49 protein-coding genes (1 of these 49 cut by a window edge) are annotated in these 57,671 nt (G+C 59.2%); 16 read left to right on the top strand and 33 right to left on the bottom strand.

From position 1 onward, the window contains the following. Positions 1–1,309 carry the 5' portion of an acetamidase/formamidase family protein gene (locus tag MB02_RS07615; protein WP_067534899.1) on the bottom strand. It extends 1,046 nt beyond the left edge of the window, so 1,309 of the gene's 2,355 nt are visible here — the first part of the coding sequence; its start codon is at positions 1,307–1,309; its stop codon lies beyond the left edge, outside the window. Positions 1,310–1,392: 83 nt separating this feature from the next. Continuing rightward, positions 1,393–2,403 carry a bile acid:sodium symporter family protein gene (locus tag MB02_RS07610; protein WP_067534896.1) on the bottom strand — a complete coding sequence of 337 codons (1,011 nt, stop codon included), beginning with the start codon at positions 2,401–2,403 and terminating at the stop codon, positions 1,393–1,395. Positions 2,404–2,531: 128 nt separating this feature from the next. Here MB02_RS07610 and MB02_RS07605 point away from each other — a divergent pair, with 128 nt between their 5' ends. Genes MB02_RS07605 through MB02_RS07575 form a run of 7 tightly spaced genes read left to right on the top strand, consistent with a single transcriptional unit; the run spans position 2,532 to position 9,484 of the window. Next, on the top strand, positions 2,532–3,626 hold the full coding sequence (locus MB02_RS07605; RefSeq protein ID WP_170304669.1) for a quinone oxidoreductase family protein: 1,095 nt from the start codon (positions 2,532–2,534) through the stop codon (positions 3,624–3,626). Next, the gene (locus MB02_RS07600; RefSeq protein ID WP_067534892.1) at positions 3,623–4,384 is read left to right on the top strand and encodes a dioxygenase family protein; all 762 of its coding nucleotides are present in this window, start codon (positions 3,623–3,625) and stop codon (positions 4,382–4,384) included. Before MB02_RS07605 ends, MB02_RS07600 begins: the two co-directional genes overlap by 4 nt. Beyond that, positions 4,381–5,274: an isocitrate lyase/PEP mutase family protein gene (locus MB02_RS07595; RefSeq protein ID WP_082826040.1), complete on the top strand. Its 894-nt coding sequence runs from the start codon at positions 4,381–4,383 to the stop codon at positions 5,272–5,274. Before MB02_RS07600 ends, MB02_RS07595 begins: the two co-directional genes overlap by 4 nt. Next, a complete protein-coding gene (locus MB02_RS07590) occupies positions 5,271–6,878 on the top strand; it encodes a class I adenylate-forming enzyme family protein (protein ID WP_067534888.1) in 1,608 nt (535 codons plus the stop codon). Before MB02_RS07595 ends, MB02_RS07590 begins: the two co-directional genes overlap by 4 nt. Then, complete coding sequence (locus tag MB02_RS07585) at positions 6,878–8,053, top strand: thiolase family protein (RefSeq protein ID WP_067534884.1); 1,176 nt, start codon at positions 6,878–6,880, stop codon at positions 8,051–8,053. The genes MB02_RS07590 and MB02_RS07585 overlap by 1 nt, the downstream gene beginning before the upstream one ends. A gap of 5 nt (positions 8,054–8,058) precedes the next feature. Next, positions 8,059–8,472 (top strand): Zn-ribbon domain-containing OB-fold protein, encoded by a 414-nt coding sequence (locus MB02_RS07580; RefSeq protein WP_067534881.1) that lies wholly within the window; start codon positions 8,059–8,061, stop codon positions 8,470–8,472. A gap of 16 nt (positions 8,473–8,488) precedes the next feature. Then, positions 8,489–9,484 carry a quinone oxidoreductase family protein gene (locus MB02_RS07575; protein WP_206598577.1) on the top strand — a complete coding sequence of 332 codons (996 nt, stop codon included), beginning with the start codon at positions 8,489–8,491 and terminating at the stop codon, positions 9,482–9,484. 91 nt (positions 9,485–9,575) lie between these two features. On the opposite strand, the gene MB02_RS07570 is transcribed toward MB02_RS07575, so the two are convergent. The 5 genes from MB02_RS07570 to MB02_RS07550 all read right to left on the bottom strand — a co-directional run bounded on the left by MB02_RS07570 (position 9,576) and on the right by MB02_RS07550 (position 16,796). After that, a complete protein-coding gene (locus MB02_RS07570; RefSeq protein ID WP_067535104.1) occupies positions 9,576–10,661 on the bottom strand; it encodes a TauD/TfdA family dioxygenase in 1,086 nt (361 codons plus the stop codon). A gap of 36 nt (positions 10,662–10,697) precedes the next feature. Next, on the bottom strand, positions 10,698–12,077 hold the full coding sequence (locus MB02_RS07565) for an MFS transporter (RefSeq protein WP_067534876.1): 1,380 nt from the start codon (positions 12,075–12,077) through the stop codon (positions 10,698–10,700). A gap of 24 nt (positions 12,078–12,101) precedes the next feature. Then, positions 12,102–12,965, bottom strand: a complete 864-nt coding sequence (locus MB02_RS07560; protein WP_067534874.1) for an oxidoreductase — start codon at positions 12,963–12,965, stop codon at positions 12,102–12,104. A 76-nt stretch (positions 12,966–13,041) separates the two neighbouring features. Next, positions 13,042–15,477, bottom strand: a complete 2,436-nt coding sequence (locus MB02_RS07555; protein ID WP_082826038.1) for a TonB-dependent siderophore receptor — start codon at positions 15,475–15,477, stop codon at positions 13,042–13,044. Between the two features lie 338 nt (positions 15,478–15,815). Beyond that, positions 15,816–16,796, bottom strand: a complete 981-nt coding sequence (locus tag MB02_RS07550) for a D-2-hydroxyacid dehydrogenase (protein WP_067534870.1) — start codon at positions 16,794–16,796, stop codon at positions 15,816–15,818. A gap of 183 nt (positions 16,797–16,979) precedes the next feature. Here MB02_RS07550 and MB02_RS07545 point away from each other — a divergent pair, with 183 nt between their 5' ends. Beyond that, positions 16,980–18,044 (top strand): aldo/keto reductase, encoded by a 1,065-nt coding sequence (locus MB02_RS07545; protein WP_067534867.1) that lies wholly within the window; start codon positions 16,980–16,982, stop codon positions 18,042–18,044. Positions 18,045–18,124: 80 nt separating this feature from the next. Here the strand turns inward: MB02_RS07545 and MB02_RS07540 are convergent, their stop codons facing one another. Both MB02_RS07540 and MB02_RS07535 read right to left on the bottom strand, forming a co-directional pair. Beyond that, a complete protein-coding gene (locus MB02_RS07540; RefSeq protein WP_067535098.1) occupies positions 18,125–19,204 on the bottom strand; it encodes a TauD/TfdA family dioxygenase in 1,080 nt (359 codons plus the stop codon). 32 nt (positions 19,205–19,236) lie between these two features. Then, positions 19,237–20,205 (bottom strand): aldo/keto reductase, encoded by a 969-nt coding sequence (locus MB02_RS07535; protein WP_082826055.1) that lies wholly within the window; start codon positions 20,203–20,205, stop codon positions 19,237–19,239. Between the two features lie 139 nt (positions 20,206–20,344). On the opposite strand from MB02_RS07535, the gene MB02_RS07530 reads away from it, so the two are divergent. Beyond that, positions 20,345–21,235: a LysR family transcriptional regulator gene (locus MB02_RS07530; RefSeq protein ID WP_067534863.1), complete on the top strand. Its 891-nt coding sequence runs from the start codon at positions 20,345–20,347 to the stop codon at positions 21,233–21,235. 175 nt (positions 21,236–21,410) lie between these two features. Then, positions 21,411–22,775: an MFS transporter gene (locus tag MB02_RS07525; protein ID WP_067534861.1), complete on the top strand. Its 1,365-nt coding sequence runs from the start codon at positions 21,411–21,413 to the stop codon at positions 22,773–22,775. Between the two features lie 123 nt (positions 22,776–22,898). Here the strand turns inward: MB02_RS07525 and MB02_RS07520 are convergent, their stop codons facing one another. The 4 genes from MB02_RS07520 to MB02_RS07505 form a co-directional block, all read right to left on the bottom strand. Next, positions 22,899–23,990, bottom strand: a complete 1,092-nt coding sequence (locus tag MB02_RS07520; protein WP_067534859.1) for a TauD/TfdA family dioxygenase — start codon at positions 23,988–23,990, stop codon at positions 22,899–22,901. 124 nt (positions 23,991–24,114) lie between these two features. Next, positions 24,115–26,544, bottom strand: a complete 2,430-nt coding sequence (locus tag MB02_RS07515) for a TonB-dependent siderophore receptor (protein WP_067534855.1) — start codon at positions 26,542–26,544, stop codon at positions 24,115–24,117. 503 nt (positions 26,545–27,047) lie between these two features. Then, positions 27,048–28,193, bottom strand: a complete 1,146-nt coding sequence (locus MB02_RS07510) for a TauD/TfdA family dioxygenase (protein WP_235829453.1) — start codon at positions 28,191–28,193, stop codon at positions 27,048–27,050. A 165-nt stretch (positions 28,194–28,358) separates the two neighbouring features. Then, positions 28,359–30,410 (bottom strand): oxidoreductase, encoded by a 2,052-nt coding sequence (locus MB02_RS07505; protein WP_067534853.1) that lies wholly within the window; start codon positions 30,408–30,410, stop codon positions 28,359–28,361. A gap of 310 nt (positions 30,411–30,720) precedes the next feature. Between MB02_RS07505 and MB02_RS07500 the strand changes: the two genes are divergently transcribed. Beyond that, positions 30,721–31,503: an SDR family NAD(P)-dependent oxidoreductase gene (locus MB02_RS07500; RefSeq protein WP_067534847.1), complete on the top strand. Its 783-nt coding sequence runs from the start codon at positions 30,721–30,723 to the stop codon at positions 31,501–31,503. A gap of 40 nt (positions 31,504–31,543) precedes the next feature. On the opposite strand, the gene MB02_RS07495 is transcribed toward MB02_RS07500, so the two are convergent. Both MB02_RS07495 and MB02_RS07490 read right to left on the bottom strand, forming a co-directional pair. After that, complete coding sequence (locus MB02_RS07495; RefSeq protein WP_067534843.1) at positions 31,544–33,499, bottom strand: outer membrane protein assembly factor BamB family protein; 1,956 nt, start codon at positions 33,497–33,499, stop codon at positions 31,544–31,546. Between the two features lie 182 nt (positions 33,500–33,681). Then, positions 33,682–34,665 carry a LysR family transcriptional regulator gene (locus MB02_RS07490; protein ID WP_082826035.1) on the bottom strand — a complete coding sequence of 328 codons (984 nt, stop codon included), beginning with the start codon at positions 34,663–34,665 and terminating at the stop codon, positions 33,682–33,684. 55 nt (positions 34,666–34,720) lie between these two features. On the opposite strand from MB02_RS07490, the gene MB02_RS07485 reads away from it, so the two are divergent. Both MB02_RS07485 and MB02_RS07480 read left to right on the top strand, forming a co-directional pair. Further along, complete coding sequence (locus MB02_RS07485; RefSeq protein ID WP_067534837.1) at positions 34,721–35,851, top strand: LLM class flavin-dependent oxidoreductase; 1,131 nt, start codon at positions 34,721–34,723, stop codon at positions 35,849–35,851. After that, entirely contained in the window at positions 35,848–36,624 is a 777-nt protein-coding gene (locus MB02_RS07480) for an SDR family NAD(P)-dependent oxidoreductase (RefSeq protein ID WP_067534834.1), read from the top strand. The genes MB02_RS07485 and MB02_RS07480 overlap by 4 nt, the downstream gene beginning before the upstream one ends. A 45-nt stretch (positions 36,625–36,669) precedes the next feature. Here the strand turns inward: MB02_RS07480 and MB02_RS07475 are convergent, their stop codons facing one another. The 12 genes from MB02_RS07475 to MB02_RS07425 form a co-directional block, all read right to left on the bottom strand. Continuing rightward, positions 36,670–37,677, bottom strand: a complete 1,008-nt coding sequence (locus MB02_RS07475) for a Rieske 2Fe-2S domain-containing protein (RefSeq protein WP_067534829.1) — start codon at positions 37,675–37,677, stop codon at positions 36,670–36,672. 14 nt (positions 37,678–37,691) lie between these two features. Continuing rightward, a complete protein-coding gene (locus MB02_RS07470) occupies positions 37,692–38,474 on the bottom strand; it encodes an SDR family oxidoreductase (protein WP_067535090.1) in 783 nt (260 codons plus the stop codon). Between the two features lie 16 nt (positions 38,475–38,490). Continuing rightward, entirely contained in the window at positions 38,491–39,261 is a 771-nt protein-coding gene (locus tag MB02_RS07465) for an SDR family NAD(P)-dependent oxidoreductase (RefSeq protein WP_067534825.1), read from the bottom strand. After that, positions 39,258–39,434 (bottom strand): hypothetical protein, encoded by a 177-nt coding sequence (locus MB02_RS17660; protein ID WP_156495449.1) that lies wholly within the window; start codon positions 39,432–39,434, stop codon positions 39,258–39,260. Before MB02_RS17660 ends, MB02_RS07465 begins: the two co-directional genes overlap by 4 nt. Next, a complete protein-coding gene (locus MB02_RS07460; protein ID WP_067534822.1) occupies positions 39,431–40,834 on the bottom strand; it encodes a phenylacetate--CoA ligase family protein in 1,404 nt (467 codons plus the stop codon). The genes MB02_RS17660 and MB02_RS07460 overlap by 4 nt, the downstream gene beginning before the upstream one ends. Positions 40,835–40,838: 4 nt before the next feature. Further along, positions 40,839–41,264: a Zn-ribbon domain-containing OB-fold protein gene (locus tag MB02_RS07455; protein WP_067534819.1), complete on the bottom strand. Its 426-nt coding sequence runs from the start codon at positions 41,262–41,264 to the stop codon at positions 40,839–40,841. A 1-nt stretch (position 41,265) separates the two neighbouring features. Beyond that, positions 41,266–42,423 (bottom strand): thiolase C-terminal domain-containing protein, encoded by a 1,158-nt coding sequence (locus MB02_RS07450; protein WP_067534816.1) that lies wholly within the window; start codon positions 42,421–42,423, stop codon positions 41,266–41,268. Then, entirely contained in the window at positions 42,423–43,226 is an 804-nt protein-coding gene (locus MB02_RS07445) for an enoyl-CoA hydratase/isomerase family protein (RefSeq protein WP_067534813.1), read from the bottom strand. The genes MB02_RS07450 and MB02_RS07445 overlap by 1 nt, the downstream gene beginning before the upstream one ends. Beyond that, positions 43,223–44,863, bottom strand: coding sequence for a class I adenylate-forming enzyme family protein (locus MB02_RS07440; RefSeq protein ID WP_067534810.1), 1,641 nt, complete (start codon positions 44,861–44,863; stop codon positions 43,223–43,225). Before MB02_RS07440 ends, MB02_RS07445 begins: the two co-directional genes overlap by 4 nt. A 432-nt stretch (positions 44,864–45,295) precedes the next feature. After that, positions 45,296–45,604, bottom strand: a complete 309-nt coding sequence (locus tag MB02_RS07435) for a hypothetical protein (RefSeq protein WP_067534807.1) — start codon at positions 45,602–45,604, stop codon at positions 45,296–45,298. Positions 45,605–45,677: 73 nt separating this feature from the next. Further along, complete coding sequence (locus MB02_RS07430; protein WP_067534804.1) at positions 45,678–46,823, bottom strand: amidohydrolase family protein; 1,146 nt, start codon at positions 46,821–46,823, stop codon at positions 45,678–45,680. A 66-nt stretch (positions 46,824–46,889) separates the two neighbouring features. Beyond that, complete coding sequence (locus MB02_RS07425; RefSeq protein WP_067534801.1) at positions 46,890–49,235, bottom strand: TonB-dependent receptor; 2,346 nt, start codon at positions 49,233–49,235, stop codon at positions 46,890–46,892. Between the two features lie 117 nt (positions 49,236–49,352). On the opposite strand from MB02_RS07425, the gene MB02_RS07420 reads away from it, so the two are divergent. Beyond that, positions 49,353–49,952, top strand: coding sequence for a nitroreductase family protein (locus MB02_RS07420; RefSeq protein ID WP_067534798.1), 600 nt, complete (start codon positions 49,353–49,355; stop codon positions 49,950–49,952). A 66-nt stretch (positions 49,953–50,018) separates the two neighbouring features. On the opposite strand, the gene MB02_RS07415 is transcribed toward MB02_RS07420, so the two are convergent. Beyond that, positions 50,019–50,795 carry a FadR/GntR family transcriptional regulator gene (locus MB02_RS07415; RefSeq protein ID WP_067535086.1) on the bottom strand — a complete coding sequence of 259 codons (777 nt, stop codon included), beginning with the start codon at positions 50,793–50,795 and terminating at the stop codon, positions 50,019–50,021. A gap of 141 nt (positions 50,796–50,936) precedes the next feature. On the opposite strand from MB02_RS07415, the gene MB02_RS07410 reads away from it, so the two are divergent. After that, on the top strand, positions 50,937–51,860 hold the full coding sequence (locus tag MB02_RS07410; protein WP_067534795.1) for a dihydrodipicolinate synthase family protein: 924 nt from the start codon (positions 50,937–50,939) through the stop codon (positions 51,858–51,860). A 61-nt stretch (positions 51,861–51,921) separates the two neighbouring features. Here the strand turns inward: MB02_RS07410 and MB02_RS07405 are convergent, their stop codons facing one another. From MB02_RS07405 to MB02_RS07390, 4 genes are all read right to left on the bottom strand, one after another. Beyond that, on the bottom strand, positions 51,922–52,794 hold the full coding sequence (locus MB02_RS07405) for a Coq4 family protein (RefSeq protein ID WP_067534793.1): 873 nt from the start codon (positions 52,792–52,794) through the stop codon (positions 51,922–51,924). 26 nt (positions 52,795–52,820) lie between these two features. After that, positions 52,821–54,560: an N-acyl-D-amino-acid deacylase family protein gene (locus tag MB02_RS07400; RefSeq protein ID WP_067534790.1), complete on the bottom strand. Its 1,740-nt coding sequence runs from the start codon at positions 54,558–54,560 to the stop codon at positions 52,821–52,823. 68 nt (positions 54,561–54,628) lie between these two features. Then, on the bottom strand, positions 54,629–55,765 hold the full coding sequence (gene ribB, locus MB02_RS07395) for a 3,4-dihydroxy-2-butanone-4-phosphate synthase (RefSeq protein ID WP_067534787.1): 1,137 nt from the start codon (positions 55,763–55,765) through the stop codon (positions 54,629–54,631). Positions 55,766–55,767: 2 nt separating this feature from the next. Next, positions 55,768–56,970: an acetyl-CoA C-acyltransferase gene (locus tag MB02_RS07390; protein WP_067534784.1), complete on the bottom strand. Its 1,203-nt coding sequence runs from the start codon at positions 56,968–56,970 to the stop codon at positions 55,768–55,770. A gap of 11 nt (positions 56,971–56,981) precedes the next feature. Between MB02_RS07390 and MB02_RS07385 the strand changes: the two genes are divergently transcribed. Continuing rightward, the gene (locus tag MB02_RS07385) at positions 56,982–57,167 is read left to right on the top strand and encodes a hypothetical protein (RefSeq protein WP_067534780.1); all 186 of its coding nucleotides are present in this window, start codon (positions 56,982–56,984) and stop codon (positions 57,165–57,167) included. Here the strand turns inward: MB02_RS07385 and MB02_RS07380 are convergent. Then, positions 57,155–57,658, bottom strand: coding sequence for a flavin reductase family protein (locus MB02_RS07380; protein ID WP_067534777.1), 504 nt, complete (start codon positions 57,656–57,658; stop codon positions 57,155–57,157). The two genes, MB02_RS07385 and MB02_RS07380, sit on opposite strands and share 13 nt — an antisense overlap. Positions 57,659–57,671 lie beyond the last annotated feature (13 nt).

Below are 57,671 nucleotides of genomic sequence, written 5' to 3'. Positions count from 1 at the left end.
CCACGTTTTTCTCTTCAGACGTCCAGTGGAAGACATCCTCGGCCCCCGGATCGTCTTTGATCATGCGCTCGTAATCGTCATATGCATGATGCGTCAGGCACTCGATCGTCACGATATCGCCTGAGCGAATTTCCAGAACCGGTGGGATGAATCGACTGAAATAGCCCCAATGCACAGTCTTGGCCGTCGCAGGCAGATAGTGTTCACGCTGGTCGGGCGAAGAACCGATCAGGGCCCGCTCATGCGCGGGGCCGTGAATAATATCCGAAAGGTCCGCCCGTTCCGGTCCCTTGTCATCCAGCGGCAGCCATCTTTGGGGGCGCCCCCGCAGAGATGGCCGGCCTTCCTGAGAGGCGCTGTTATGGAAATGCGGGTTCTTACGATATTCGCGCGGGGCGACTCCGAATTCATCGCGAAAGGCGCGGCTGAAATAGGCCGGATCGGTGAAACCCCAACGATAGCAGATTTCGGAAATCGAAAGCTGCCGCGTGAGGTAGGAACCGAGATCGTCCCGGCATCGTTCCAGCCGTCGGGTGCGGACATAAGTGCTGAAGGTCTTCTGGAATGTCTCGAACAGCTTCTGCAGGTTGCGCACGGACATGCCGCTTTCCTGTGCGATGTCGGCAAGGCTCAGCTCCGACTCGGACAGGCGGCGTTCGATGATCTGAGACACTCGCTGGAGCAGGCTGGCCCGACGGCCCGTAACACCGCCCAGCTTGTCGCTTCCCCCTTCGCTCATGACGCACATTGCCAGGAATTCTGTGATCGAACTTTCGATCGACCGGATCTGATCCAGCGTGAGCCGCCCAATTCGCTGCACCATCGATTCCAGCATGTCGCTGAATATCTCGGTGAACTCGCTATCTCCGACGATCAATTCCAGCTTGCCTGCAAGGGGGAAGAGCAGACGGGGCATAACCAGCGACCGCGGCATACGTACGATAAGCAAGCGAAAATCGGACTGGAAATCGAAACCTGCACCCGCAAGCACCGGGCCGAAAACGAGATTGCGGCGCAGTACTTCTGAATACTCCCCATTCGGCTGGATCAGATTGCCATGCCCGTCCATGACGAGGCAGAGCATCACCGTAGATGGGTCAGCTTCTCCGATAACGATTTTCTGGGCGCTGGACGAAAGATAAATGTATTCGCTTTCATGCGGTGTCGAGAGTGCTGAAATAACCCCGATGAAGCGTTGGGACGATGTCGCCGGGCCGCCTTTCAGACCCAGACTGGACAATGCCTGCCGCCAGGCATCCTCGCGATCACCTTCCAGATAAGCAGTAGTTGCAAAGTCCCAGTTCTGCATTGGCTTTCCTAGTGGCCCTGCTTCCCCAACTGACGACTTCGCTTCAAATACACCCATGCACTGTTCTCCAACAGACCATCATGTTACCGCAACGGGCCTGAACCGGCCACGGCAGAGTTTAGAGCAACCGTCTCACCATGGGACCGGTAGCGTTGTGCAACCACTGCGCAGACCATGAGTTGAAGCTGGTGAAACAACATGAGCGGCAAGATGATGGGACCGGCCAGGGCTGCGGGAAACAGTGCACTGGCCATTGGCACGCCTGAGACGAGGCTCTTCTTCGAACCGCAGAACAGAACCACGATCTGATCTTCAACCGAAAGCTTGAACCACCGCGCAGCAGACCATGTGGATAGCATGACAGCGCCGAGCAGAACCGCATTGGCCAGCAACAGGATGACAAGGTCCGCAATGTCCAACCTGTTCCATATACCGGCGACAACCGCCGCACTGAAGGCATTGTAGACGACAATCAGAATCGAACCCCGATCCACCTTCGATACCAACGTCTTGTAACGATTGAGAAATCCGGACAACAACGGCCGGCAAAGATGTCCCGCAATGAACGGCAGCAAAAGCTGAAAAGCAATCGCCTGCAAGGAATCCGTAGTAACGCCCGCCGAACCATCAATCAAAACCCCGGTCAACAAGGGCGTCACCACGATCCCGGCAATGTTGGACAGCGACGCACTGCAAACGGCAGCGGCGACATTACCTCCAGCAATCGCCGTAAACGCAACAGACGATTGAACGGTGGAAGGCAGCAGCGTCAGGAACAACAATCCCGTCAGTAATGCGGGATCGATCGGCAGATGCGCGGCATAGATCAATAACCCGAGAGCGGGGAACAATACGAAGGTCGCCGCCAGCACGAGAACATGGACCCGCCAGGATACGATGCCCGCCAGAATGGCCTGCCGGGAAAGCTTGGCCCCATGCAGAAAGAACAACAGCATGATGGCCAGATTCGCGATGGCCTTGGCCACCGGAACGGCGGCCCCATGGACCGGAAAAAAGCTTGCGGCTGTAACTACCGATACAAGGACCACCAGAAAAGGATCGACCCGGTTCAACGCTGCGAACTTACTGAACATGTCTCGCTGTTTACAGCAGGATTTCCTCCGAAGCACGGGGACTTGCAGAGGACTATTGGAGCCATCTGCTGGATTGCATGGACTCGTGCGGCAAGACGTCATTTCGCACTGGGGATGGGGCGAAATGCGTGTCTATCACGCGTCGTCGATCATCATTTCGAAAGTCCCGTTTCGTGCTTGCCGCAGTAGCTTACCAGCCTGGTCCTCCCTCCGTATTCAAGATCGAGGAAGCCTCGTTTCCAGAAATCAAACCCGATGAAATCATCCTGAAAGTGGGCGCCTGCGGCGTATCATATCGCGACGTGGTGGAACGGAACGGCACCTATCGCCGCGACGTATCCTTTCCCTCGATCATGGGTATCGAAATCGCAGGCACCGTTGCTGTCATAGGCGACCAGATCAGCCGTTTTTCCATTGGCGACAGGGTCTGCACCAAGGCTTTTTCCAGCTGCGGACAATGTCGCTATTGCCGCACAGGCCGCGAAACAACCTGTCGGCAACGTCGCGTGGTTCGGGGTGGCTATGCGGAATATGTCGCCGTCGCAGAAGATGCGGCAGTTCTGCTCCCCGACCAGATACCGTTCGAAAGTGCCTGCGTGCTTGGCCCCGGCGCCGGGGTTGCTCTCAATGCCGTGCGCGATACGGCCCACGTCGAAATTGGGGAAACCGTACTTGTCACCGGGGCGACCGGCGGGGTCGGTGTGCCAGCCGTACAGTTGGCCCGCCATGCGGGTGCTACTGTCTATGCAGTTACACGCAGTGAAGACAAACGCCAGGCCCTGCTCGATATCGGCGCGCACCATGTCATCGTGCAACGCAACGGTGAGAATTACGGCAAGAGCCTGCGTGCCGAACTGGGCGGAGAAGGTGTCGACGTCGTAATCGACACAGTGGGCAGCCGCGCCTTTCAGGCCGCTTTCGACGCCTTGGCTCCCCATGGCCGGTATTGCTTTGTCGGCGAACTGACCGGCGAGGAAATCAACATCAATCCGGCGCGCATTTTCTTCAAGCGCGCGGCTTTACTCGGCGTGGGTAGCGTCAGCCGGGTACAGCTGGAAGACACGGTCGCACTTGCGACGCAAGGCATCATCCAGCCGCAAATCGCCAAAGTGCTGCCTTTGACCCGGATCGCCGAAGCCCACCGACTGGTCGAGAGCGCGAGCGAGATGGGACGGATCGTCGTGAAGCCCGACACCGAATACGCTCAAGGAGAGACAGAATGACAGTGGCCGACCCGGCACGGCTGGAAGCGATCTGGAAACGCGTCGTTGCCGACATGAAACAGGTTGTTCGCGATTTTGCGATCACTCAGGACGAATTGCACTTGGCAGGCGATTATTTCGACCGGCTGGGCCAATCGGGCATGAGCCGCAGCCTGCTCGATGTCGGCCTGGCAATGACCAGCGTCGAGGTTACCGGCGGCTCATCCAAAGGGACCCGGCAAAATCTCGAAGGGCCATATCATCGTCCCCATCCCGACCGGCCGGACGGCAAGCTCTATGACGGCAGTCCACCCGCCGGCATGCCGCCGCTCACAGTCGATGGCATCGTGCGCGATGCACATACGGGCGCGCCATTACCCGGTGCCCGGCTGGATTTCTGGCAGGCCGATTCCAACGGTTTCTATGATCGCTCGGGAGCGCACTTGCGCGGCGTCGTCACCACCGACGACGATGGACATTACACCATCCATACCGTGCTCCCACACGACTATTCCGAACACGACGGTGATCCTATCGGAGAACTGTTCCACGCGATGGGCAAGCACAATACGCGAGCCGCCCACATCCACCTCAAGGCGGGAATCGACGACAAGGTCTTCCTCACGACCCAGTTGTTCATGCCCACCTCGACCTTCCTCGAAACAGACTACGTGGAAGGTGCTGTGTCCGACGACCTTATCGTCAAGCTGGAGCCTGACGGAAAAGGCTTCAAAGGCACATTCGACATCATGCTGGACAGGCAGGATGCCCCGGCATGACGTCACCGGGCGCACGTCTGCGCGCTGCCATGGCGACCGGTATGGTGACAGCACCGGGTGCTTGCGATCCTTTCACCGCGCGCCTCATCGCTCGTGCAGGTTTCGATGCCGTGTACCTCGGCGGCAACGCCCTGGGCCTCAGCCTCGCAAAAGGCCAGCCGATCGTCACACTGACCGAAACCGCCGCGCATACGAGTGAGATTGTGCTTGCCACCGATCTGCCCCTGATTGTCGATGCCGGCGCAGGCTTCGGATCGCCGGTTCACGTCCTGCGCACTGTCCGCGAAATCGAGCACGCAGGCGCCGCAGCGCTGCATATCGATGACCAGCCCTATCCCAAAAGCCCCGGCTACCATCGCGGCGACGGTGGTCTCGCGCAAGTGGAAGAAATGGTGAAACGCCTGCGTGCGGCAGTGCAGGCACGGCGCGATCCCGATCTCCTGCTGATCGCGCGAACCGATGCCCTGCGCGTTTCCGGACCTGATGAAGCCGTGGCCCGCGCCCGCGCCTATGCAGCTGCAGGGGCAGACGCGATCATGATCCTCGATCTCGGTCCTGAACAGGCATGCACTATGCAGGCCCAGCTTCCCGGCATTCCCCTTGTCTGGATCGGTGGGGTCGTACCGCCTGTCCCCGAGACACTGGCATTGGCCAAGGCTGGCTTCGCAATCGCCCTATACCCGTTCAACACCATCGCTGCGATTGCAGGCGCCGTTTCCACGCTTTGGGAAACGCTGCGCGATACAGGCCGGATCGACCAGCCCGACGCACTGCTCCGACATATGCGAACCGAACTCGCGGAGATTGCCGGAATGGCCGATTACTGGGATCTTGAAGATGATTTGGCCGGAAAACCTCGCCGAGGCAGCGCACGGAGCGATGGCCAATGATATTACGCCCTCAGTCCAACACGCTGTATGAAGTTGTCGCGGACAAGGCCAGGCAGGCTCCCGATGCGCCGGCCATTTTGCATCCACAGATGACCATGAGTTATGGCGAACTTCTCGCGCAGGCCAGCAGGGCAGGCCGCGCACTCGTCGCCCTTGGCATCAGGCCGGGGGACAGAGTCGCGGCCATGATCGGCAATGCCCCCGAATGGGTAATTGTCGCGCTGGCGGCATCGGCCGCAGGTGCGATATTCGTCCCGCTCAATAGCTGGTACAAGCAGACCGAATTGGCCTGGACACTGCGTCACTGCGGCGTCAACATGGTGATTGCGGTCCGGCGGTTTCTCAAAACCGATTACGGTGCGATGCTGAATGCGATCGTGCCGGAACTGGCCGCCGCCGCGCCAGGGGCGATCGTTTCCCCCACCCTCCCTGAATTGCATACCGTGGTCATGCTGGGCGAGGCTCTGCCCGGCACCATTACGTGGGATGCCTTTCTGCGAGAGGGCAATGCCGCGGGGCTGAGATTGCCACATGTCGATCCTGAAAGCGTCGCCTATGTGCTTTATACATCGGGCAGCACTGCCGACCCTAAAGGGGTAATGCTCCGTCACCGTGGCGTTATCCAGAACGGCTTCGACCTGGGACAACGTCGCGCGATCACTGCGAACGACCGCGTATTTCTCGGCACACCGCTGTTCTATGCCCTGGGAGCGACCAACGCCATGCCTGCGACTTTCACGGCAGGTGCATCGCTCGTACTGATGGATGCCTTCGAGGCGGGCCGCGCGATCGACATAATCGAACGCACGGGCGCAACCGTCTATTATGGCACGGGCAACATGAGCCGGGCGATCATCGATCATGCCGAATACCGGCAGCCCCGCATCGGAACGCTGAAAAAGGGCAATGCGGGCCTTGGCGCGGAATACAAGCGGCTGACACTGGTCGAAATGGGCATTACCGGCGCAGTGCCCGCCTACGGCCTGACTGAAACCTACGGCAATGCTACTGTCGGCGAGGTCGATGATCCGCTGGACGTCAAACTCGCCACCAATGGTCGCGCGCTCCCTGGACAGGAGGTGATCATCGTCGATCCCGAAAGTGGGCGGCCACTCCCCCAAGGGGAGACCGGGCTCGTACTGGTGAGAGGCCACACGACCGCCGGTTATCTCAACAACCCCGAAGAAACGGCCAAGGCCCTGCGACCTGACGGCTTTTTCGATACTGGGGATCTCGGATCTCTCGATGCCGACGGAAGGATGATTTTCCATTCGCGCCTCAAGGATGTGATCAAATCAGGCGGCATCAACATTTCCCCTGTTGAGGTCGAACAGCTGCTGGCCAATCATCCCGATGTGCGGGATGCGCATGTGGTGGGCGTTGCAGATGCCGTCCGCGGTGAACTGATCGTGGCCTTCGTAGATCCGGTGAACCCGATCTCGGAGGACAGCCTCAAGAACTTCGTCAAGGAGAATGCGGCCTCCTTCAAAGTGCCTCATCACATCTTCTTTCGGGGCGAGGCTCAGTTGCCGCGCCTTGCGACGGGCAAGATCGCCAAGGTCAAGCTGGCCGAGGAAGCTCGCGCCGAACTGGGCATTGCCTGATGTTGTCGGGCAAGACCGCCATTGTCGGCGTCGGAGCCAGCAGCTTCGAACGCAATCCCGACAGGTCGGTCCTGACCATGGCCAGCCATGCCTTGTCCCACGCATTGACCGACGCCGGACTGGAACGAGGAGCCATCGATGGGCTGTGCGTCCAGATCGGATCGCCTCGCGGTGCCGACTACGACACCTTGGCGGTAACGCTCGGGCTTGATGTACGTTATGCCAGCCAGACGTGGCCGCATGGGCGTTTCACAGCGACTGTGCTGACTCACGCAGCCATGGCAATTGCGAGCGGCCTTGCCACTCGCGTTGCGTGCATTCTGGCCATGAAGAACAGCGACCTGGGCCGTATCGGCGAGGCGAACAATCCCTTCTTTTTCGAACAATTCCGGGAAAACGGCGGGCCGCATGGCGAAGAAGGCCACATTGGCATGGCATCCCCCGTCGCAGGTGCTGCCATGGTGCTCGATCTCTACTGTCGCACTTACGGCAAGGATCGGGAGCTACTCAGCGCCATTCCGCTAACCTTTCGCGCGCACGCGCGCATGACGCCCGACGCAGTCGCGCGAAACCCGATGACGATGGATGACTACCTTGGCTGCCGCCCCATCATCGATCCCATCCGATTGTTCGATTGTTCGCTGGTCGGCGACGGTGCGATCTGCGTCATCGTCAGCGCCGCCGATCTTACGAATCCGACGCAACGGCCCGTGCGCATTACCGGCGCACAAGGCGTGCGTGCCAGCCGCGAAAGCTTTATTTTCGGACCCTATGGCATGGGTGTCGGCCAACAGTCCGGCAAGCGCCTCACACCAGCCGAAACACGGGGACATTCCGCCTATCGCATGGCCGGAGTGACGCCTGGATCAATCGACGTGCTGGGCGTTTACGACAGCTTCTCCCCGCTCGCACTCTATACTTTCGAAGACTTCGGATTCTGCGACGCCGGTGACGGGCTCGACTGGATACAGAACGGGCGGATCGCTCTCGGCGGCGACATGCCGACCAATCTGAACGGCGGTCAGCTTTCGCACGCCCAGCTCAACGGTTGGGGGCAGGTTCGCGAACTGGTGACGCAATTGCGCGGCGAAGCCGGAGAGCGCCAGGTCGCAAACGCACGCACCGGCCTGTGGGCCACGATCGGCGGTGATGCGCTGGTCATGGAACGGGACTGAAATCCATGCCCGAAACGGCAGAACCAATCATAAACGACCTCAACCGCCCATTCTGGGACGCGGCAGCCGAAGGTCAGCTCATGCTGCCACATTGTGCCGACACCGGCGTGGCATTCTGGCCGCCCGCACCGCTGAGTCCGTTTCTTGACGGTGGGTCCGTAGTCTGGCGACCTGTCGCCGCCGAAGGCTACGTCATGGCCCGGGCTGTCTATCGCCGGGCCTTCCAGCAAGCCTTCGCCCACCTGCTGCCCTACGGCATTGCCATGGTGCACCTTGATTGCGGTGTGCGCTTGCAGGCCCACGTACCCGCGCCAGACATGCCTGGCTCGCCGGTCACGGGAAGCCGGGTGACGATCCGTTTCGATGTCCTGCTGCCCGGCGGAAGAGCGCTGCCGGTCGCGCACGCAATCACCGACTGACACAAGGGAGACAATTGTGGCAAAAACCGTTTTAGTAAGAACCCTCGGCGGCCCCGAGGTGATGGAAATGGTCGATATCGACCCGGGCAAGCCTGGCCCCGGCGAAGTTCTTCTGCGCCAGACTGCGATCGGCGTGAATTTCGCCGACGTCCACTATCGGCGCGGCACTGCGCCGCCACATTCCCAATCCAAACTGCCGATGCCGTTCGCACCTGGTCTGGAAGCAGTCGGCTATATCGAGGCAGTCGGCGAAGGCGTGACGCAGTTCAAGATTGGTGATCGCGTGGGCTACGCCACGGCTTCCTACACATGGGGAGCATATACCGAAGCCCGCCTGTTTCCCGCGGACCGCTGTTTCCCCGTGCCGGACACCATCAGCGACGTCGATGCAGCTGCCCTGCTCTATCGCACCATCACGGTTCAGGGCATGATCCGCCAATGCCACGTGGTCAAGGAAGGCGACACCATCCTGCTGCATGCGGCAGCCGGCGGCGTCGGCTCGATCCTTTCCCAATGGGCCAGCCATCTCGGCGCAACAGTGATTGGCACTGTCAGCGCGCAAAACAAGGTCGAGCGAGCCCTTTCCAACGGTTGTGCGCATGTGATCGTCCACACGGAGGAAGACTTCGTAGCCCGTACTCGCGAGTTGACCGGCGGCAAGGGTGTCGATGTCTGTTATGACGGTGTGGGCATCGCCCTGTTCCACAAATCTTTCGATGCCATCCGTCGTTACGGCTTGATGGTTTCCTTCGGGCAAGCATCCGGCATGATGGAACCAGTCGCCCCCGTGGATCTCCAGCATGAGGGGCTTTACCTGACCAAGTTCAGCGGCGGGACCTACAACGAAGATGTTGGCGAATATCAGGAGCGCGCCCGCGATGTCATGGCAGCGATCGAAGCCGGTGTATTCAAACTCGGCAATCACCTCGTCTATCCGATGTCGGAAGTAAAACAGGCCCACATCGATCTGGAAAGCGGCGGGACAGTTGGTTCCCTCGTCCTTATTCCCTGACCAACAGCCATTTGCTGGAGACTGGAAAAGCAGAGGCCGGCGACATGATGTCACCGGCCTCTCAATGTTTATAGCCCTACTCCTGCCGCGATCAGGCCATCACACCCCAATCGTAGCGCGGGTGGGCAATTTGGGAGAGATGGAAGCGAGCCTGCTCAGGAGGAACCGCTTCCTCGATCTGATCGCCACGCCCCTTGGCAACGTGCTTTCCGAAATTGGCAACCAACGGTCTGCCTCCGCGCTCCAACCAGAGACGAAGCAAGTGCCGTTTTAACTCCGGTTGCCGGTAATCCGTGTAGGATGTGCGACTGTGCAGCGCCGTGTAGTTGAGCAACCACTGGATGTCCCCCGGCCGAAAATCCATTTCCAACGCGAGCCCGGGGGTCAAAAAAATCTCGTCCATTTCATCCAGGAGCTCGATCTGCGCTGCGGTGAGGCGCGGAACTTCAGGATAATCCTGCGCCGAACGGATCATACGCGCTCCCGCGTATATGCTGAATACGCCATCCACCAGTGACGCCATTGGCGAAACATAGAATTTCGCAGGTGCATCGTGGTCCTGTTTTTGCCAATCCCAATACCAGGGTTCAAACAGCAGGGGCACCAAATCCGGCCGGCGGCGCAACAGCTCGTTGTAGATCGTAGCTCCACTGATAAGGATCGACTTGCCGCCCGCCTTCGCCCCTCTCAGACACATGAGTGCCACCACATCGGATGTGTCGGAGTGAAAATTGAGCCTGTCCGTCGTTCGCGATCCGAGCGCCTTGGGATCGTCGGCCGACAGATCCGTAATCGCGATAATATGGTCGAAGGCATCACCCAGCGAATTCTGCTGCATCGGGCGGCCGATATGCAGCCCTAGAATAAAGAAAATCGCTGCTGACAAGGCATCCGAATACAGTTCCGATCGCAATCCGCGCACCAGCACGAAACCATGATCGTTATCCATCGAGTCTTCCCACGCACGGATTGCCTCACCGGTTATTGGCAACGGATATTCGTCAGGATGAACGAACCGCAGGTCAGGGTCGTCGTGAACGAATCTGGTGCCAACCTGCTCCAGCTCTGTGCGTTGTTCATCCGAAAGACGATAGATCCAGCGATCGCTCGTCGCGATCTCATCCCCTCGCCATGCGGCAGGCCCGACAATCGGCTTATAAGTGGTAACGGTAGTCATATCGTCTTCGCTCCCGAACAAGCATTCGAATAAGGGCTAGGCTGTTTTTTGTTCCAGCGGCTTGCCCATCGCGAGCCAAGCATGAGCTCGATAGCGGCCCAGCAGCACCAGCATCCCCCCGGCAACCATCATGACGGCCAGCAACAAAATCGCGATCGCTGGCATGGTGAAACCGGCCCCGATAAGTGCCCCCCCGGCAAGAGTCCCCACCCCCCCGCCAACAAGCCTTGAAATCCCGGTGATCCAGCCCGATGCGGTGGCCCGCATGTGTGGGGGATAGGAAGTCACCGTCAGCGCCTGCGAACCCGAAAATGCGCCATCCACGAAGAAGAACATGCACATTACGCTCGGCAGGATCAGCAAGGGCATGGAAAACCCGACGGCAAGCAGCCCGAACGCCAGCGAGCCACAGAAAAACGCGATCGAGAGCACAGTTACGAGGCCCCTGCGATCCATTTGCCAGCCGATGACAATGCAACCGATAATGCTCGCAATCTTGCCGATCGCCGCGATCGACGCGGCGGATCCGATCGCGAACCCCTGATTCATCAGCATGGTCGGCAACCAATATGCCATGAGCAGTTCGACAGCATAAATACTGCAAACGACGAACAGCGTCATGAGCGTGGTGGCCCTGTACGTTGGAGACAAAAGCAGCAACGGGCTAACCTTCTGGGCAACCCCACCCACTTTCCCGGCATCCGCGGGCAGATCGTCCAGCGACAAACCTATCTGCCCGAGCGACGTAACAGTCTGCGGCTCATTTCTGCGGTTTCTGACCAGGAACTGCGGAGATTCAGGCAACATCAGGTAGATCAGCACGGCCCAAAGCGCGGAAATGGCCGCCAGACTGAACATCAACACACGCCATCCGAAATGCGGAATGATCGCCGCCGACGTGAAGCCGGAAAACACGTACCCGAGGGCAACCCCCGCAGTGACGATCATGATGAGAAGAGCCCGGTACTTCTTCGGTGCAAAGTCCGCCGCGAGGGCGAAAGTCGTCGGGACTGCGGCACCGAAGGCAAGGCCCACTACAAAGCGCACGATCATGAGACCCCACGCCGTGTCAATCAGCGGTGTGACCAGAGTGCATAAAACCATGACGAGATTCGAGAGCAGCAATACCGGCCTGCGTCCCAACCTGTCAGACAGGGGCGCCACCCCCACTGCGCCGATCAGCGAAGCGACAACAGTCGCTGCGTAAATCATACCGAGTACAGGGGCGGACAGATTGAACTCGTCTCTGATCAGCGGGCCGACATAGGAAATGACATTATTGTCCATCCCCTCGAAAACCATCAGCAAGGTGCAGAAGATCGGCACTCTGAGAAGCACCCCCCGCAAGGGCAGGGAATCTATCCTCTGGCAAATCGTTTCGTCCGTCGTGCCACTCATCGTTTCAGAACTCCGCATGCCGTTTATGCCTTCGCTCACAGTTCATGAAATCGGGGCGGGGTCATCGAAGCCAATCGTTTCGCTGACCCCGCCCCATCTACCCATATCGAGCAAAAGAGCCGCAATCCGCTGATTGGCCATCATGACGGCATCCGTGCCGAGCAGGAGGTTGAGCGGGGGATTTCCAGCATCGACTGCGAGCAGGATAGCCCGTGCCGCCTTTTGCGGATCGCCCGGCTGTTTCCCGTCGCTGCGCGCCAGCGCTCGCCGTGCAAAATGGGCGCCGTCTGCATAATCGTCGATCATCTGCCGGGACGTTCCGAGTGACCTTCCGTTGAAGTCCGTCCTGAGACTCCCCGGCTGGACGTTCGTCACTTTTATGCCGAAAGGTTCCACTTCCTGCGCCAAGGCCTGGCCCAGACCTTCCAAGGCAAATTTGGAGGCACAATAAACACCTGTGCCCGACCATGGCTTGAAACCGGAAATCGAGGTGACATTGACCACGTGTCCGTCGCCCTGCCTGCGCATATGCGGCAAAACGGCCTGGATCATCGCGACAGGAACCATGAAGTTCAATTCGAAGAGATCCCGTATTTCCGCAGGGCTCGCTTCCTCGACCGCAGCAGTGAAACCACGGCCGGCATTATTCACCAGAACATCGACCTGCCCCAGCAGATCGAGAGCACCGGCAACGACGTCTCCCGGTGCATCATTTTCCATAAGATCGGTAACAATCGCCCGGGCGCCTGGAACATCGCGTTCAAATATTTCCGCGTCCTGCCGATTCCGCACTGTCCCCACGACAGAGCGGCCTTGTAGCGCGGCTTCCCGGGCAACAGCCCTGCCCAAACCGGAACTCACGCCGGTAATCAGCCAGTTTCTTTTCGATCGCCTATTCGTGTCCATTCGATATCCGCCATGAGAGAAGCCGCCTGCAGGCATATGAGGCCGCCCGCCAAGCGGACGGCCTCTCCCCCCCGGGTCAGAACTTGTAACCCAGCGTAATTCGCCATTCCCTTCCCGACCCCGGCACGGTCACAACATTGGCAGTCGATTCAGATCCGGGCTGATAATATTTCTTATCGAAGAGGTTGGTCACATTTCCAGAAATGGTGAAACCTTCTTTTTTATAATAAATTGAAGCATTTATAACAGTGTAAGAAGGGAACTTCACTGGGTCGACCGGAAGCAATGTCTGCGTTTTTCCGGTATGGATTACACCAGCAGTACCGCCCACTTCACCCCAATCATACGTATCACTCGTATAACTGCCGAAGAAACTGACGATGGTCTTTGGAATCAACGTGTACCTGTAAATCAGGTCCGGATAGAGTGTGCTGTACTTGGTACGGTAATTCTGCCCGTATCCGTCGGCATTGGGGACACCAGCATATTCGGGTGGGAGATAGGTGTTCGACGTGTCCCCAATAGTCCAGGTCTTCTGGATGTTGCCGGCCCCGGTGAAGCTGAAATGCTTGTTCGCAACCAGACGGAATTCGCCTTCCCAACCCTTTGAGTGGGTCTGGATGCTGGTATCGGTCAGCGGATCGTTCCGCCGGCGACGTTGATCGTAATAGGCCACCGAGCCGATCAGCTTGCCCTGCAACATTTCGAACTTCACGCCGGCCTCGGTCAGCTTGGAAGCCGAAAGCCAGTTCTGGTTCGCGATCTGCCCAGGCTGGATATCGCCAGCCTGATTACTTTCGAACGCAGTCGCCTGAGCATGCGTAATGTAGGGCATGAGACCGAACGGCGCATGATAGGTAATGCTGGCGCTATAGGTCCAATCCCCCTTCTTGTCGGAGAATGTCTCACCCCTGACAGCCGGTGAATAGACGATTGTCCCTTCATCCCGCGAGCGTACCTTGAACTTGTCGTAACGACCGCCAAGAAGGATATTCAGGCGCTTCAGAGCCGTAATGTTCAACATTCCGAACAGCCCCGCGTCCTTCGTCCGACTATAGACCTGGGTTTCGAAACTCTGCCCGATATTGCCCGGTTCTTCGCTGAAAGGATCGTCGAAGGTGTCGGTCGGCGTGGCGCCAAAAATGATATCCCGACGGTCGACACTGACGAAGCCGCCAAGATAGGATTCCTTCTTCACCGCACCGATCGTGCGATAGGACGCTCCAAACACCGTATCGACCTTGAGATTCTCGGAAAAGTCGAACGGCTGGCGGAATGTCAGACGGATTTCCTGCGCCGTGGCCCGGTAGGAGGCCGGGAAGCCGTAACTGAAGTACCTGTCGTTCTTGATCTTGTCCGCGAAGTAGCTGAGGCTCAACTTACCATCACCCAGTTCCTTGGACATGTCCGCGAAGTAGGTCTGGGTCGTCGTATTGTTGAAATCCCTGTCGCTGATCGAAGTCGTACGGTGGTCCAGCTTGGCAGTCCCGACACCTTCGTCCAGAGTACCCCGATCCGAAATAGGCGCGGGATCGACTCCATTCCAGTTGTTGTGGAATGAACTGGGCGTCGATTCATTAGGCGTCAGGCGACCGTTGCCATCGAGATCGATCAGCGACGTGTCGCGACCCGTATTGTAAATACCGTCATCGACGAGTTCCTGGGTCAGGCGATTGACGAAAACCTGGATAAAACCCTTGGAATGGTAGATCAAACCGCTTCCCGAAAGGGTGAAACCACCGCCAAGATCGAATGACCCGTCGAGCTGATAGAGCTGATAGCGGGGATTCATGCCCCGGAAGTAGCTGTGGGAATCGTCGACTTCGACATAACCGCTGATCCCGCCTTGCACTTCGCCCAGATTGACCGGTGCGCCCAGCAGGAGCGTAGCATTCTTTTTCGAATAGCTGCCGCCCGTAACCGTGACTTCCCCAGTCAGCCCATCGATGTAACCGCGTTCATTGCGCGCCGATTTCGGCGTGTAGTTGAGAAAGCCGCCAACGCGCCCCGGACCATAGATGGGTGATGGCGGACCGCGAACGATCTCAACCGACGAAGCGCCCCCCAACGGGGTCGAATAAGTCGCGAAATTCGGCAAGCGCTGGAAACCGCGATAATAGTTGTCCGACATCGTGCCGCGCAGATTGATCGAGCCCGGAATGCCAAACCAGCTGGCCGTCCCCCCACCTGGGGCGACCGCAACCAGATCCGTCACGGTCTTGATTCCATAACGCTCCAGCGTGGTGTCGCTTGCCACGCTCGCTGCGCGCGGCGTTTCCAGCAACGACATTCCCAAACCAAAAATCGTATCCGACGGCTGCCGTTCCAGAAGGCCGACGCGATCTGCCGTTACCACGATCATATCGGCGTTCGCTGCTTCCGATGTATCCGTGCTGGCCGCATCATGCTCCGTCGGAGCATCTTTTTGTTGCGCGCTATCCTGCGCCAATACGGGTTGTGCAATCGCTGTAAGGGATACTCCCATCAGCAGGCGCGTCATTATCTTGGTCATAGTGCCCCCTCGGTCTGTGGCAATAAAACCTTGCGACCCTATTGGGTTCTTTGGCGTCCTCCCGATTCCTCAAAGCTATAGAAAATTCGCGTGAGAGCTTTGGACCTAACTACCCGACTTCTTATATCTCACGACCTGTCAAAGGGGGCGAAACTACAGCCAATGCTGTCGCTGAACTGTAACAACCCACTGACATATATGCTCCAATTGAGTTCTTTCGATCCAGTCTCGGCACACAATAGATTAAACTCATGCTTTCGCTGCGTTCTCATGCGTCAGCCGCTCAACCCTGGCCGTGAGCAGCCGCTGACGGCACGAGAGACTTGCGATTCGCTTGGTTAGGCCTGCCCGAAATCACTCATGGAAACCTCATGGAGCAAGGCCTGCTGATCCAGAAAGCGCTGGAGGTTCTCCATGAACAGATCCCCGTTGCGGGGAACAACGCCCGAGCCGGCCGACGAACCGTGTGCTGTCACCGCGACATGGGGATGCGACCAGAATGGATTGTCTTCGGGTAAAGGCTCGGTCGCGAATACATCGAGTATGGCATGAGCCGGCACACCGGAATCAAGTGCGGCCAACAGAGCAGATTCATCGACCAATCCGCCACGCCCTACATTCACCAATACCGATCCGGCTTTCATGGCACCGAAAAATGCCTCGCCCGCAAAGCCTCTGGTGGAAGCATCCAGAGGCATGGCCAAGACCACCACATCAGCATCCAGCAACCTCGTGTGCGCCTCCGCCACTGTCACCACGTGATCCGCGTCCTCGCAGGGTTTGATGCTGCGGCGAACCGCAGTGATTTGCGCGCCGAACCCCCGCGCACGCCGCGCCACCGCCTTGCCAATTGCGCCAAAGCCGTAAATCAACCACGACGTTCCACCCAGTTCGCGAAAAGGCAAGCGCCGCCATTCGCCATCCTCCTGCGCTTTCCTCCGCACTGGCCCTTGCTGGAAATGATCTAGCACACCGGCAAGAACGAAATCGCCGATAGCCGGGGCCTGGACATGACTGGATGTCAGACGAACGCCCCTCTCACACAATTTCCGGAAAAGCGGGTTATCCAGACCTGCGGCCGAACTTTGCACCCAGCGTAGAGACGATGCCCCCAGCAAGGCCTCCGTGAAGGCAGGTGCCGCCCCCGACCCGAAAAGCCGGGGACAGAACCACCCAAGCTCGGCATCCCCTGCTCCTGCCCCCTGTTCATCGACCACCACTGGAGTGAGCGGAATACCAAGCCCTTCCAGCCTGTGCTTGATCGCGCGATAGGACGGTTCATAGATCAGCAGCCGCGGCGGTTTTGGCGTATGCGTCATGGGGTTGCTCCATTGCCTGTTCCCCAGGCTTTACGGCTCGACATGAGCTGAGAACAATGGCTGCGGGCAGGGGGCCACGCCGGGGCACAAGAATTGGGGAAATCGGGACCAAGGGAAGTCCGGCCTCTCGCCCGCAGGACTGCTAAAACCCCTCTGTTTTCCAGATATTCAGGAGCATTCCATATGGATTACAGACGTCTCGGATCATCAGGCCTGATGGTATCGAAGCTGGCCATGGGCACCATGACATTCGGCGGCAAGAGCAATTTCGCCAAAGTCGGTGCGGTCGACCTCGAAACAGCGCGTCGACACGTCGACATCTGCCTCGATGCCGGTATAAACCTGATCGACACTGCCAATATCTACTCTGACGGGGCTTCGGAAGAGATCATCGGCGACATCTTCGCCGATGGCAAACGGCAGGACATCCTGCTCGCGACGAAAGCCCGGTTTCGAACAGGCCCACAAATCAACGATGCCGGCCTGTCGCGCCATCACCTGATCCGCGCATGCGAAGACAGCTTGCGGCGGCTGCGCACCGACGTGATCGACCTCTATCAGGTCCACCAGTGGGATGGCCTGACCCCGTTGGAAGAAGTCGTGGAAGCGCTGGACACGCTCATACGGCAAGGCAAGGTGCGCTATGTCGGCTGCTCGAACTTCTCTGCATGGCATATCATGAAAGCACTAGGCATCGCGGAACGCGAGATGCGTCAGCGCTTCGTGTCGCTCCAGCTCCACTATTCGCTCGAAGCACGCGAGGCGGAGTTCGAACTGATGCCGCTTTCAATCGATCAAGGTCTGGGCATGTTGATCTGGAGCCCTCTTGCCGGAGGGCTCTTGTCAGGAAAGCACACGCGGGACAGCGGCCCCAGCCCGCGTCAACTTGCCGGTTGGGGGGAACCCCCGATTTACGATGCTGACCACTTGTGGGACATTGTCGATGTCATTCGCAAAATCGCGCAAAATCGCGACGTTTCAGGCGCAACGGTAGCTCTCGCATGGTTACTCGCCCGCCCCGGCGTAACGTCAGTTATTATTGGCGCGCGCACCGAAACGCAGTTCGCCGACAATATTGCCGCCGCTGATCTCGTGCTCGACGAGCAGGAAATGGCAATGCTGGAAAGAGTCAGCCGCAAGCCGCTGCCCTATCCCTACTGGCATCAGGCCAAGACCGCTTCCGACCGGCTCGGCCCTGCGGATCTGGCCATGCTCTCTCCCTACCTTCCATGGCCAGAAGGACAGTGACAAAAAAAGGGGGCGCCGGATACCGTCGCCCCCTTTTTGATTCATGGCCCGGAAGCGGGCCATGGCTATCGGCCTACACCTCAATAGCCCCAGTCAATACGGGGAATTGCCGCCTGCGTGATGTGGAAGCGTTGCTTTTCCAAAGGTACTTCCTGACCGCGCGTCTCGCCCCGGCCCTTTACGACATGCCTGCCGAAATTCGGAACCAGCGGGCGCGGTGTATCGCGTTTCAACCAAAGCCGCAGGAGATGCCGCCGCAATTCCGGTTCAGGGGCATCCTTGAAGGCCTTGCGGTTATGCAGCGCCGCATAGTTCAGCACCCACTGCATGTCGCCCTGGCGGAAATCCATATGCAGCGCCACACCCGGTTCGAGACAAATCGCATCGATAAGGTCCATCAATTCGACCTGTTCCGCCGTCAGGCGAGGGATTTCGGGGTACATATCCTGTGCCCTGCGAATGATCGCATTTCCCAAATAGGCACTGAATACCCCATCCACGTAGCTCAGCATCGGCGAAGTGTATGTGTTCGCCGGCGCATCGGGGTCCTGTTGCCTCCAATCGAAATGCCAGGGCTCGAACAGGAGCGAGACAAGATCGGGCCTGCGCGCCAATACCTCGTTGTAAAGAGTCGCCGGGCTCACCAGACTCGATTCGCCCCCTTCCATCGCAGGGTGGAGGCACAGCAGTGAAACCACGTCGGAACTGTCGCTATGATACGTCAGCCCGTCACGAATGCGTAGCGAGCTTGCTGTCATGTATTTCTTGTCAGACGTGGCGCGGATATGCTGCACCATGTCGCCGACCTCGTTTTGGCGCATGGGCTGCCCCAGATGCAGCCCGAGCACGAAGTAAATCGACGCCGAAAGGGCGTTCGAATAGCGGTTGCAACGCAACCCCCGCACAAGCACGAAGCCTCGGCCACGATCGAGGGCTTCACCCCATGCGGCTATCGCCGGTGTACACACTGGAAGAGGATAATCCTGCGCCTGGACAGTCCTCAAGTCCGGATCTTCATCAAGGAACCGGCTGCCAACCGTTTCCAGTTCAGAAAGCTCGTCCGCAGTGAGAACATAGATCCATTCATCGCTCTTTTCGAGTTCGTCACCACGCCAGGCGACCGGAGCCGGGATCGGCTTGAACTTTACCGTATCGAGCATAAGCTTACCTTCCTTTTCAATCTGGCCGCTTCTCAACCGGGATAGGCAGGACCTTCCCCCGCACCGCTTGCTATGATCGCATCGCCGATCCGGCGAAGATCATCCTCGTCGAGCGTAAGCTGTGCCGCCGCTATCCAGCCATCAACCTGTTCAGGACTGCGCGCGCCGACAATCGCGCCAGACACCGCTGGCCAAGCCAAGGTCCAGGCGATTGCTACTGCGCCAATCGAAGTGCCATGCCGTTCCGCGACAGGCACCATAGCGCCCACTACAGCAAGGTTTCTTGCGAATGCCTCGCCCGTGAAATCGGGATGGCGGGAACGCCAGTCGCTGGATGGCAATGCCGCCACCCGCTCCGCATTAAAGCGGCCTGTGAGCAGGCCTGACTGCATGGGGCTATAGACAATCACTCCGGTTTCATGCGCGGCGCACCACGGCAGCACCTGCTCAGCCGCGCCCCGGTGAATAGCGGACAAACCCGGTTGCAGGGTGTCTACATGCCCGAGCCGCTCCGCCCGCTCGCAGAGCACCGCGTCATGATTGGACAGACCGATAGCCCTCACCTTGCCCTCCGCCTTGAGGTCAAGCAGCGCCTGCCAGTATTCCTCGATTTCGGAACCGTCTTCTGCGGGCCAATGCATCTGGAACAGATCAATCACGTCCACACCCAAGCGGCGCAGAGAAGCTTCGCATTCGGCACGAATGCTGTCGCGCCGTCCGATCCGGAATTTGGAATTGCGGTCTTGCGGATCCCACACCTGGCCGCACTTGGTAAAGATATATGGCTTCCTGTCCGCCGGGATATCGCGCACCGCACGGGCCACCACTTCTTCAGAATGGCCAAGCCCATAAATCGCCGCCGTGTCGATCCAGTTCACCCCGCGCTCCACCGCATGGCGGATGGCGGAAACCGACGCATCATCGTCTTGCGGTCCCCAACCCACTGCCCAGTCCGGTCCGCCGATTGCCCAGGCGCCAAGGCCCACGCGCGTAATCGTCATGTCCGTCTTGCCCAGCTGTCTGGTCGGTAATTCTGTGTCGAGTGTTTGCATGTGCGAAGAGTGACTCGCGACAATTAATCATTCAAACGCAAGATCGAGATAGAATTAATCTTCAAATCAGATAAATTGAGCAGCCACGATGGACCTCAGGCAACTTCAGCACTTCATGGCTGTGGCGCAGGAACGCCATTTCACCCGCGCCGCGCGACGGCTGCATATCGTCCAATCAGCCCTGTCTGCTTCCATTGCTTCGCTCGAAAGCGAATTGGGAACGCGGCTGTTCCATCGCACCACCAGGCAGGTTCATCTCACGACAGCAGGGGAAACCCTGTACGAAAAGGCCGGGGCAGCCCTCGCCGCAGTGCGCGAAGCAGAACAGGCCGTACGCAATACCGACGCTCTCCTTACCGGCAGCCTCATGATCGGATCGGTCCAGAGCCTGCCATCGTTTATCGATCTCCCTACCTTGCTGACCGAATTCCACGCGCGTCACCCAGGCGTAGAAGTGCGCCTTCGCCAAGGCAGCCGGATCAACATGCCGGAGTTGGTCCTGAGCGGCGAACTCGACATGGCCTTTATTCCAGCGATGCCTGTGCCTGCCCGCCTGATGCAGCGAGTCATCGTCGATGACGAGATGGTATTGATCTGTTCCCGCAATCATCATCTGGCTCAGCGGCTGAGGGTCGATATCCGACAACTGGCGGAGGAAAACTTCGTCGACTTCCAGCCCAACTGGGGCACGCGCGTGCTTGTCGATGAACAGATGGCTAGGCTTGGTCTCAGCCGGCACACCCTGTTCGAAGTCAACGATCTGCCCACCATCCGCGCCCTTGTCGCCAGAGGGCTCGGCGTCGCGCTGGTGCCTAGAGGCAACGTCGACAGTACCGACCAGACAGTGCACACTTTATCCTTGTCCGGTTCGACCATGCGATGGCGCATTATTGCCCTCCATCGCAAGGATGGCGGTCGTGCGGTCGAAGCCTTCCTGTCACTGCCATCGCTGCGCTCGACCGAAATGGATGGGCAATAGCCTTCTGATTAGGGGCCAACCACGCTGCGCAATGTCGAAAAGTGCAGCGGAACATGCGCCTTGCTCCAGTCATTCCGGAAAACGGCTCCATGTGCCGACGCCTGCGTTGCCGTCATAGTACGACATGGAGAGGTCAACATTCGGCGAGGCAAAGATGGGCTCTCCTGGAGATAGAATGACAGGTTCCGAAACCGTAGAAGTTCGCACACTGCTTGAGGATTTGCCCTTGCGGGGCGTGTTGCTGCGAGTTCCGGTCATCTGCGTCATGCTGATGTTTGTCGAAGGCATCGATGCCTTCGGAATTGGCTTCATCGGACCATTTCTTGCCAAGGAATTGGCGCTGTCGACCGACGATCTCGGGACAATTTTCACCGGGACGGTCGTGGCTTCGCTCATCGGGGCCACACTGCTGGCACCGTTGTCCGATCGCTTTGGACGCCGCACTTTGTTGCTCTGGACTTCAAGTGTGATGGTCCCGACCACTCTTCTCACCGCACATGCGCCAAACTTCGCAACGCTTTTCGCACTTCGCTTCGTAATTGGGGCTGCTTTCGGTGCGGCACTGCCAACGGCCATCGCTTTGGTTGCCGATTATGCGCCGACAAACAGGAAATCACTGCTGCTCATGCTTCTCAACGCAGGCATAGGCGCCGGTGTGGTGGTTGCCGGATACTGTGCTGCGGTGATGATCCCCGTTCTGGGTTGGCAATCACTTCTCTATGCAAGCGCCCTTGTTTCCGTGATCGCCGCATTTTTCGCATGGGTCTGGATACCGGAATCCCTGCAGCACTTGCTACGCACAGGCCGCGAGGGCGAGGCTATCGCGTTGCTCGGCAAGATCGCAAACCGCCCCTTGCCCGCTCGGCTCGTCTGTGAAGAAGCAGAGCATCTGGACAAGGCCAATCCGGTCGCACTGTTCCGGGCAAACATTCTCATGACGACCGTACTGCTGTGGACGCTGTCCTCGATGAGCTACGTGATCGTCAACTTTACCAGCTACTGGCTGCCGACCGTGATGTTGAATGCCGGTGCAGACATCACTCTTGCCGGCGTCACCATTTCGACAGGCAAGCTTTGCGGAATAGCCGGGATATTCGCCGTCGGCTGGCTGGCCGACCACTTTGGCTTGTCGAAAATAGTCACAGCCAATTTCCTCCTCACGGGGGTTCTGGTTCTCCTGATCGCAAGCAACCCGCCGCCTGCAGTCGCAGTGGCCTTGCTGCTCGCAGCTATGACATTCAATGGTGCGAACGTTTCCGGAGGCCAAGCCCTGATCGCAACATCCTACCCCTCCCAGCTGAGAGCAACAGCATTCGGATGGATCAGCGGCTTCGCCAGGCTAATTGGCGGAGGCTTTGGGACACTGGTGGGTGGCTGGATCATCGCAGCTGGCTGGACATTCGATCGGATCGCCTTGCTCATGGGCTCCACACTGCTGATCAATGCCGTAGTGGTGCAACTGCTTTTCCGCAGCCAAGGCAACACACCGCAAGCCGAGGAAGAGCGAGCTCACCCGCCAGTTCAACCCTGCAAGAGCTAGAACAAGCCAGCATACCGGGCCAGCTTACGGATCGGCGCACAGCACAATCTCGTCGGCTTGTTCAGGCCATATACCTTTGTCTCTACCACAATACGGGCAAAAGGCCGCGCCTCCACGGCACTGTTATCCGGGGCGGTCGCCCCAGTTCAGCCTGGGAACAGCCGCCTGCATAATGTGGAACTTCTGCTGCTCTACCGGCACTTCCTCATCACGCGCTTCCTGGCGACCGCGCACCACATGACGACCAAAGTTCGGAACCAGCGGACGCGGCTCCTCGCGCTTCAGCCAGAGACGTATCAGATGACGGCGGCGTTCCGGTTCGGGATAATCCTCAAACGCAGTACGTGTATGCAGTGCAGCATAGTTAAGGAGCCACTGCATATCGCCGGGACGAAAATCCATGTGCAAAGCGACCCCCGGTTCCAGGCAAAGTGCTTCCAGAAGGTCCAACAGTTCAAGTTGCGCGTTCGTCAGACGCGGGACTTCCGGATATCGTTGCGCGGTGCGGATGATCTTCACGCCCAGATAGGCTGAAAAAACGCCGTCGACATAACTGACAATCGGGGTCGCATAAGTGTTGGCAGGTGCGTTCGGATCCTGTCGGCGCCAGTCATTGTGCCACGGTTCGAACAGCAGCGGAGCAAGGTCAGGCCTACGCTTGAGAACTTCGTTATAAAGCGTCGCCGCGCTGACAAGGCTCGATGCCCCGCCCTCTTTCGCCGGACACAGGCACATTAGAGAGACGATGTCCGAGCTGTCGGAATGGTAGGCAAGTCCATCCCGAATACGCAGGCTGATCGAGTCGGGATCGTTATACTTGAGGTCCGACGTTCCGATGACATGCTGCAACATGTCGCCCACCTCGTTTTGCCGCATGGGCTGGCCGAGGTGGAGCCCGATCACGAAGAAAATAGCAGCACTCAGGGCGTCGGAATAGTATTGCGTCCGCAACCCCCGCACCAGAACGAAGCCACGTCCGCGATCCATATCCCGGCCCCATTTTTCAAGACCGGCCGTACAGATGGGGAGTGGATACTCCCCGGCCGTCACGGTCCTCAGGTCGGGATCTTCGTCGAGAAAGCGCTTACCCGCTTCCTCCAATTCGGCGATCTCGTCCGGGTTGAGCAGATAAATCCAGTCCGTCCGGCCCGCCAACTCATCCCCACGCCACGCAATGGGGGCTGGCACGGGCTTCAAATCTGCAACGTCAAGCATCCCTGAACCTTTCTTCAGTTGTGCGAATGCGGCCGGGTAACTCCTCGGCCGCAAACAGCACCATGGCACCGACGTGCCGAACGAAACGGTGCCCTGCCCCTCTCGGGCAGGGCCGCCGGGATCATTAGAACTGGGCTGCGATACGCAGATGGAACGACCGGGCGACACCGGGCAAGGCTGCGACTTCGCTGTAGGCGTCCTGCCCCAGATAGAAGTAGGTCTTGTCGGTCAGGTTCTCGACGGAGAAATCGACGGTGTACCTGTCGAAGGTATAGCTGAGCGAAGCTCTCGCCGTGACATAGTCCGGCACAACCACCGCACCGGGGGCAATGCCGCTTGTCTTGCCCACATATGTGATGCCACCACTGGCCTTAAGCCCGAACGGGAACTTGTAAGTTGCAAACAGGCTCGCGGTTTCCTTCGGCAAGACGCTGTCGATGTAGGAACCGTTTGCGCCCGTGAACGTGGAGGATGAGCCCGTCCATTCCGCCGCGTAGATGTCTTCACCTGGAAGACCCAGCTGCGCCGCATTGAGGAGGATGGTCGCCGATCCAATTCGCTTGGTTTCCTGCAACGCGCCTGTCGCAAGCAAACTCAGGGCGGGTGTGACCTGCATACGGATTTCAGCTTCCAGCCCCTTGCTGCGGGCCTGGTTGATCACGCCCGACAGCGCGTCGCGCTGCAGCCGCTTCATCTTGTAACCTGCAAGGCTGAGGAACAGCCTGCCACCCATCAGCGAGCCCTTGATGCCCACTTCCTTGAGCTCCGACGGAGAAAGGAACTTCTTGCCGATTATCAATGCTGGATCGACACCGCCGCCCTTGTTCGTTTCGAGGCTGCGGGTCTTCGCGTAGGTGACGTATGGAATAAAACCGAAAGGCAGTTCATAATTGAAACTGGCCTGCCAGCTGATCGGCGCACTCGACCCGTAGTAATCCGTATTCAAGGCGCCGCCGAATGTCACCAGGCCATCGTTGCGCGACCGAATGTTATAGTCGTCCCAGCGCAATCCACCCTGAATATGCGCACGGTCAAACAGCGTGATATCGCCATTGATGAACGCACCGACACTCTTGATCCGGCTGTAATAGGCGAAATCCCATACATTGCCTGCGGGATTGAGATACTGATCGTTGATGATCATGTCGGCGGTCGGATCGGCCGACAAGTCGTTGCGATCCCAGATCACATAGCGGCGGCCATAGTTCTGATAATCGTATATCTCATAGTCGCGATAATTGCCGCCGACTATCGCCTGAATGCCGAAGCCATCACCCAGATCGCGTTTGAAGAAATAGGATAGCCGCACTTCCTTGACGTTGCCGTCCGCCGCAGTGGACGAACCGGCAGCGCTGAACATGTCATTCTTGAGATCTTCGTAAAAGCCCTGAAGCTTGACCTGATCGCCGCTGTCGAACGTGTGGATCAGATCGAGATAAGCCGTGAATACCTTGTTGTCGTTGAAATCCAACGGAGATGTATGAAGATTCCGGCGTGACAACTTGACGTAATGAACAGTGTCGGGATCGAGACGCGTCAGATCGCTGACCGTGCCGCGCGGCAAGTCGGTGGCGAAGCTGGTGCTCTGCCGCAAGGTATTGATGTAGGGTTGCATGTCCTCCGGCATGAGCGACTGCGCGCCATCCGGAGCAAGGTTTACCAGCGGCGAACCTGCCAGATATGTTCCGTGGTCGATCAAGTCCTGCGTCAATCGGTTCCACCCTGGAGAAGCGAGATGGCCTGACTGGTCGAGATAACGACCACCGATCGTCATCTCGGTGCCCCCTCCGAGATCCATCGAATACCCGACCTGCACTTCCTTGTCGTCCGGGCTGAAATCGCGGAAATAGCTGTCCGAATTGTTGTAGTAGACATACGCGTAAATTGCCGCGTCCAGATCGCCAATCTGGAAAGGAAGCCCGCCTTCAATCGTCGCCTTGCGCTCCCCGTAAGAACCGATCTGCAAGGTAACGAGTCCTTTCGGTTCGGTCGTCCCTTTCAGCGAAGTCGCAATGTCGGTCTTGGGCGTCAGGTTCAGCATTCCGCCGATCTTGCCTGCACCATAGTTCGGGCTAACCGGGCCCCGGACGAGTTCGAGCCCACTGATGCTCTCAGTCGGCGTTTCGTAGTAGCCGAGATTGTTGATGCCCTTGAAACCCCGGTAATAACTGTCTGCGACATTGCCGCGAACCTGCACGGCGCCAGCGACACCGAAGTAGGCCGCGGTGAACGTGCCAGGCGCGACTGCCGTAAGGTCATGGATCGAACGAACCTGGACATCCTTGAGTAACGCAGAGTCGATTGTGGTCACCGAGCGCGGAATGTCGACAATATCCTGTTCAAGCCCCGAAACTGTTGCGGTTGGGCGAACGTTCGTAATGCCCAGCCGCCTGCCGGTCACAACAATGGCCTGAAGAGCAGTGTCGTCACGAACGGTTTCCTGGGCGCTGGTCTTGCCGTCTTCGGTGGATGGATCTTCCTGAGCATGGGCTGGCAGCGCTCCTAGCATGGCGATGCTGGATGCGCAGGCGAGCAGATGTTTGGTCAAACGCATGTGCAAATTTACCTCCCTGATGCAGGCGCCAGGATTGCTGAAAAGCGAGACAAGTCCGCCTTACCTCGAACCCTGGAAAGCGCTGTTGCAACGAAAGTGTAACGGAGGTCCGCTCAATCCACGTTGACTCATTGACCCGATTAGTTGGCCTGATCCGCCATTTTTTGCTGCAATGCAGTATGGCAGGGCAGTCGAGCAGGTGGGGTCGCTTTACGCTCCCCCTCAAAGACTCTTCAATACCTCAAAATCCCCAAAAATCTGTCAGTTCAATTAAAACCCAATCATCCAGGGAAATTGGAAGTCAGCATGGGCAGCATCATTTCCCACCGCCCAATGTCTGGTGAAATCATGAAAAATGCTGCGGCTGCGATAGCATCGCTCACCGTTACCCAAACCCCGGTTCCTCGACACCGATCGCGCAGGCCCGGGAGTTAAAAAAAGCCTCCCGGAAATGATTTCCCGGGAGGCAAGGCTCGCTTACGTTTTGATATGCTGCAACCAGGTCACAAACCCCACTCACGGCGAGGATAGCAGACTTGGGAAATACGGTTACGCAAGTCTTCATCCGAAACAGTCAAACCGACTTTTCTCGCGACGAAGGGCTTGCCAAATCCCGGTGTCAAAGGCCGATGAACATCCCGCTTGAGCCAAAGCCGCAAGAGATGCCGCTTGCGCTCTGGCTGCTCAAAATCACGATAGCCTGAGCGCGAATGAAGAGCTGCGTAGTTCAGCAACCACTGGATATCGCCGGGCCGGAAATCCATCGTCACCGGCAGCCCAGGTTCCAGAAATATCTCGTCCAGCAAGTCCAGCAGTTCATACTGCTGCGGCGTCATACGCGGCACTTCCGGATAATCCTGAGCGGAACGGATCATGTTGGATCCCGCATACATGCTGAAGACCCCATCGACGAACGAAACCATGGGCGACGAATAATAGCGTGCCGGGGCGTCATGATCCTGCCGATACCAGTCATAATGCCAGGTTTCGTAAAGCAACGGGGCAAGGTCTGGGCGGCGGCGCACGACTTCGTTGTAGATTGTCACCCCGCTGATCAGGATCGACGCCCCGCCCTCACGAGCGCCACGCAGGCACATGAGGCCAACGACATCGCTACTGTCCGAATGAAAGTTGAGACGATCGCGTGTCCGACTGGGGAGCGCACTAGGATCGTCCATAGTCTTGTCGCTGGTTGCAACAACGTGGTCGAACAAGTCACCGAATTGATTTTGCGCCATTGGTCTTCCCAGGTGGAGACCTAGCAGAAAGAAAATCGCGGCACTCAATGCATCCGAATAGAGTTCCGACCGTAGCCCCCGGACAAGGACGAAACCTCGCCCCCGATCCATATCGTGCATCCAGGCCACCAATGCGGACGCCGTTACCGGCAACGGATAACGGTCTGCGGTAACAGTGCGCAGGTCTGGATCGTCCATCAGGAATTTCGTGCCGACCGTTTCCAGCTCCATCACCTCCGCATTGCTGAGTTGATAGAGCCAGTCCGTCGAATGAGTGATCTCGTCACCGGTCCACCCGGCAGGTGATCGGATCTCTGTGAGGTCTTTCAGCGCGGTTGTCATCGCGGCCATGCGCTCCTTGATCATTCCCGCAGGCGGGAAGGCGGATACCATGACACGGAAATACCTCATCCAACCCCCGGCATGAAGCCAAGGGGATGACCCCATATTCTCGATCTCTTGTCGAATTGTGCATCTTTCCGCCAAATCCGCGCACGGACCATAATCGAGCGGCCAACACACAAAACCGGGCCGTCCAAATGGGATGGCCCGGTCTGGCTATACGCTGTCGTCAATTCATTCGATCTGTGCCCCAAGGCGCACGCCGTCCAACGTCGCATGCACCATGCGGCGCGGCGCGAGAGCATCGCCGATCACATGGAATTCCACCCCAAGATTGCTGAACCGGCTGACCAGATCACTTTCGGCATACCGTGATTCAATATCGATCACCGTTCCCGGCGTCTCTATGCGGTCCGCTTCGTTGGTAAGCGTGTTCCGGAGGACGAGCGCGCCCTGTTCCCGCCCTGCCACGGCAGTGAAAGGGCGAATTTCCACGCCGCGTTCTGCCAGCCTGCGCATCAGGGCATAGAAACTTGCCGCCTCCACACCCTGGCCGGGATAAGCAGTTTCCGTAAGCAGCGTCACTTGCCGTCCGCTGGCAGCGAAATAGTCCGCTGTAACAAGCGGTCCGAGATGATCGTCTCTACCGCCAATAACCGTTACATTCGATGCCGCGTTGTCGATATCCGCAATCGCTGCGGGGGCTGGTGTGCCGATCGGATCGGTCCATACGGCACCGGTTGCCAGCGCGATGACATCCGGTTTCCAGCTTCGCACGATTTCCTCGTCGAGTTCGGTGCCAAGCCGTATCTCGACGGGCAGAGCATCGAGCCGTGCCTTGGCATGATCGAGATAATCTCCGAACCGTGCCTGCTGGGATGCCTTCATCAACGGCACCAGCGTGCCGCCCAATACGGTTTCACGCTCGATCAGCAACACGACATGTCCGCGCTCCGCAGCCGCCGCAGCACACTCGATGCCCGCAGGCCCTCCGCCGGCCACCAGGACGCGCCTGGGCGCCTTTACCGGCGTGAAATCGAACTCGTCCTCACGGCCAGCGCGCGGATTGACTGCACAGGCCAGCGGTCGGCCGTAATGGCATTCATTGCCGCCGATACAGGGCCGTGTCTCACGGACAGAACCGCCGGAAAGGCCCTTGGAGACCAGTTCCGCGTCCGCCATCAATGCCCGCACCATGCAAACGATATCGGCGCTGCCTTCGGAAAGGATCTGTTCCGCCTGGTCCAGCGTGGCGATAGCCCCGCTCACCATCACCGGGATCGACACCGCTTCATGGACAGCCCTGGCAGTCCCCACATTCGGGCCCCACTCACTCATTGCGGAGGGGACATATGCGTTTTTCGCACCCTTCCACAGGCCGGAATAGGAGCCTCCCGAGATGCTGATATAGCTGGCGCCCTCCTGCTCCAGCCGCTTGGCAACCTGGATCAGGTCATCGGTCGTCAGGCCCCCTTCAGGTTCGGGCCCGGTAAGGCGCAAACCGACAGGCACCTCGTCTCCCGCACCCTCACGTACTGCTGCCAGAACCTGCAGGAGAAAGCGGATACGGTTCTCGAACGGCCCGCCCCATTCATCCGTGCGCCGATTGAATAACGGCGAGAGGAATTGCTGAATGAGGTAGCCGTGCGCACCATGCAGTTCGAGCGCATCGACCCCCGTTTTCACCGCCCGTTCTGCAGCAAGCCTGTAAGCTTCGATAAGATCGCCGATCTCGGTCCCGGTGAGCGGATGAGCCCGTTGCTTGTCATATTCGTCGGAAATCGGTGAAGAGGAAACCACCGGCTGAAATGTATCGCCGTGCTGTGCCGCACCGGGATGGTAAAGCTGGCCCACCGCACGCACGCCATGCGGCTTTACCGCCTGTATCCATTCACTGATTATCGGGACAAGCTTGTCATAGCTTTCCCGGCCCTCCTTCGACAGGGGATGGTGAGGGACCCCGTCGAGCATTTCGCTCCCCGGCGGGGATGCGCGACCGGGACCGAAAGGAAACTGCATCAGGCCGAGCGGGCCAAGGTTGAACCCGGCCAGGCCGATACCGCCTTTCGCCCGTTCTTCCAGATAGCGCAGATAACGCTGCTGCGGCAGCCGCGGCCCATGGGTAGCCATCATGATGCGGTTGCGCGCGGTTATCGAGCCGATTGTGATCGGCTCACGCACATTGGCGTACCGATCGCCCGTCATCGCGGCGCACCCACTTGCATAGCCGCCGAGACCTGCGACATACGCCGCAGCAGCACTTTTTCCTGCATTGACCTCTCCCATGCGCTTTTGGAACGCAAACACTGGCACTGATCGGCCAGCAATTAGTCTTCAACTTGGCATTGATTTCTAGTTCTAATAATCATTGCGAGGATGGAGATTGCTGTCAATTGTAGTTGCAGCCAAAACGAACGCCGATTCGTACTTCCAGACCCAACAACGGGTTGGAAATCGGCCAAACCATTGACCGCCAGGGGGAGGAACAAGTTCTGATGATCGATAAACTTTGGATTTCCATGAGTTTCCATGGCCGCAGCATGATGCCCCATCCGGCAGTCAATGCCGTTTCAGCATCCTAGGGAGCGCAAGATTCGTGGACAATCTCAGCACGCTTTGCTCGCTTGACGGCCAGGTCGCGATCATCACCGGCGGCGCAGCCGGAATTGGCCGGGCAGTTGCCTTGCGCTTTGCCGCGGCAGGCGCCCGCCTGATATTGGCGGACAAGAACGAGGAAGGCCTCGCGGCGATAGCGCAGGAGCTTCAACCGTCCGACGTCGCGACTATCGCCTGCGACATGGCGCAATGGGCCGAAGCCGATCGGGTCGTGGAGTTCGCGCGGGCACGGCATGGTCGCATAGACCTTCTCATCAACTGCGCGGGACTGTTTCCTTCGTCCCCCTTTCTTGACCTCGACGAAGCGCACTGGGATCTGCTGTTCGACGTCAATCTCAAGGGCGCGATGCACATGTCGCAAGCAGCCGCGCGTGTCATGGCAGCAGAAAAGTCCGGCGCAATCGTGAACATCGCATCGGTTCAGGCGCTACGCCCCACACCCGGCAAGGCAGCCTATGCCTCCTCCAAGGCAGGGCTCGTTTCATTGACTCAGGTAATGGCGCGCGAACTCGCCGCCGAAGGCATCCGCGTCAACGCCGTCGCACCGGGACCGATCCTTACTGAAACGATTCAGGCGGCCATCAAAAAGGCAATGGCCTCCGGTGCCGCCCCGAGCGGCGGCAGGCAGCTGTCACAGGTCCCACTGGGCCGGTTTGGTGAACCCGATGAAGTGGCTCGCGTCGTACAGTTCCTCGCCAGTCCGGCCGCCGCATTCGTCACCGGTGCGACCTGGGCAGTCGACGGCGGCGCCTTGCTGGTCTGACGCTGGCATTCATTATCGACGCGCTCGGCTGCACAGGTGGTCAATCGGGTAATCCGAAGACGATCAATGTAGCCGCGCCCGTCGATTTCCAGATCGAACGGGAACTGTTGCCAGTGGCCACCGCCACCAATTGCTCCCCATCGGCCAGATATGTGGACACCCCGCCGCCAATGGCGCCTCCTGTATAGAAGCGGCGCAACACCTTCCCAGTCTTGCTTTCAAAGACGAGAAAATCGCCACTGCCCGTCCCGGTCATCACGATCCCCCCGGCAGTGGGTGTGATACCTGCAAGCATGGGAGCATCGGCGCGATAGACCCAGCGTTCACGGCCGCTCACGGCATCGAATGCTCTCAACCAACCGAAACTGTCCTCCGGCGGATCATAGCCCGGAATACCGCCAAACGGATTCTTCCCGCCTTCAGGCTGCCGCGTCAGAGTGGCGCAACGCTCTACGGTGTTGACGAAGAGCAGGCCACTGGCGGGATCGTAACCCGGGCCATTCCACTCGGTCCCGCCCAATGTTCCGGGACAGATTCTTACCGGCGTGTCGCCGGGCGCGACTTCGGCGTTCAGATGCCGCCCGGTCTCGCTCTGCGAAAGCAATTCCCGCGTGTCGCGATCATAGAGATAGAGCCACGAGCCCTTGGTCGCCACCGCCATGTAGCGCCGGCCATCGCGGGTATAGAGAACGGGGGCCGCCGCAGTGTTCCGATCATGCACGTCATGCGGCACCTGTTGCACATGCCAGATGCGCTTGCCCGTTCTGGCGTCCAGCGCCACAATCGAATTCGTGAAGAGATTGTCGCCCGGCCGCATCCTGCCGTCGAGATCGGAGCCCGGATTGCCCACCGGAACGAACAGTCGCCCTTCACCGGGATCGACAGTGATTGTCGACCACATCCCGCCGCCGCCGACATATGTGCCGCCGCCCCATGTCTCGTATCCGAATTCACCCGGCTCCGGCACGGTATTGAAAGTCCAGCGATGCTCCCCGGTCTCGGCATCGAAAGCATAGACCCGCCCTGTCGCGCCGCGATCGCCGCCTGCGTTGCCGATAAACACCATTCCGTCGAAAGCGGCGATGGCTGCGCTCAACGCATGGTTCGTATTGCCGTCCGTCGCGTGAACCCGCCACAGCAGCTTGCCGGTTTCAGCATCCAGCGCGAACAGCCAGCCATCGGGAGCCCCACGGAATATCTTGCCCTGATATAGTGCAACGCCGCGGCTGTTGGCCAAGCCTTCACCACCCATCGGTTCATGCTGATGTTCCCACAGCTTACGACACGTCGCCCCGTCCACCGCATAAGTGCCGTGGGCGGTGGTGAGATAGAGGCGCCCTTCATAGGCAACCGGAGAGGCTTGAAAGCTGCCGACCTCCCCCAACTGGAGGACGCAACGTGGAACAAGGCGTCCGGCATTGGTCCGGTTGATCTGCTTGAGCGGAGAGTACCGCTGACCGGCGTAATCGCGATTGTACATCGGCCAGTCACCGGGGGCCGGTGACGCCAGTTCCGCATCGCCCGGCATTGTTGCCGTAGTAGTGCCGAAATGCTCCGGCGGCGTAGGCAAGTTCGGTGCGGAGACCGGCTTTTCCTTCGCAGCCGCAGTGGCATCCCGGGCCGCTGCCACCAATCGCTCACCCGCAGCAAAGCCATTTTCAGTGCGCAAAAGGTCGAACATGGCGCGGTGTTCTTCGGCTGAAAGCGCTTCTGGTGAACCGAGCGGCATCGTCGCCAGGGCCGCCCTCAGTTCGTCCGCTGCCTTGCCAGTCCATTTCAGACGGAAAGCCTCACCCTTCAGAGCCGGCGCTGCGCCCCCTTCCAGTCCAGCCCCGTGGCAGGCGGCACAGTGTTCAGCATAAACCTTGCGGCCCTGGTCTGTCGGTTCCCCGGCATCGGCCATGGCAACCTTGCCCAACAACCCCAGTGTCGCTGCACCCAGCAGCCATGCCGCATTTGGCCAGATCAGCGCCGTGCGCGCCTTCACCTGTGACATCCCCTGTTCTCCCCAACGGCGACTATCTCGACGCCGCTACTGCCATCAATCTATCTTTCATTATAAAGATGGCAATATCAGAAAATCAGGCAAATGCTTTGGGCACGCCGTTGGCTTCACTGTGCAGGGAGGCTGCTCCCGCAGTTCAATGCAATGCCGGGACCGCTCCGGTCGTCAGAAGGTCATTGCCCAGCAATCACTTCCTCCACCACCCGGCTGAAATTCCCGAGAAGAGGGGAATCGTTCGACTTGCGTGAAATCATCGTCAGCTGGAGCGGAAGATCGAGATCGGTAAGGTCGCGCAATTCCACATCGACAGGGGCCCGGTCCGGCTTCGCAGCCGTCACGATCGCCAGCCCCATGCCCGAAGCGACGAGCCCGTAGGCAATGTCGACGGCGCTGACTTCGACTGAGATAATCGGAGAAACATTGTTCACATCGAATGCCGACACCATTCGGTCGAACAGACGCGGCGACAGGCTGCGCGCCGGAAAGATCAGTTGCTCATTGGCCAGATCCCGAATGGAAACCACGTCTTTGGCCGTCAGCGGATGGTCGGCAGGCAGGACCAGCATGAACTTGTCCTGGCCAACGCGCAGGACATCGAATTCCTCTGCATCGTTGGCTTCCTCTATTACGAAGCCGATGTCGATCTCTCCGCCCCGCATGCGTTGCCGCTGGGCTTCGGATGTCAGCGGGAACGCTTTCAATTCAACGTCAGGATAGACGTGCCTGAACCGCTTGATCACGGTCGGCAGCAACGGGCGACGGATCATCGCTTCGGAAAAGGCCAGCCGCAGCGTCCCCATATCTCCACGTGCGAGCCGTGCCACCCGGCGACTGACTTCCTCTATATCGTAAAGTATCTCGCGCACGTTGCGGGCAAGCAGGCGTCCTGCGTCAGTGATCTCCACCCCTCGCGCCTGACGCTCGAACAGCTTCACATCGCCCAGTTCGCGCTCCAGATCCGCGATGCGCCGGGACAATGCCGACTGGGCGATATTGAGCCGTTCGGCCGCGCGATGGAGATTCTGTTCTTCCGCCACGATCAGGAAGAACGGAAAATGCTTCGCGATCCGCAAAGTGCGGAGGGTCGCGACTTCACGCGGAACAGTCGGATTAGAAAGCGATGCCACCATGACAACGATATGGCACGCAAAGGGCATTTGAAACCAGCCCTAATCGAGACGACCGTCCCCTCAACTCAGGATGGGAGGACCGATGCGCTTTTCAATTATCTTTGAAGCACAGATCGTCGATGCGTCTCCGCGCGGCGAAGTGCAGGTATTCAACGAGCTGGTCGAGCAGGCGCTGCTCGCCGAAGATCTCGGATTCGACGTTGTGTGGAGTGTGGAACACACATCTCTCACCCATTATGCGCACATGAGCGCGCCCGAAACGTTCCTTGCCTATCTTGCAGGGCGGACATCGCGGATCGGCATCGGTCATGGCGTCGTGTGCCTGATGCCGGCGATGAACCACCCCATCAAGGTTGCCGAGCGGGTGGCGACGCTGGATATCCTGTCCAAGGGACGGCTTCATTTCGGGGTCGGGAAAGGTGGGAGCCAGCAGGAAGCCGGCGCCTACGGATACGATCTCGGAGAATTGCAGCCGATCATCGACGAGGCAATGTATCTGATCCCGCGCATGTTCGTGGAAGAAGAAGTCGAACACAACGGGACGAACATCAATATTCCGTCACGGCCTATCCATCCCAAGCCGTTTCAGGACCCGCATCCGCCAATGTATCTGGCCTGCACCAACCTCGAAACCCTGGCTCGCGCAGGGCAGCGCGGGATGGGCGCACTTGTGCTCGGCTTCGGCGGCCCGGAGGAAGTCAGGAAGAAGAACCAGATCTATCGCGACGCATGGACATCGCGCGATCCCGCCGATCAGGTCGGCTACCGCCCGATCCAGCACCTTGCAGCACTGTGCCCGACTATCGTGCTCGACGATGTCGAACAGGCCCGCAAGATCGGTCTGCGCGGACAGCGGTACTTCTATGAATCGCTGAACTACTGGTATGGTGGCGGCCCACGCCCCGATCCGGACAGCTGGGGCGATCAACTGGTTGACGAAGGGGGCAAGACCATCATCACTACCAAACTTGCTTCGGAAACGCTGACCATGGATCTGCGTGAAAGCGAAGGCGACCGCAAGCCCAGCGAAGGCATCCTCAATGCGCAGAATGCCTATGGCAGCGTGGCCGACTGCATCGACTATGTTCAACAGCTCGCCGATGCCGGTGCGGATGAGATCCTGTTCATGACGAATATGGGCACGGTCCCGCACTGGGCGCAGATGGAAACCCTGCGCAAGATCGGCACGCACGTCATCCCGCACTTCAGATGAGCCGCCCCGCGCTGTCTCTCGAAGGGCGGACGGCCGTCATCACCGGGGCCGGGTCAGGGATCGGCCGCGCACTCGCGATGGCGGCCGCCCGGCGCGGCATGACTGTGGCGCTATGCGATCTCGACGAAGCAGGGCTGGCCGAAACGGCACGGCAGATCGAAACACTGGGACAACGAGCGTTTCCCCAGGCGGTCGATGTCACGAATGGGATGGCGATCGACGCCTTTGCCATGCAAGTGCAGCAGCATTGCCCCCCGGTCGCATTGCTGTTCGCCAATGCCGGGATCCTGCGCCAGGGCAGCATCATCGACATTCCCCCGTCGCATCTTCGGTTGCTGTTCGAAGTGAATGTCGTCGGTACGATCCAGACGATTCAGGCATTTCTGCCGCTGATGCTGGAAACAGGCACCCCAGGGCAGATCGTCATTACGGCATCGACAGGCGCGATGGCCAGCTATCCGCACCTTTCCGGCTATTGCGCGACCAAGCATGCCCTGTGGCCGATCGCGGAAGGATTACGGGCCGATATGGCGGAAAACCATCCTCGGATCGGCGTGTCGATGCTGATGCCAGGCCCGGTTTCAACCGCGATATTCGACAAAGCCGATCCTGACCGGCCGACGCCACCGGATTCAATCTCGCCCGATGAAGCTGCCGCCATTGCCTTCGATGGGGCAATGACCGATCGCTTCATGATCCTGACTCACCCGAGCTTCATCGAACGCGCGCGTGAGCGCTTTGATGCCACTCTGGCTTCGATGGCCGGGGACTGATCGCTTCCCCGCTCTGGGGAAGCGATCATCATTTCCTGGCCGCCCCTACGCGACCGCCGGATGAAATTGCGTGTACCATTCACGGTATTTGAGGATCGGTCCATCGACAGCGCTCAACAGCGGCTGATCGACGTAAGCCTTGTGAGGCCAGATCTTGCCGTCACTCCACTGCTCAACCTCGCCATGTTGTGCGGCGAGCTGCGTGAACTTTTCGATCGCTTCCTCGCTCATCGGGCAATCATCATCGCGCAGGAAGAATTGATGGACCCAATAGTGGCTGAGATCGGCGGACACCGGCGTCACTGAAACATAGTAGATGGTCGTAAGCCCCGGAGCGTGCGGCGTGCGGCTTTCGACCCGTGACAGCCCGCCACCCAGAACTTCAGTTTCCACTGTCGAACCGACCTCTTTCGTGTCAGCAGGGCCCGCATAATCGGACGGCAAGATCCGCACGGGGCTATAGAAACGATGCCCGTCGGTCAGAATTGCACCGTCGCTGACTGCACGGCCGGTGGAATGCACACCCGGGAAATGGGCAAAATCAACGCCGTTTTCGAACACATCCTGCGGATGGGCCGAGCCGAAATCGTCATGCAGCTTGCGAAACCCCGCCCCCGGGATCCGTTTGCTTTCGTCATATTCTGGCAGTTCGAATGTCGGCTCCACACCATTGAGATCATGCCAGATGAAGATCATGCCACCGCGCTCAACCGTCGGCCAGACACGCACTTTCGCCTGCGGAGGAATGGCCTTCGTGAACGGAATGGCCACGCACTTGCCATTCGTGCCGTAGCGCCACTGATGAAACGGGCAAACAATCGTTTCACCTTCGACCCAGCTTTCGTAGCCCAGGTGCGCACCCAGATGCGGGCAATGCGCGTCCGTCACCACGACCTTGCCACTTTCCGTGCGGAACAGCACCATGTCCTGGTCGAAATAGCGCAGCGGCCTCACATCTCCAGGTGCCAGATCATCGGCGAAACCGACCGAGAACCAGCCGGTGGGAAAGGGGTGAAATGGGTAGCGGGTACCAAACTGGCTGATCTTATTCACGGCATCCTCCTCCGTCAGATTATTGTCGCGCCCCCATCGATGGCGAGCACTTGTCCGTTGATGTGGGCGCCCGCATCGCTGGCGAAGAGCAGGGCCGCACCTTTCAGGTCGTCATCATTGCCCAGCCGCCCGCTCGGTGTTCCCGCAATCAGTTCTTCCCCGTGCTTGTCGAGCACGTAGCCGGTGAGCTTCGAGGGGAAATAGCCGGGGGCAATCGCGTTGACGGTGATCCCTCGCGCGGCCCATTCAGCCGCCAGCGCGCGTGTGAAATTCACCAACCCGCCCTTGCTGGCATTGTAGGCGATGGTGCCGATCATGTTCGGATGATGCCCCATCAGCCCTTCCACCGAAGCAACATTGACAATGCGCCCCCATCCGGCCGGCAGCATGAAGCGTTTGGCCACCTGCTGCGCCAGCAGGAACGGCGCCGTCAGATTGACCGCCATCAGCTTGTTCCAGCCGTCGAGCGGCATATCTTCGGTCGGAGATCCCCATGAGGTGCCGGCATTGTTCACCAGGATGTCGACCCGGCCGCCCTCATCTTCGATCCGGGCCGCAATCCGTTCAGGCTCATCCGGCTTCCCGACATCCGCCGCAATCGCGCTCGCCGCGATACCCCTGGCCTCCAGGGTGGCAACCGCTTCGTCCAGCTCGCCCTGCTTGCGCGCGGTCAGGATCACTTTGGCACCGTATTCGCCCAATGCCTCGCATATCTGGAAGCCCAGCCCGCGCGAACCACCTGTCACCAGCGCCGTCTTGCCCTCTAAATTGAACAGGGCTTTCAAAGATGTCGTCATTATATCCTCGATCCGGTTATCCGGCGGTGTATCCGCCATCCACGAACAGCGTCTGTCCGGTAATGAATTCCGATGCGGGGGATGCCAGGAACAACAGCGCCCCCATCAGGTCGTCGACCTGACCGAGCCGCCCGATAGGCGTGCGTTTGACAATGCCATCGTACAATTCGGGTTGGGTGCGCACGAGTTCGCGATTGAGATCGGTGACGATCACCGTCGCAGCCAGTGTATTGACCGTCACGCCATGCGGTCCGAATTCGAACGCACATGCCGCGCCAAAGTTCGCAAGGCCAGCCTTCGATGCGCAATAGGCCGCACGATTGGCCATTCCCCGCGCGGACAGGATCGACCCCATATTGATGATCCGGCCATACTTCCGCTCGATCATCAAAGGGGCGAAGGCCCGCACGGTGAGATAGGCACCGACGACATTGACCTGCTGTATCCTGGCGAAGTCCGCCGGGTCTATTTCCAGCACGGTCTGGGGGTTGGTGATCCCGGCATTGTTGAACAGGATGTCGACCCGGCCCAGTTCGCGCCGCACCGTTTCGGCAGCCGCCGTCAGCGCGCTTTCGTCCGTGACATCAGCCTCGATAATCAGCGCCCGTTTGCCAACTGCCTCGACATCCGACGCCGCATCTTCCAGCTTTTCCCGGTTGCGGGCGATCAGCACGACGTCTGCTCCCGCCTCGGCCAGAGCTTGCGCACCTGCGGACCCGAGCCCGCCGCCACCGCCCGTTACGACCGCGACCTGCCCCTCCAGCGCAAACCTGTCCAGCACGGTCATGACAAGCCTGCACCCGACCGGATTTCCATCAATGCGGCAATCCGCGCACGCAGATAGTCGTATTGCCCCGCCAGCAGCGCATCGTCGGTAGCCGCGAGTTGTTCCGCCATTTCGAGCATTTGCGCGAGCAGCGCATCTTCATCGCGCGCCGGGGTTACCGGGTTCTCCGTCACAGCTGATACCCCTCCTGCCGTTCATCGGACCAGCGGCGCGCCTTGTAGGCGAACCCTTCGAATTCGCTGCGCGGTGCCTCGACTACTGTCATCCAGACATTGGTCCGCGCCTTGATCGCTTCGCGGACGCTTGCCAGCAGTTTTTCGCGCTCTTCCTCGCACAGCTTCGCGTGGTGTTCGGCAATCGCGACACGCACCTCGATTTCGGTCTTGCCGCCTGGCCCCGTGTAAAGCCGCCCCTTGTATTCGCCGACTTCGCCATGGGCGAAAACAGCCGCGTCAATCATCGAAGGCCACACATTGTTGCCCCGGATCTTCATCATATCGTCGAACCGGCCGATCGTACCGCATTCGATGGCATTCCACACACCGCCGCCGGCCTCTTGCCACGGGATAAAACGCGCTGCATCGCCGGTCCGGAAGCGCACGACAGGGCTCCCTTCGACGGTGAGGTTGGTTACGACCATTTCGCCGACTTCGCCGGGTTTAACGGGTTCCATCGTTTCCGGATCGACGATTTCCACCATCGATTCCCATTCGAACAGCCGGATCAATCCACGGCCGTCACCCCGGAACACCCCCGCATCCGCGGTCGAACCCCCAAAGCCGTTCAATTGCGTACTGCCGTAACCTTCCTGCAGGCGGCAGCCCCAGTATTCCTCGATCTTGGCCGCCCATTCGAGCGGATACCCTTCGGCTGCGATGAACAGCCCATGCATGTCGGGGAATGCCTCCCGCGGGGTAATCCCACGCGCCAGCAACGCTTCGGTGAGCGTATGCATGTAGTTCGTCGACGCATAGATGAAGTGAACCCCATCAAGGCTCAGCATCAGGTCGATCTTCTTCTCGGTCGACATGTTGCCGCCGACGTGGAACCCTGTCGCGCCAACGATACGTATCGCTTCGCCAGGTCCCCAGCCGCCCGTGGTCATGCCTCCCGCCGGAACACAGTTTAACGCGGTATCTCCTTTTCGCAGTCCGCCCATGAACCAGGGCAAAGCATGGAGATAACCGAGCATGTGCACGTCACGCTGGGTCCGGCCATAGATTTCCTGACCCTGACCCGATGTCCCGCTCGTCATGCTGATATGCACGACTTCATCCCGATCTACGCCCAGGCGGGATCCGAACGGCGGCCGCTCTTTCTGATCGGCAAGGAAATCCGCCTTGTTCGAAGTCGGCATTGCCTTGACGAACCGGTCGAGACTGTCGACTTCGCCGCCCTTGAGCCCCCCGGCCTCCATCCTGTCGCGATAGAAGTCGCTCTTGGCATGCAGCCGCGCGCACAGAGCCTGCACACGGGCGAGCTGCCGCGCCTCCAGCGCCTCGCGGCTCATGTCCCGCAGGCCCCGAAGCAACGGCGATGCGGCGAAAGGATCCGCTACGAAAGGCGTGGCCATGACGTTACCCCGCCGACGGCCGGAAAGCGGGGAGCGTCAGCTCCGGCGAAACCGGGTTGAAGGCGATCTCTACCGCCATGTCCGCTTTCACATCTTCCGGATCGCACCCGATCAGGTTGCCCGTCATTCGGCACCCTTCCTCCAGTTCGACCAGAGCGACCACATAAGGCACCTTGTCGGCAAAGATATCGCGCGGCACCGGATGACGTACGACAATCCAGCTAAAGATCTTGCCGCGTCCGCTCGCTTCCACCCATTCGGGCGTGGTGAGCGAACCGGGGCAGAAAGTCGTCGGCGGAAACTGGTAGGTGCCCGTATTCGGGCAGCGCTGGATCATCAGCCGCCCTTCCTGCATCCCGTCCCAGAAGGGCTTCGTTTCAGGATCGGGAGCGGGCACTGGCCCGGCGTAGCTGTTCGCAAGGTCGTTCATCTCAGTTCCTCAGGATCATCGCGCTGCCGCAGGTCATCGCACCGGCGGTGGTAAGGCAGATTTCAGCGCCTTCGATCTGGCGCTCTCCGGCATCGCCCCGAAGCTGCTCAACCGCTTCGAGAACATGATTGAAGCCGTGGATATAGGCTTCTGACAGCAATCCCCCCGCGGTGTTCAGCGGCAGAGCGCCATCCTTCTTGATCCGGCCATCCATGACGAACGGACCGCCTTCTCCTTCCTTGCAGAAGCCCAGCCCTTCCAGCGCCATCAGCACGCTGTAGGTGAAACAGTCATAGATCTGGGCGACATCGACATCTTCCGGCCCCACCCCGGCACTCGCCCACAAATCATCTGCGATGTATTTGAAGCAATTATGCGAATGGCTCGGCCAGCGGATCGCGTCGAACAGATCGTCGCCCTGGCTCGGACCGCCGCCATATGCGCCGCCCATGATATAGACCGGCTTATGCGGCAGATCCTTCGCCCGTTCGGCCGATGTGATCACAACCGCGCAGGCGCCATCACTTTCCAGGCAGATGTCGTACATGCGGAACGGGTCCACAATCGCCCTGGAGTTGAAGTAGTCATCCTTCGTCATCGGCGTGCGCTGCATCGCGCGCGGATTGCGAATGGCGTTCTCGCGGAACGTCGTGGCAATCTCTGCCCAATGTTCGGGACCGGTGTCGTAATCGATCATGTGGCGGCGCGCCCACATCGCCATTGCCTGCGGATAGGTGATCCAGCCCAGCGGCGCTGTGAACTGGGTCACGCCATAGGCCGACATGTCGCGCCCACCGCCCAGTCGAAAGCCCGACCGGCCATTCATCGCACGGAAGCAGACCACGGTCTCCGCGAGGCCAGCCTCGATCGCCGCACAGGCCGCCAGCGTGATCAGGTTCGCACCGTTGCCGCCCGCGGCGTAGTCGACCGCGTAGCCGATATTCTCGATGCCCATTTCGGTGGCGACGCCCATTGCCGGGGCGCTGTCGTTGAAATTGAAGCTGACCATGCCGTCGATATCGGCGACCGCAAGACCGGCGTCCTGTATCGCCTTGACGCTGGCTTCGGTGGCGAGACTGCGTACCGTGCGTCCCGATGCCTTGGAATACTCGGTATTGCCGATGCCGACGATCGCATATTTATCGCGTAACTTGAACATTACAGATCCTTGGCTTTGGATGGTCCGAAACGCGGCGCGCGTTTTTCCTTGAAAGCCATGAGCCCTTCAGTCGCGTCCGGTTCAGTTGTTGCATAACGATGGACAAAGGCGATCTCGTCGCGCAGCCCCTGTTCGTAAGGCGTGTCGAGCGTCATGTTGGCGAGGCGCTTCATCCCGGCGAGGCCCACCGGGCTTTTCTTCTTCATGCCATCTATCAGGCTTTCAGCTGCTTCGATCAGCGTGTCATCCGCTACGATCCGCGTCACCAGCCCCCAACGCTCGGAAGCATCGGCATCGAGCAACTCGCCCGTCAGCATCAGATGCTTGGCCCGCAACAATCCGATCGCATGCGGAAGCCGTTGCGACCCGCCTGCGCCCGGAAGCTGACCGAAATTGAGATGCCCGTCACCGATCCGCGCCGACTGGGCCGCGATTGCCATGTCACATGCCAGAAGCAGTTCCAGACCGCCCGCCACGCATACGCCGTTAACCGCAGCGACCCAGATCGCGCGCGCTTCCTCAATCCCGGTGAGCATGGCGTAGAAATCGTCCAGAAATGCCGCGAACTCATCCGGATTGGCATAAAGCCTTATATAGCCGTCAAGGTCCCCGCCTGCGGAAAAGCTTCGCCCTTCCCCGGTCAGGATGACGAATTGCACTTCCGGCTTCGCTTCCAGTTCGGCAACGACCGCCTTCAGTTCTTTCACTGTCGACCAGTCGAGCGGATTGAGCTTTTCCGGTCGGGCAAGCGTCACGCGGGCGACCACCCCATCGACCGCTAATCTGAGATTCTGGTACGTCATGCGGGAATCGCCCACCTTTTCTTCGCGTCTTCCGTCAACGCGCCCTTCGCCACCTTACCCCCCGAGGAACGGGGCAATTCATCCATGAGGACGAGATATTCGGGGAACCACTCACGGCTTACCCCGCGCTGTGCGAGATGCGCGTTGATGTCTTCCAATGTGGGTTCGGTCGAAGGGCGTGGTTCGACGTAGATGCAGACACGCTCGCCAAACACCGGGTCCGGAGCAGGTACCGCAGCGCACATCGCAACCGCCGGGTGCGTTGCCACTTCAGCCTCGATCGCCGGGGCGGACAAATTCTTGCCGCCGCGAATGATGAATTCTGAAGTACGCCCGACAACCCGGAGATAATGATCGGAATCGATCTCGACGATGTCGCCCATCAGCATCCAGCCATCGGGCGTAAACAGCTTGGCATTCGCCTCGTCATCATCCCAATATCCGAGGCATGTCGCCGGCCCACGGCATCCCGGCTGACCACGGCCGGAGCCGTCGTCCACACCAATATCTTCGCCAGTCGCAGGATCGAACAGACGTACTTCCATCTCGTCTATCGTTCTACCCGCGGTTGCCAGCCGGTGCTCGCGAGTGTCCTGGAAAGTGGTGCGGCTCAACGCGCCCGTCTCGTTCGAGCCATAGAACTGGAGCACGAATGCTCCGGTCACTTCCTCGAATTCCGCTGCCCGGTGATAGGGCACCGCTTCACCGCCGGTGAACATGCTCCGCAGTGACGACAGATCACGTGCGCGTTGTGCCTGTTCGTTCAGGATCATGATGAACTGGGTGCTGACGCAGCACAAAACAGTCACCTTTTCCCGTTCGATCATGTCGAGTGCGAGCGCGGCATCGAATTTTGGCAGCAGGACGGTCGGCGCGCCCAGCGCAGCCGGGGAAAAATGCGCGGTCCACAAACCGAACCCGAATGGCGCAGGTACAGCACCGAGGAAAACTTCATCTTCCCCGAAATTGCCCGCTTCAGCCGCCAGTTTGTGAAAATAGAACCACCGGTTCTGCGTGTGCATCACGCATTTGGGCATGCCCGTCGTCCCCGATGTGGAGTTGATCAGGAACAAACCGTCTGCATCCGGCTCCGGCAAGGGCGGATGATCCGGTATCGGCCCGTTGCTCCAATCCCGCGCTTCCATCAGATCGGGTATCACCATCAGGTCGAGTTGCCCGACGCCTTGCGCACGCAGCTCTTCGCCCAGCTGGGCGATCGGGCGACCGCGCAATTCCTCGTGAGAAATGAGCAACCGCGCCCCGGTCCGCTTGAGCAGGTGAGCGATTTCGGCCACGCCAGCCCGCGCACCGATACCGACCGCCACCAGGCCGGCCCGTTCCACCCCGACCAGCGCGACATGAACTGCCGGGCCGTCCGGCAACAACACAGCAACCCGTGAGCCTGTCGGAAGCCCCCGCGCCGCAAGCAATTGCGCGGCATAAGTCGCCGCCTTGTCATAGTCGGCCCAGCTGAAACATCCCTCTGGCAAAATGAAGGCCGGTTTGTCCGGCCGCGTCTTCGCATGACCGGCAATGCAGCTGGAAACAGTCCGCGTCCCCCAGGCACCTGCCGCCCGGTATTTCGCCGCATCTTCCGGGTCGGCACGCAATGTTTGCGTGAAATCAGGCAAGCTCACGGCGAGCCTCCCTGGTTACGTGATCTGGAAAAATGCGCAGCGCATATTCACCCTCACCGCGCGCACAAAGCGAAGCAGTGGTCATGTGACGATTCATGCGGGGTTTCCGCATCGCCATTTCAGCTGCGCCCGCATTCGAATTGCCGGGATGAACCGCGCCTATCAAGTTTTCCCCCTTCGATGGTATTTTCGTCACTATCTTTTAGAGGTTTGAAAGCGTCAAGCCAGAGCGCGATGCCATGCGAGCAAGCCTTCCCGGCGGTTCCGGTATCGCCCTTCATCGCGTCGCGGATCTCCCCATGGGCGCATGGAGAGTTGAGCTCACGCAAGTGCTGGCGCAAAGTTGACCATCCACCTAGGCTCCGCTCGAAAGACACCGACAAAGGAGCGGCGCCAATCCAAGGAAAGGCCCGATTGGCCCGACGACGCGCCTCAGCTCAGCACGACGCGCACGATGGCACTCGCGCGCTGTCCCGATAGCCAGTCCGTTCCCGAAACCTGCACATCGACCCGGTGGCTGCCATCCAGATGCCGCGCATAGACATTGCCGGACAAGTGAAGCCCTGAAACCTGCGGATTGGACGGCGAATGCGCGCTTCTCAGATCAGCGGCAGGGCATCCCGCCCAAGCGGCAACGGCCCGCCGGGCCTGCTCTGCCCAGTCCCCCAAAGACACGTCGCGAGTGGTGAAATCGATTCTGTCGCCTAGATTGACATCGCTAAAGCGGCGCCGGTCTGACATAACTCAACTCATTCCTTCGCTGCACATGCAGGCAGGCCGACCGCATAGCGGCCAGCCTGCCGGACATATGGCATCAAGCAACCGCAGCGACGGGCGTTGCGGCTTCCGCATGATCGCCAGCCTTGAAGCCGTAAAGCTTTTCGGCGTTACCATGCAGAATGCGGGCCTTCGTTTCGCCCGGCACGCCAGCCATGGACGACTGAATGACACGCCAGGAATAGGGATAATCGGCACTGATGTGCGGATAGTCGGTCGACCACAGCACACGGTCCGTATTCATCGAGTTCAGGTTATTGAGACCGAAGCTGTCAGTCATATAACCGAAATAGAAGTGTTCATCGATATATTCGCTCGGCAACCGCGAAAGGCCATAATTGTTGACCTTCTCCAGCCGCTGATAGTTATTGTCGATCTGTTCCTTCACATACGGGACCCAGCCGAAATCGACTTCGGCAAAGGCAACCTTCAAATTGGGGAACTTGTCGAACACGCCATTGAAGATGAATTCGATGCAGCGATTAGGCGCATCGAAGAAACGGCCATAACCCGGAAGCTTCGCCTTGTGCGGGCTCGGCTTGTAGATGCCGAGAGCGACGTGGATGTTGAAGCTGACGTCACGTTCATGAATGGCTGCCCAGAGATAATCTTCCTCTGGCGTCATGATAGCCGAACCGTTCGGATAGGCCTGAGCCATGACGGCGCGCATGCCGGGCCGACCAAGAACGCGGTTCATTTCCTCAACCGCCACTTTCGCGCCACCACGGTTGGGCAGGAACACTAGACCGCAGAAACGGCTGGGGTCGTAAGCCACATACTCCGACACCCAGTCGTTGTAGGCACGGACCAGAGCGAGATGGAATTCCTCGTCCTCAACCAGCGCGATGGCGGCCTGAATCGAAGGGGTCGGATACATCACTTCGGCGGTGACACCGTCACGATCCTGTTCCTTCACACGCTCGGCGGGATCCCAGCCGCCTTTGCGCATGTCTTCGAACCGCATCCAGGCCTTCATTTCTTCCGGCTGCAGACCGGCGCAGGCGTTCCAGCCAAAGTTACGGGGTTCTCCCAGGCCTTCGAAAATCCAGCCGTCCCCTTCTTCGAAGCTCTTCATATGAGGAGCGCGATCCTTGAACTTTGCCGGAACGCGCTTGGTGAACAGGTCACCAGGCTCATTGAAGTGACTGTCCGCCGAGATCAGGCGTGAGCTACCTAAAGGCACATCATTTCTCCTATTGCTATCTTTTATAGGATAGCGATTCACGTAAGTGAGTCAACGGCCAGACCGTCAGAAATCGATCCCGAAGGACACGCCATAACGGCGCGGACGGCTGTAGACCCCGGACACGATCGAGCTGAAATCCGATGCAAAGGTCAGCGCGCGTTTATCGGTCAGATTTTCGCCGAAAACCTGGGCATTGACGGAAGCTCCGCCAATGGTTCCGCGCCACATGAGGCGAGCGCTCAGGTTCTCATCACGGCCCAATGTTGCGATTTGCAGATAGTTGGGCGTAGCAGCCGGAACGGAATATCCCGGCGGGCTGCTCTTGACCGAATAGTCGGCCCGAACGGTGAAAGTACCCGCGTCACCCGCATCGAAACCGTATTGTGCCCCGATCCGATACGTCCACTTCGACACGTAGGCGAACTTCGCCACCGAAGAGACGTCCGTGGGAACACCCGATACGAGGTAAACGTAATCCTTGTACTTCGGATCGACGTAGCCAACATTCCCGTCCAGCTCGAAGCCTGCATACCGCAGGGCTGCCTCAAGTTCGAAACCGCGATAACGAGCCTTCGCCGCATTGGTAATCGCATTCGAAAGGATGATCGAGTTGTAGGCGTTGACCTGCAGATCGTCATAGTTGGTCTGGAAGAACGAACCGTTGAGGCGAATGTGGCGATCGGCCAGATCGGATTTGAAGCCGACTTCGTATGTAGTGGCCTTTTCCGGTCCGAAAGGCGGGGCCCCTACCGTCGGGCCGTTATACCCGCCGGAACGATATGCCGAACTGGCGCGACCATAAAGCAGCACATCGGGTGCCACCTTGTAACTGATCGACGTGCTCCAGCCGAGGTTGTCCCAACTGTCCTTCGACGTCTGGGTAGTGGTCGTCGTCGAGGTGGACGAGCTGACATTCCAGGAATCGAGCGTCTTGTCGTCCTTGGTATATCTCAGGCCTGCCGTGATTTCGAGATTGCCGTCGGCAAAGGACGGCTTCCAGCCCAGCTGACCGTAAGCGGCGTAGGACTTCGAAAGGATTTCAAAGCCTTTATCCGTATCCAGCCGGATGGCATATGTCGGTGCCAGCGGGAAATCGATGATCGTCGTGTAACCTTCGTTGGTCCTTTCACGGAAATAGTAAAGGCCGACGACGTAGTTGAAGTCACCCAGGTCACCCAAAGCCTGGAGTTCCTGAGTGAACTGGCGTCCGCGCCCGGGGTTGGCTGTGGTCGTATGCGGCGAGACATATTCAAGCTGTCCCGGCACATAAGGATTTACCACCGCGCCCAGCGTGTAGCCGCCACCGATATTGGCGTTGAACGCCTGGTCCAGCCAAATTCCGCCCGTGATGGATTTGAGCGTCAATGCTTCGCTGATGTCCCAGGTCAGAGTGCCGGACGCCACCCACGATTTTGCAACGGCACGGCCACCATCGGCACGCGGGTCGCGGTAGGTCAGATCGTCTGCGCCACCGCCAATCTTGAACGGCGGGCCACCAAGAGATTCTCCAAGCCCGAAGTATGCAATACCGTTGGCGGAACCGCCAATCGGCTCCCACCCGCTATAGGACGCCACATGGTTGTAACGGACCCGTCCGTCGAATGTAAGATTCGGTGCGAGATCACCAACGAGCGCAGCACCGAACGAATACGCGTCGAGCGCCCCGCCCCATTTCGACTTGTCATATCCAGGAGTTTCGACCCAGCCATCGCGGGAGTGGATCTGGCCGCTGACCTTCAGCGCGAATGGCGAACCACCGATCTTGCCGCTCTGCAACACTGCGGAAGCTACGATTTCATTGTCCGTTCCATACGAGAAGCGCATCTGCGCGCCCGGATCGTCGGTCGGCGCCTTGGTCGTCAGGACAATCGCGCCACCTGTCGTGTTCCGCCCGAACAGAGTGCCTTGCGGCCCGCGCAGCACCTCGATGTTCGCAACGTCCGGCAGGTCGAAAGTGTTTACCGCACCGCGCGGCGAATAGATGCCGTCGATGTAAACGCCAACCGCCGGTTCAGCGTAAAGAGCGGTCGTGATCGTACCGATACCGCGGATGAAAATGGCTGGCGAATTGGCGCTGCCGCTAGCCGTGGACACGCGCAAGGACGGAGCCATCTGCTCCAGCCCCTCCAACCTGGTGATGTTGAGCTTGGCGACTTCCTCTCCGGAAATCGCGCTCACTGACAGAGGCGTATCCTGAGCCCGCTCGGCGCGACGCCGCGCGGTAACGATGATGTCCTGGAATTGACCGCTGTTGCTGGCGGACTGTGTCGCGGCATTCTGAGCCGCCTCTGAACTGTCTGCTTCTTCAGCCTGAGCCGGAGCTACCAAAGCCAGTGAAATCGCAATGGCAGATGCCGAAAAAAGAGCTTTGCGCGCACCGGTTTTACCGGAGAATTCTCCGTAGTTCATCTTTCCTCTCCTCCCCAACCACTCTCGTTCAGGTGATCGATTTTCTCGACTTTACTATTAAAGATAGCATGGGCAAGCTTAAGGCCGATCTCTTTTCAGTAACGCTCAGGAGCAACTATGACATCGCACGCGGTATCCGCTTACGACGCGGAAACTCTTCCCGCGCTTGCCACCCTTCTGGAGACACGCCGTTCAGCCATGCCGGACACTCTGGTGGGGCCTGGGCCAAGTCCCGAAGAACTCTCGCATATTCTGACCATCGCGTTGCGCGTTCCCGATCACGGACGCCTCGCCCCATGGCGGTTGATCCTGATCGCAGGCGAGACCAAGCAGAGATGGCTGGAACGGCTGTTCGAGATCGCCGAAACGCGCGATGACGCTGCCAAGGCCCGAGTCTCGACACGCAAGCTGCAATCGGCGCCGCTGGTGGTGGCAGTGGTTTCATCACCGATTCCCGGCCACAAGATTCCGGAATGGGAACAGCAGTTGTCGGCCGGCGCAATGGCCATGAACCTGTTGAACGGGGTGAACGCGTTCGGCTATGGCGCTAATTGGCTTACCGGCTGGCATGCTTACGACCCGCAAGCCACCGCCATGCTCAATCTGAAGGACAATGAGCGGATTGCCGGCGTCATTGCGGTGGGCAGCGTGACAAAGCCAGCGCCCGAAAGGGAGCGGGCAACACAAGACCGCGTTGTCAGTTGGCTTGAACTCTAGACTGAAGGCACCTTATTCCGGGCAGGGCAGGTTTCCGGTTAGAAACCGCCTGCCCTGACAGGTGCGTCAGAGTTTCTGAACGTTAGCCATAACAGTGACGGAGGTATCGAATCCGTGCCTGCGCTCGCCACCACCGGAATAGTGTTCATGAATCGCCCGTTCGGCGGAATGCGCATCACCTTCCGCGATCGCGCGATAAATTCGTTCATGCTCACGTGCGAGCGAAAGACGAACCGAACGGTCGGCAAATGAACCATGGATCGACCGCTCCAGAGCGAAACGGTCCACCTGGGCCGACCAAAGCTGCTCCAGCGCGCCGACCACCAATGCCATTGTGGCATTGCCGCAATCGCTGACTAGCTCTGTATGGAACGCCCGCGCGAGCGCTATGAACCGGTCAGGGTCGTCGATCGCCGCCATGCTGGCGTCGATATTTTCGCGCAATCGCGGCAGTATCGTGCTCTCGCGATCGGGACGAAGAGCTGCCTGGGCGGCGCAAGCAGGTTCAAGCCTGCGCATCGCCTCGATCAGGTCGAGGAGGGGAACTTGCCGGGATTGCAGGACGAGCCCAAGCATATAGGCCGCATTGCCCGGCTGCGGCAGATGAATGATCGCCCCGCCGACGTTACCGCGCAACACGGTTATCAGGCCTTCGGTTTCAAGAATGCGGAACGCTTCGCGAATGGCCGGTGGGCTGACACCGAACTCGTTCATCAGTTCGTCCTGCTTAGGCAGCTGATCACCGTCGGACAGGGCACCGCTCAGTATTCGCGACCGCAGTTTCCCGGCGACGATTTCCGCAACCCTCGGCTGGCGCAGCCGCCGCTTTTTCGGTTCATTCATCGAAGCAATATCTTCCCAAAAAGGTGCCCCCAAATTCATGCCCCCAAGGCGGCGGCCAAAAAGCCTGCTTAGGCGGGTTATTTATCATTGCAAGCACTTGGATCGCACAAGATCGGCTTGCAAAAGAGAGGAGAATGCCAAATGGCCAGCAATTTGACCACATCCCGTCTGCAAACATTCACCATCAGCATCACGCCCTTCACACAGGACGGCGCGTTGGATGAAGACGCTTTCACACAACACCTCACCCGGCTGGCACAGGGGGGTGTCGGCGTTTATGTCGGTGGCGGCGGCAGTGGCGAAGGATACACGCTGTCATTCGACGAAACCGCGCGCCTGCTCGAACTGGCTGCAGGTACATTGAAGGGCAAGACTCCGATCCGTGCGATGGGGACGGAACCGCGCACCGCACGGCAGATGATCGAGTTCCTCAATCTTGCGGAAGACAAGGGCGTCGATGCCGCGCAAGTCTATTCACTCGACGTCGGTCACGGCCACGTACCGACGCCCAACGAACTGGCGAACTATTTCGGCGAGGTTTTCTCCAATTCCTCATTGCCTCTCGTGCTTTCGACTCACCAGTCCGTCGGTTACGTCATTCCGGCACCTGTCATCATCGAACTGTTTGAAAAACACGCAAATCTCATCGGCCTCAACATCAGCCACCAGGACCCGAACTATCTGAAGACCCTGGTCGATGCATTGGGCGAACGGGCGGATATCTGCGTCGGCGGACCTCATCAGGCGCCCATGGTACTTGCTCTGGGCGGGCACGGCTATCTCTCTTCAGAAGGCAACCTCGCGCCGAATCTTTGCCGGAGCGTGATCGAGGCTGCCAAGGTAGGCGACAACACCTTGTTCCTCGACCGGTGGGGCAAACTCCTTCGCCTGTTCATGGCCCTGTATGGCAATGGCGGGATCCGCGTGACCAAGGCAGTGCTTGGAGAATTCGGATTGCCCGGAGGCTTCCCGCGGTTGCCGCGTCTGCCTGTGGAACGCGATGCACTCGATCGCGCGATGAAAGTCGTCAAGGAGATCGGGCTGGCAGAAATCGAAGGCTGGTAGAAACAAAAAAGCCCCGCCAGATGGCGGGGCTTTTCCTGATCCGGGATACGATCCCGTAAAATCATTCTGCAGCAATCGGCTCTGCATCCTGTTCCGGTTTCCATTCGGAAATATGTTCGTCCCAGAATTCCGACTCTTTGGTCGTATCGATCGTGCGTGCGCCCCGGACACCAAACTTGCGCCGTGCTTCTTCGAGCGGAAGATCGAGATAATCCTCATAGCGAGGCAGGAACAGCGCATCCGAGTTGCGCCCGACTTCCATCGCGTAATTCGCGAGATCCCACATGCGGGTGAATAGTTGCGGGTAATGCAACGGGCCGCGGATGAACATCGGCACGGTCAGCAGTGTATTCTGAACGTTCAGCAAACCGGCCAGCTCGGCATCGAGATGCTGAAACAGGTTCCCATACTTCAGATAGGCGGGGATGATTTCGCCAATGTAGTCGAAACCGCCGCCGGCAAGAATGTGCATGAAATCGTGAATCTGCACACCGCGCATGAAAAAGTATTCGAAGCTGCTGCGCGGTTCGATAGCCGGGATGATATCGACTTCCATGTTCGCGCTTTTCAGCTGCTTGTACCAGATCCCGCCCAGCGAGCCTTCGGGGCACGATGCCATGTCATCACGACGCAGCGTCGACAGCCACCGGTCGTCGAGCCAGCGATCCAGTTCCGGCCAATCCTTGCGCGCCTTGTTGAACAACTCCTCGATCCGCGCATGCGGCTGAACGTCCCGCATGGCGTCGATCAGCATCGGAATGCCGAATGTCTGGGGGTTATCCTTGCCGTTACGCCGCAAGCTCTGGCTGACCACCCATTCACGAATGCGATAATCGTTCAGATAGGGTGACGAACTCACGAGGAAGCTGCTGTCGGTCTTGACCGGGGTATAGCTCCGCATGAGGTAAGGAACGTTGCTTTCGTCCTTGGACATTGTTGTTGTCTCCTCTCCCTGACGGCTCAGGCCGCCACGGACTTTGCCTGTTTGCGGATTACCGGACCGACGAATTGCCCGGGCAATTTACCCGTGAACGCTTCGTTTTCGAACGTCGGAACCCCGTTGACAAGCGTCAGCCGCATCGGGGCGGCATCGCGAGTAAAGCGCCAGGTCTTCCCACCCTTGCCATCAGGCACGTCATAGACGCGCTTGAGAGGCCGGGGCTCGATTTCATCGAGATTGAAGACAGCAATATCAGCCGCCATCCCCGCCTTCAGAACTCCGCGATCACCGAAGTTGAAGTGTTCGGCCATCTTGCCTGTCAAAGCATAGACGGCTTCTTCAAGCGTAAGATCCTTGCGGTCGACGAACTCCGTCAGCAGTAGGATATTTTCCCCGCCGCCGCACAACATCTGGCCATGCGCACCCGCGTCGGAGATCGAGCCAACCGTCTTGGCGGTCTTGAGCATTTCTACCGTCTGCTCATGCGCCATGGGATGCGGAATGCGGTTCACGATCGAATTAATACCGTTGTCGAGCACCCAGTCGGCCAAGGCATCGGACGGATGCACTCCTCGTTGTTCGGCCAGTTCCTTGAGCGAAAGGCCAAGCGGCCCTGCGCCATTTTCGGATTCGAGCAAGAGCATCGACTGCGGATTGGCCACGAGCGACTGCTTGAAGGCCTTGTTGTCCCAGCTGTCCCTTGCGCGGGCACGGAAATCGGGATCGCGCAGCAGGGCCAGCTTTTCTTCCTCAGTCGGTGCCTGAACCACTTCGTGCCAGACGTATTCGTTGGCCTGCGCAAATGACGAACTGCTAAAGAAATTGAGTGCAGTCGTCGGCGGCACGTGCGCGAAGCTCGGCCAGAAGTCGAGGCCCTGTTCACGTTGCTTTTCAGTGATCTTCCACATCTTCTCGCGGATGCTGTCCTGAAACCGCAAAAGGCCGCCTGCACCCGCCAATTGTACGCGCACATCGCGTTCGCTGCACAATTTGCCGAGCCGTTCCATTTGCTCAGGTGCCTTGAGATGGAAGAAGGTATCGAGAATGACCTGAAGCTGGCTACCGGGATTGCGGGCCAGCACATCGATCAGAGCGCTCCATTCCGCATCGTCGGCGACCAGACTGGGAACGGGACGATCCTTGCTGTCATGGTCCATCAGATTGGATGACATGCCCAGCGCACCGCCGTCGATCGCATCCTGCAGCAAATCGCACATCTTGGCGATTTCGTCCGGCGTCGCGGTCCGGTCCCACGCGTCCATGCCCATCACTGCGAGACGCATGGCAATATGGCCAGCATAACCCGCGATATTGGTGGAGGTCTTGCACTTTTCCTCGACCGACTTGCGATATTCAGACCAGGTCCGCCAATCCCAGGGAAGCATATCGAGGAAGGGCTTCATCGGGACTTCTTCGAAGAAGGTGAATATCTTCACCATCTCTTCGCGAACCTTGGGATCATCGGACACGGGAGCCGCGGTAAAGCCGCAATTGCCGATGACAGACGTCGTGACACCGAAGCCTGGCAGAGGATCGAGGCTGGGCTGCCACCACATTACCGCATCCATGTGCGTATGCGGTTCGATAAAACCGGGAGATACGATGCAGTCCGTCGCATCGACAACCCGTTCACCATCCTTGGCCTCCAGCGACTCCCCGATCGCGTCGATCAGGCCGTCACGTACACGCAGATCGCCCTTGTAAGACGGCGCACCCGTGCCGTCGACGATCGTCCCCCCTTTGATCAGAATGCTTTCCATAGTGCCTCCTCTCGTATGCCCTATTAAACTCATAATCTTTGCAATAATGCAAGGGCTAGTCCTGCCCGTCAGGGCAATGTCTCTTCTCCGGCGATCTCGATCCCGTAACCTTCCAACGCGACCAGATTGTGCGGACGATTGCTCAGCAGCACGATGCGGCTGATGCCCAGATCGGCCAGCACCTGCGCACCTATTCCATATTCCCGCAGTTCCACCTTGCGTCCGGCGCTTTCCTCGCGCCCAGCGCGGCGCGCTTCGATCACGCAAGTGGCAAGATCGGGAGCGGGAGAGGTCAGAATCACGACGACACCACTCTCCGCCCGGGAGATCGCCTGCATCGCGCGTTCAATCATTCCGCCGCCGTCATGCCTGACTTCACCGAACATATCGGCAAACGGCGTCTGCACATGCATTCTCACCCGCACCGGCTCCGCGGTATCGATGCGGCCTTTTACCAGTGCGACGATTTCGGTGCTGTTGACCGTGTTGCGGAAAGTGATGGCTTTCCATTCCCCGCCCCAGCGGCTGACGAAATCCATTTCCGCGCGCCGCTCGACGAGATGATCGTAACGCCGACGATAGGCGATAAGATCTCGGATCGTCCCGATCTTGAGATCATGAAGCCTGGCAAATGACACCAGATCATCGAGACGCGCCATCGTCCCGTCATCCTTCATGATCTCGCAAATCACGCCGGAGGGATTGAGACCTGCCAGCCGCGCGACATCGACCGCCGCCTCGGTATGGCCCGCACGCACAAGCACGCCACCCTCACGCGCAACCAACGGGAACACATGGCCGGGCGTGACAATATCATCCCGCGACTTCGTTCCATCTATGGCAACCGCAATGGTGCGGGCGCGATCAGCCACCGAGATGCCGGTGGTCACCCCTTCCGCAGCCTCGATGGAAACCGTAAAGGCCGTTTCATGGCGAGTACCGTTAGCCTGACTCATCAGGTCGAGCCCCAATTCGTCCACCCGCTGCCGCGTCATGGCGAGGCAGATCAAGCCCCGCCCGAAACGCGCCATGAAATTGATCGCATCGGGCGTGGCCATCTGGGCGGGAATAACCAGATCGCCTTCGTTCTCGCGATCCTCGTCATCGACCAGAATGAACATCCGCCCATTGCGGGCTTCGTCGATTATTTCCTCAGGTGTCGAGAGGAAATCTCCGGGGGGATGGAGTTGGGCCACAACACTCATGATCACAGCACCTCGAACAATCCGGCAGCTCCCATCCCGCCACCGACGCACATGGTGACGACCACATAGCGGACGCCCCTGCGCCTGCCCTCGATCAGCGCGTGGCCAACCATGCGTGCACCCGACATGCCGAACGGATGGCCGATCGCGATGGCCCCACCGTTCACATTCAGGCGCTCGTCAGGGATGCCCAAACGATCACGGCATGGCAGAACCTGAGCCGCAAAGGCCTCGTTGAGTTCCCACAGGCCGATATCCTCAACGCCAAGGCCATGCTGCTCCAACAGCTTCGGCACCGCATAGACCGGGCCCATTCCCATTTCTTCCGGTGCGCACCCAGCAACCGCTATGCCGCGATAGGCCCCCAGCGGCGTCAATCCTTCGGCTTCCGCCACCTTTGCTTCCACCAGAAGCGATGCCGCCGCACCGTCCGAAAGCTGGCTGGCGTTGCCAGCAGTTACGAAACGCCCTTCGGATATCAGTTCCCCGCCGGACCAGACGGGCTTCAGCTTCGACAGTCCTTCGAAAGTGGTGCCGACGCGTGCGCCCTCGTCAGTCATCAACTTGACGTCGCGCGGCGTCGTAGCTCCACTTTCCTTGTCAGTGACCAGCATGGTGGAAGCCAGTGGCGCGAGCTCGTCGGCGAAGTGGCCTTTTTCCAGGGCATGCGCATAACGCTGCTGACTTTGCGCGGCATAGGCGTCCTGCGCTTCACGGCTGACGCCATAGCGTTCCGCGACAAGCTCCGCCGTCTCGATCATCGCGATATACATGTGCGGGCTGTGTTCGATCACTGCACGCGATACGGCACGATAACTGTTCTTGTGTTCGTTCTGAGTAAGGCTGATCGATTCGACACCGCCACCCACGGCGACATCCATGCCGTCATGGACGATCTGCTTCGCGGCGATTGCTATTGCCATCAGGCCGGAGGCACATTGGCGATCGACCGACATGCCCGATACCGTTTGCGGCAGACCGGCCGCCGCAGCAGCAAGACGCCCTATGTTATAGCCTTGGGTTCCCTGCTGCGACGCGCAGCCCATCACCACGTCTTCGATCCGCGCGGGATCGATCCCGGCTCTCTCGACCGCGGAGGCGACCGCATGGCCCGCCAGCCGAGGCGCCCCTGTGTCGTTGAACGAGCCCCGATAGGCCTTGCCTATCGGGGTCCTCGCCGTCGAGACGATAAGTGCTTCCCGCAATTCGTTTCTCCATGATGAAGCCGCAAACCGGCTTTCTCTTCACGGATTCCCGTACCAAGCGCACAACCGAAACCGCCAATACTGTTGGACGATCAACCGTGTCGCGTTACGGCATCGCCCGACAGGCGCCGGGCAGCGCTCTTCCCGTTGGCAACGAGATTGCCGGGGAAGCCGGAACGGAAGCTCAGCCGCCGTAGAAGACCTTGTCGCCCAGATCCTTCATTTCCAGAACGGCGGCATCCGCACGCCCTTCCGGCTCACGCATCACCTTCGCATCGGTCACTTCCGCCACGATGATATGGTGATCGCCTTCCTCGACGATCGTCACCAGCTTGCATTCGACTGCCGCAGCCGCGCTATCGAGTGCCAGGATGCCGTTTGCCGCGGAATGCACAGGCTCACCGGACAGCTTCCCATCAGCGAATTCAGCAGGCTTGAAGAATGCGAACGCTGCACCCTGCTGCCCTTTGCCCAGGATATTCAGCACGGCACGACCACTGGCCTTGAATGCGCTGTACGTGCCCGAATCCGCTTTAACCGCCATGGCAAGAAGGGGCGGCGAGAATGACGTCTGCGTTACCCAGTTGACGGTCGCAGCGGACGGCGCGCCTGCGGCATCCTTGGTCGTCAGCACATAAATGCCGTAGGGGATCATCCGCAGGGCGGTTTTCTTGGCTGCTTCATCCATTTCGTCAAATTCT

This window comes from Croceicoccus estronivorus, from assembly GCF_001625325.1.
GTDB lineage: Bacteria > Pseudomonadota > Alphaproteobacteria > Sphingomonadales > Sphingomonadaceae > Caenibius > Caenibius estronivorus.
Note: the sequence above shows the minus strand (reverse complement) of the source record. Positions and strands in the feature narration are given on the sequence as shown.

Bases quoted from the DNA above. Each gene is read 5' to 3' on its own strand.
- MB02_RS07445 (WP_067534813.1), bottom strand. From the start codon at position 43,226: ATGACGTACCAGAATCTCAGATTAGCGGTCGATGGGGTGGTCGCCCGC.
- MB02_RS07505 (WP_067534853.1), bottom strand. From the start codon at position 30,410: ATGGGAGAGGTCAATGCAGGAAAAAGTGCTGCTGCGGCGTATGTCGCA.
- MB02_RS07480 (WP_067534834.1), top strand. From the start codon at position 35,848: ATGAGCCGCCCCGCGCTGTCTCTCGAAGGGCGGACGGCCGTCATCACC.
- MB02_RS07610 (WP_067534896.1), bottom strand. From the start codon at position 2,403: ATGTTCAGTAAGTTCGCAGCGTTGAACCGGGTCGATCCTTTTCTGGTG.
- MB02_RS07580 (WP_067534881.1), top strand. From the start codon at position 8,059: ATGCCCGAAACGGCAGAACCAATCATAAACGACCTCAACCGCCCATTC.
- MB02_RS07410 (WP_067534795.1), top strand. From the start codon at position 50,937: ATGGCCAGCAATTTGACCACATCCCGTCTGCAAACATTCACCATCAGC.
- MB02_RS07595 (WP_082826040.1), top strand. From the start codon at position 4,381: ATGACGTCACCGGGCGCACGTCTGCGCGCTGCCATGGCGACCGGTATG.
- MB02_RS07405 (WP_067534793.1), bottom strand. From the start codon at position 52,794: ATGTCCAAGGACGAAAGCAACGTTCCTTACCTCATGCGGAGCTATACC.
- MB02_RS07465 (WP_067534825.1), bottom strand. From the start codon at position 39,261: ATGACCGTGCTGGACAGGTTTGCGCTGGAGGGGCAGGTCGCGGTCGTA.
- MB02_RS07560 (WP_067534874.1), bottom strand. From the start codon at position 12,965: ATGGACACGAATAGGCGATCGAAAAGAAACTGGCTGATTACCGGCGTG.
- MB02_RS07435 (WP_067534807.1), bottom strand. From the start codon at position 45,604: ATGTCAGACCGGCGCCGCTTTAGCGATGTCAATCTAGGCGACAGAATC.
- MB02_RS07550 (WP_067534870.1), bottom strand. From the start codon at position 16,796: ATGACGCATACGCCAAAACCGCCGCGGCTGCTGATCTATGAACCGTCC.
- MB02_RS07380 (WP_067534777.1), bottom strand. From the start codon at position 57,658: ATGGATGAAGCAGCCAAGAAAACCGCCCTGCGGATGATCCCCTACGGC.
- MB02_RS07400 (WP_067534790.1), bottom strand. From the start codon at position 54,560: ATGGAAAGCATTCTGATCAAAGGGGGGACGATCGTCGACGGCACGGGT.
- MB02_RS07495 (WP_067534843.1), bottom strand. From the start codon at position 33,499: ATGTCACAGGTGAAGGCGCGCACGGCGCTGATCTGGCCAAATGCGGCA.
- MB02_RS07470 (WP_067535090.1), bottom strand. From the start codon at position 38,474: ATGACGACATCTTTGAAAGCCCTGTTCAATTTAGAGGGCAAGACGGCG.
- MB02_RS07530 (WP_067534863.1), top strand. From the start codon at position 20,345: ATGGACCTCAGGCAACTTCAGCACTTCATGGCTGTGGCGCAGGAACGC.
- MB02_RS07590 (WP_067534888.1), top strand. From the start codon at position 5,271: ATGATATTACGCCCTCAGTCCAACACGCTGTATGAAGTTGTCGCGGAC.
- MB02_RS07415 (WP_067535086.1), bottom strand. From the start codon at position 50,795: ATGAATGAACCGAAAAAGCGGCGGCTGCGCCAGCCGAGGGTTGCGGAA.
- MB02_RS07535 (WP_082826055.1), bottom strand. From the start codon at position 20,205: ATGACGATTACGCGCGTGGGCCTTGGCGCCTGGGCAATCGGCGGACCG.
- MB02_RS07420 (WP_067534798.1), top strand. From the start codon at position 49,353: ATGACATCGCACGCGGTATCCGCTTACGACGCGGAAACTCTTCCCGCG.
- MB02_RS07385 (WP_067534780.1), top strand. From the start codon at position 56,982: ATGATGAAGCCGCAAACCGGCTTTCTCTTCACGGATTCCCGTACCAAG.
- MB02_RS07455 (WP_067534819.1), bottom strand. From the start codon at position 41,264: ATGAACGACCTTGCGAACAGCTACGCCGGGCCAGTGCCCGCTCCCGAT.
- MB02_RS07570 (WP_067535104.1), bottom strand. From the start codon at position 10,661: ATGACTACCGTTACCACTTATAAGCCGATTGTCGGGCCTGCCGCATGG.
- MB02_RS07425 (WP_067534801.1), bottom strand. From the start codon at position 49,235: ATGAACTACGGAGAATTCTCCGGTAAAACCGGTGCGCGCAAAGCTCTT.
- MB02_RS07585 (WP_067534884.1), top strand. From the start codon at position 6,878: ATGTTGTCGGGCAAGACCGCCATTGTCGGCGTCGGAGCCAGCAGCTTC.
- MB02_RS07545 (WP_067534867.1), top strand. From the start codon at position 16,980: ATGGATTACAGACGTCTCGGATCATCAGGCCTGATGGTATCGAAGCTG.
- MB02_RS07555 (WP_082826038.1), bottom strand. From the start codon at position 15,477: ATGACCAAGATAATGACGCGCCTGCTGATGGGAGTATCCCTTACAGCG.
- MB02_RS07460 (WP_067534822.1), bottom strand. From the start codon at position 40,834: ATGGCCACGCCTTTCGTAGCGGATCCTTTCGCCGCATCGCCGTTGCTT.
- MB02_RS07515 (WP_067534855.1), bottom strand. From the start codon at position 26,544: ATGCGTTTGACCAAACATCTGCTCGCCTGCGCATCCAGCATCGCCATG.
- MB02_RS07510 (WP_235829453.1), bottom strand. From the start codon at position 28,193: ATGAGGTATTTCCGTGTCATGGTATCCGCCTTCCCGCCTGCGGGAATG.
- MB02_RS07565 (WP_067534876.1), bottom strand. From the start codon at position 12,077: ATGCGGAGTTCTGAAACGATGAGTGGCACGACGGACGAAACGATTTGC.
- MB02_RS07490 (WP_082826035.1), bottom strand. From the start codon at position 34,665: ATGCCCTTTGCGTGCCATATCGTTGTCATGGTGGCATCGCTTTCTAAT.
- MB02_RS07450 (WP_067534816.1), bottom strand. From the start codon at position 42,423: ATGTTCAAGTTACGCGATAAATATGCGATCGTCGGCATCGGCAATACC.
- ribB (WP_067534787.1), bottom strand. From the start codon at position 55,765: ATGAGTGTTGTGGCCCAACTCCATCCCCCCGGAGATTTCCTCTCGACA.
- MB02_RS07540 (WP_067535098.1), bottom strand. From the start codon at position 19,204: ATGCTCGATACGGTAAAGTTCAAGCCGATCCCGGCTCCGGTCGCCTGG.
- MB02_RS07600 (WP_067534892.1), top strand. From the start codon at position 3,623: ATGACAGTGGCCGACCCGGCACGGCTGGAAGCGATCTGGAAACGCGTC.
- MB02_RS07520 (WP_067534859.1), bottom strand. From the start codon at position 23,990: ATGCTTGACGTTGCAGATTTGAAGCCCGTGCCAGCCCCCATTGCGTGG.
- MB02_RS07525 (WP_067534861.1), top strand. From the start codon at position 21,411: ATGACAGGTTCCGAAACCGTAGAAGTTCGCACACTGCTTGAGGATTTG.
- MB02_RS07485 (WP_067534837.1), top strand. From the start codon at position 34,721: ATGCGCTTTTCAATTATCTTTGAAGCACAGATCGTCGATGCGTCTCCG.